Below are 56,039 nucleotides of genomic sequence, written 5' to 3'. Positions count from 1 at the left end.
CCGCGATCTTGTCGACCGCGCGCAGGAACTTCGGCCCCATCTTCGCGCTGGCCTGCCGGACCGGGTGCGTGGCCCCGAAGTCCTCCGGGTTCGCCTGGCCGTGCGCGAACATCGAGTAGATCACCACCGGCTTGCCCGCGGCGTCGAACATGATCCCCGCCTCGTTGCGGCCGTCGTTCAACCAGCCCGCCTTCGTGGCGATCCTCGCCCGGTCGACGGACGACATCTCACGGCGGATGCCGTCGGTGAACGCCACCTGCGACCGCAGGATGGACAGCAGGTAGTCCGTCGATGCCGGGCTCAGCAATGTGCCCGCGACCAGCGCCTTCAGCAGGTCGTGGGTCTCGCGCGGAGTGGTTTGGCCGAGGAAGTAGCGGTTCGGGTTGGCGACCGGCGTGACCTGGGTCTTGGGGAAGCCCTTGGTCACCAGGATCTGGTTGATCTCGGCCGCCGGAACCACGAGCCCCACCAGCCGGACGCACGTGTCGTCCGAAACAGTGAGGAACAGCGACAGGACATGGCCCAGCGTGAACGCGCTCGGGTATGCCTTGTCCAGGATGATGATGCCGTCACCACCCGGCACGACGATGCTCTCCGGCACCTGGACCTGCTGGTCCAGGGTGAGCAGGCCGCGGTCGATCTTGTCCATCAAGGTGACCGCGACGGCCACCTTGTTGACGCTGTACGCCTCGACGATCTCGTCGGACGCCACGTCGACGGCGGCCTCGTCGGCCACGCTGATGTAGGAGTTCCAGATGCCGCCTGCCTCAGCGGCCGCGGTGTCGTAGACGCGCTTCACCTTCTGCCTGGCCCGGTCCGGTGTGGCCGGGCTGGCCTCGATGTCTGCTTCCTGCGCGTACGCGGGAGAGCCGGCCAGAATGCTTCCAGCGGCGACGGCGGTCCCCAAACCGAACGCCGCCCGCCTGTTGAGTCGATACCCCATCACAAGATCCAACCACGGATGGACCCGCCGGTGGCACAAAGCTCGCCAAGCGGTCGTGAGTGAGAAACAGTGTTCTAACCCTGTTTCTCACTCACGACCGCGCGGGCGACCCCGAGGTCCACCAGGTCCTGGGGCCGCAGGTGCAGCTGGTCGGCCAGCTCCGGCACCTCCGAAGCCGGGCGCTTCAGGATCGCCGCCGCGGCTTCCGGGGACGTCACCGAGAAGTACGCGTCCGGCGTCACCCACGTCGACCCCTGTGCCGCGAACGCCAGTGCTCCGCCCGAGCCGCCCTCGCCGATCACCAAGGTCGTCACCGGGATCGACGCCGTCGCGACCGCCTCGAACATCGCCGCGATCGCGCCGCCCGCGCCCGCCTGCTCCGCCGCCGCGTCGTTCGCCGCGCCCGGGGTGTCGACCAGGGTCAGCACCGGGATGCCCAGCCGGGAAGCCAGCTTGACCAGCCGCGCCGCTGTCCGGAAGCCCGCGGGCAACGTCGGGGTGCCGCACTGGGCCGCGTAGGCGATCGTCCGGCCGTCGCGCCAGCCGAAGCCGCACGCGACGCCGTCGTCGACACCGCCGGCCCGGTCACCGCTCACGTCCGAGCGCCAGTCGAAGTACGCGTCGAGGTACTCCACGGCTCGCGGCCGGCGCGGGGAACGTGCCGCCGCCACGGCTTCCCAGCCCGTTTCGGGAAGGGAAGCCTGCCGCAAAGCCGAAGGCGGGGGAGCCGCCGCCGACGAATGAGCCGTCAGCAGCCGCAGCCACCGTTCCAACGTCGCGCCGAGTTCGTCGGGCGACACCAGAGCGTCGACCTGGCCCCACTCGTACTTGGCCTCCGCCGTGTACGCCTCCGGCGAACCGGCCGGCCGCACCCGCGAGCCCGCGAAGCCGACCTGAGCCTCCGGCAGCGCGAGGATGACGTCGGCGCCCGCGCCGAGCGTCGCCCAGCCGCCGCCGGTCGTCGGGTCGCGCAGCACCGAGATCTGGGGAATGCCCGAAGCCCGCGTCAGCGCGGACGCCCGGGCCACCCGCTGCAGCTGCATCAACGCGCGCATGCCCTGCTGCATGCGGCTGCCGCCGGTCGAAACCAGCGAGACCACCGGCAGCCGCGCGTCCCGCGCGTGCGCGAACGCCGCCTCGATCCGGTCGCCGGTGCGCTGCCCGAGCGACCCGCCGAGGAACCCGAACTCGAACGCGATCAGCACGGCCTCGACGTCGCCGATCTTCGCCGTCCCGCAGACGACCGACTCCTTCTCGCCGGTGCGTTCTTCGGCGGCGGAGCGGGCTTCGCGGTAGCCGGGCCAGTGGATCGGACCGTCGGCCGGCTCGTCGCGCAACGGCGTGGGGAACTCCTCGAAGCCGTTGGCGATCGCGCCGACGACCTCGCGCGCGGGCTGCCTAGTCACCGAGCGCTCGCTTCAGGACCTTGCCCATGTCGTTGCGCGGCAACGCGTCCAGGTACCGGACGACCCGCGGCCGCTTGTGCGGCGCGAGCAGCTTCGCGACGTGGTCGGCGAGTTCGTCGGCCGCCGGCGGTTCCCCGGACGGCACGATCCACGCGACGATCCGCTCGCCGAGGTCGTCGTCCGGCTCGCCGGTGACGGCCGCCTCCGCGACGCCGGGGTGCTCGAGCAGCGCGTTTTCGATCTCGCCGGCGCCGATCTTGTAGCCGCCGCTCTTGATCAGGTCGGTCGCCTTGCGCCCGACGATCTGCACGTAGCCGTCGGAGTCGCGGGTGGCCACGTCGCCGGTGCGGAACCAGTCGCCGTCGAACGCGGCCGCCGTCGCGTCCGGGCGGTTGAGGTACTCGGTGAACAGGTTGGGCCCGCGCACCTGGATCTCGCCGACTTCGCCGACCCCGTCGAGCGCCTCACCGGCTTCGCCGACCAGCCTGAGTTCGACGCCCCGCAACGGGACGCCGACCGTGCCGGGCTTGCGTTCGCCGTCCGCGCGGACGCTGGTGTTCATCAGCGTCTCGGTCATCCCGTAGCGCTCGACGACCTGCTGGCCGGTCGCCGCGGTGATCCGCTGGTGGTCGTGCACCGGCAGCGCCGCGGACCCGGACACGAGCAGGCGCGCGCCACGCAGTGCGTCCGCGAGCGCGGTGTCCGTTCCGACCTCGCCGGCGATCCGGTGGTACATCGTCGGGACGCCGAACAGCATCGTGGCGCCGGCCGACAGCTCGCGCGCGACGCCCTCGGTCGAGAAGCGGCCGAGGTGGTGCACCGAGCCGCCGCGGCGCAGCGGGCCGAGGATGCCGAGGATCAGGCCGTGCACGTGGAACAGCGGGAGCCCGTGCACGAGGACGTCGTCCGCGGTCCAGCCCCAGGCGTCCTCGAGGGCGTCGAGGGTGGTCGCGATCGAACGGCGGGGGAGGACAACGCCCTTCGGCGGGCCGGTGGTACCCGACGTGTAGACGATCAGCGCGGGCGTCTCGGGGTCGGGTTCGTCCGCGAGCGACGTCTTCTCGCCGGTCAGCGGGATGTCACGGCGGGGCAGCCCGGCCAGGCCCGCGGGCAGCTCGACGCCCGGTTCGGCCAGCACGAGCTGCGGTTCGCTGTCGGCGAGGATGTGCGCCAGCTCGCGCTCGCCGATCTTCGGGTTGAGGGGCACGGCCGGGACGCCGGCGAGCAGCGCGGCGACGACGGCGACGCTCGTGTGGAGGGTCGGGGTCGCCCAGACCGCGACGCGGCCGCGTGGCAGCTCGCGGGCCAGGCTGCCGGCGACCGCAGCGAGCTCGTCGTAGGTGAGAGCCTGATCGCCGAACCGGAGGGCGTCCTTGCCCGAATCCGACAAGAGGGTGGGGAACAACGGGTCGGGCACCGCGGGGACCTCCCAGAGTCGCACTCGCTCCGCACGTTACCGTGCGGATCAGTCCCCTGCAGCAAGCGGCCGAAGACCCTGGTCGTACGCTTGCTTACCGTGTTGGTACTGGCGATCGATACCTCGACCCCGGCGGTCACCGCGGGCGTCGTCGAGGTGGACGGCGACGAGGTCCGGACGCGCGGCGAGCGCGTCACCGTCGACCCCCGCGCCCACGGCGAACTGATCATGCCGCACGCGCTGGCCTCCGCCGAGGCCGCCGGAGTGTCCCTCAAGGACCTCGACGCGATCGTCGTCGGCGTCGGTCCCGGCCCGTTCACCGGCCTGCGCGCCGGGATGGCCACCGCCGCCGCGCTCGGGCACGCCCTCGGCCTCCCCGTGTACCCGGTCTGCAGCCTCGACGCGCTCGCCGCCGACGTCGTCCGGAGCGACAGCGCTTTCCTCGTCCTCACCGACGCCCGCCGCCGCGAGGTCTACTGGGCCGCCTACGACGCCGCCGGGAACCGCACCGACGGCCCGCACGTCCAGCGCCCCGCCGAACTGGAAACCGGCATCGAGGTCGCGGCCGGCGACGGCGCGGTGCTGTACGCCGCCGCGCTCGGGGTCCAGCCGATCGAGCCGCGCTTCCCGTCGCCCGCCGGCCTGGTGAAGGCCGCCCGGACCGCGTTGCTGGCGAAGGAAACGCCCGAACCACTGACACCTCTGTACCTGCGCCGTCCCGACGCCGCGGAGCCCACCGCGCCCAAACGGGTGACCACGCCGTGAGACTCGAGCCACTGCGCCGCCGGGACATCGCCCGGTGCGTCGAGATCGAGCAGATCCTCTTCCCCGGCGACGACCCGTGGAGCTCCCGCGCCTTCCACTCCGAGCTGGACATGGGCAACTTCTACCTCGCCGCGCGCCCGGACGAGACCGACGAGCTGCTCGGGTACGCCGGGCTGGCCGTCGTCGGCCGGCGCCGCGGCGAGTACGAGGCGACCGTGCACACCATCGGCGTCGCGCCCGAATACCAGGGCCAGGGCATCGGCAAGGCACTGCTGCGCGCCCTGCTCGTGCGCGCCGACGAGTTCGAGGCGCCGGTGTTCCTCGAGGTCCGCACCGACAACGAGACGGCCCTCGCGCTGTACGAGAGTCACGGCTTCGAACGGCTCGGCATCCGGAAGCGCTATTACCAGCCCTCCGGCGCCGACGCGTACACGATGGTCCGCCCGGCGCGGACGCGAGACGAGGTAGCACGCTGATGTCACGCATCATCATGGGCATCGAGAGCTCGTGCGACGAGACCGGCGTCGGCCTGGTCCGCCTGCACGACGACGGCACGGTCGAGCTGCTCGCCGACGAGGTCGCCTCCAGCGTCGAGCAGCACGCCCGCTTCGGCGGCGTGGTGCCCGAGGTCGCGAGCCGGGCGCACCTCGAAGCGATGGTCCCGACGACGTCCCGCGCCTTCGAGAAGGCCGGGCTCACACTGTCCGATGTGGACGCCATCGCCGTGACGGCCGGGCCGGGCCTGGCGGGCGCGCTGCTCGTCGGCGTCTCCGCGGCGAAGGCGTACGCGACGGCGCTGGACGTGCCGCTCTACGGCGTCAACCACCTGGCCGGGCACATCGCGGTGGACACGCTGCAGCACGGGCCGTTGCCGACGCCGTGCCTGGCGCTGCTGGTTTCCGGCGGGCACACCCAGCTGCTGCGCGTTGACGACATCGCGTCGGAGATCACCGAGCTGGGGTCCACTGTGGACGATGCGGCGGGCGAGGCGTACGACAAGGTCGCGCGTGTGCTCGGCCTGCCGTACCCGGGCGGTCCGCCGATCGACAAGGCGGCCAAGAACGGCAATCCCGCCGCGATCGCGTTCCCGCGGGGGATGACTGGCCCGCGCGACGCGAAGTTCGACTTCTCTTTCTCCGGCTTGAAGACGTCGGTGGCGCGCTGGGTCGAGGGTGCGGCGCGGCGCGGGGAAGAGATCCCGGTGGACGATGTCGCGGCGTCGTTCCAGGAGGCTGTTGCGGACGTGCTGACCAAGAAGGCGATCCGGGCGGCCCAGGAGCAGGGGATTGGCACTATCGTGATTTCCGGTGGTGTGGCGGCTAACTCGCGGCTGTCGTCGCTGGCGGCTGAGCGCTGTGCCGCGGCTGGGATCGAGCTGCGGGTGCCGCGGCCCAGGCTGTGTACGGACAATGGGGCGATGATCGCTGCGCTGGGTGCGCATGTGGTGGCGGCGAAGCGTCCGACAGCGGCGCTGGACTTCAGTGCTAACCCGGCGTTGCCGGTGAACGTGGTGTCGCTCTAGGGTCGTTCGCCACCCCGACGCCTGATTGTGACTACGGCCGGCGGCACCGGGTCAAGGCGGGAAAGATGCCTTGACCCGGCGTCGCCGGCCGTGTTCTGGCTTCGGATCGGGGTTGCGGGGGGTGTGGGTCCCGTTCTTCCGGGGCGCGTGTTACGAAGCCGCGGCGTGTTTGTGTGCCGGGGAGCCCACGCCCAGCAGTTCCTCTATTGCCGCTACCGCCAGGGTTGCCGCATCGCCTTCGCCGTATGGGTTTCCCACCTGTGCTGGCCGTAGCTCGCCGCTCAGTAGACGTGCCGCTGTGTCGGCGATTCGCTCCGTGTCCGTTCCCACCAGCCATGCGCACCCTGCCTCCACGACCTCCACCCGCTCGGTGACGTCGCGTAGGACCAGCACCGGCGTGCCGAACGTCGGTGCCTCCTCCTGGATGCCGCCCGAATCCGTCAGCACCAGTGATGCCAGGCGCAGTGCGCGGACCAGGTCCGGGTACTCCAGCGGGTCCGTCACCGTTACGCGCGGCAGGCCGCCCAATGCCGCGTCGACCTGGGCGCGGACCTGGGGGTTCGGGTGGGCCGGGAACAGTACCTGCACGTCCGGGTGCTCGGCCACGATCAGCTGCACCGCGGCCAGCGTGCGCTCCAGGGGCTCGCCCCACGACTCGCGGCGGTGCGACGTCACCAGCACCAGCCGCTCGCCCGCCTCCGCGATCTCCATCTCCAGTAGCGCCAGCGCCGTGTCGCGCGCCGGGAGGTCGCGCGCCGCGATCTCCAGCACCGCGTCGACGACCGTGTTGCCCGTGACCGCGATCCGCTGGCGCGCGACGCCTTCCGAGCGCAGTTCGGCCGCCGCGCCGAGTGTCGGCGCCAGGTGCAGCGCGGCCAGCCGGGACACCATCTGCCGCGCGCCCTCCTCCGGGAACGGCGCCGTGAGGTCGTGCGTGCGCAGCCCGGCTTCCAGGTGCACCACCGGGATGCCCAGCCAGAACGCGGCCAGCGCGCCGGCGAGGGTCGTCGTGGTGTCGCCCTGGACGACGAGCGCGGCCGGCGAGAACCGGCGCAGCACGTCGTCGAGCGCGGGCAGCAGGCCGGCGACGAGCTCCGCCTGACCGCCGGTCACGCGCGGCGGCACGTCCAGCCACGCGTCCGCGACCAGGCCGAACGGCGACAGGGCCTGCTCGACCATGCCCGCGTGCTGCCCGCTGTGGACCAGGATCGGCCGCAACGCGGGGTGCGCGTCGAGCGCCAGCGCCAGCGGCGCGAGCTTCAGCGCTTCCGGCCGCGTCCCGGCCAGCAACATCACATCCACCCCGCGGTGCCCTTTCTCCACATCGTCCAGTGTCCAGGAAATCGTTGACAACGGGGCCGCCGGCGTGCGAGGGGCACACGCCGACGGCCCGGTTCTCAGTGAGGCTTGTTCAGCCGTCGCCCGCCGCACGGCAAACCTGCCCACCGCCGTTTCCGCGCGGGAAGCGGCGGGCTGACCAGAACAAGCCTCAGTCCCGCGCCCGGGAGAGGCGACGGTTGCGGCGGTGGACGGCGATCAGCGCGACGGTCCCGAGCAGGACCAGGAGCACGCCGACGGCCAGCCACCACCCGACGTCGGCACCGGTGGCGGCGAGGGTGCCCACCCCGCCACCGGCCACGCCGACGCCCGCACCCGGCATCTTGTACATCCGGGCCTCACTCAGGCCTGGGTCGCGCGACGGCGGTAGATGCGCGTGCCGACCGGCAGGGCGATGGCGCCGAGCAGGCCGAGCCCGATCCACAGGCCCGCGCCGGACGCCAGCGGGATCGGCGGCGCGGCCGGGCCGCAGGTCGCCGACGAGACGATGACGTCGCCCGAGCCGAGCGCGCCGACGACCCCGCCGAGCAGCTTCACGTGGAGAGCGTTGACCGTGAGGCTGCCGTCGTCGTTCTTGATCTGCTCGTTGAGGATGATCGTCGCGACGTTGACCAGGCCGACGGCCACCTTGATCTGGGTGTTCGGCGCCGGGTTGGCGTCGACCGCGCCGATGCTGCCGAGCTTCGCGTCGGCCAGCGTGCTGCTGCCCTTGACGCCTTCCTGGGTGGCGGTGCACACGGCTTCGACCGTCTTGACGCCGACGTTGCCCAGTGCGGCCTTGAGCAGCGGCAGGCCGACGTCGGCGGTGGTCGCCTTCGCCGTCACCGCGCCGGAGTTGTCGTCTCGCTTGGCTTCGGTGGTGATCACGCCGGCGGTCAGGATGCCGGCCGCGGTGGCGCTCGCCACGGTGCTCGTCGTCGGGCCCGCGGTGCTGGCGGCCGCGAGCGGACCCACCTTCACCGCGGGCTGGCCGAGCAGCGTCACGTCGACCTTGACGCCGTACGCGGAACCGTCGCCGGGCGCGGCCGAAGCGGGCGCCGCGCCGGCGAGCACAACGCTCGCCACGACCGCGGCGAGCAGTCCGCCACGGCGTACGAGGGAGCTCTTCATCAACTGATCCTCCGATTTCGGTGAGGTCTCGAAGATTTCGCAAATCGACTATCGCCAAGCGCGGTCCGAATAGCACACAAAATTTCCCGTATCACCGCATCGGGTATTCTCCGGGACTGTTTCCGCAGGTCGTCGTCGAGGTCACCCGGACGGCCTAGCAAGTTCACGGTTGATGCTGCCGAATGGCCGCTTGGACCAAGTTCGACGAATCGACCCCGAGAGGACCTTCGTGGCCGTAGCGAGCGCTCCGAACTCAGGCATGACACGGTTTCCGCTGGTCATCGCGCTCGGCGCGCTGGCCGCCGCGGGGGTCGCGGTGGTGCTGGCCGAGCGGTTCTACCGCGAACTGGAAGTGCGTCTCGCCGGCGCCATCCTCGACGTCATCACTACATCGGGTGTTTATGTCGCGCCCGATCGGGAGTCCGTTTACTTTGGGTTGAGCAGTGCTACTCCATTGGGGTTGAGAATGACCCCGGAATGCTCTTCGGCGTTCCTTTTGCTGCCCCTGCTCGTTGTGACCATGGCCATGTTGTACTTCCGGCCCGCCAATGCGAAGCGGCTCTTCTTTTCCCTCGGCATTTCCGCGCTCGTCGTCGTGCTGGCGAACCAGCTGCGCATTCTGACGATCGTCGGGCTGGTGCACGAGTACGGCACGGACGAGGGCTACTACTGGGGCCACACGCTGCTCGGCTCGATGGTCAGCGTGTTCGGCGGCGCCGTCTCGCTCGTCCTGTTCGTCTGGCTGGCCACCCGGAAGAAGAAGGCATGAGCGTCAAGGTCCTGCTGGCGATCACGCAGGCGTTCGCGCTCACGATGAGCGTGGCGTTCCTGGTGTACGTGGTCTTGATCGTCGTGCCGTACCTGCGCCGCAAGCCGGCCCCGGTGGGCGACCCGGCGGACTTCACGTGGCACTTCTTCGTGCCGTGCCGCGACGAGGAGTCGGTCATCCGCGAGACCGTGCGCTACCTGCGCACGACGTTCCGCAAGGCGCACGTCTGGGTCGTCGACGACGACTCCGACGACCGCACGGCCCGCGTCGTCCGGATGCTGTGGCGGCGCCACGGCGGTCCCGACCCGTACCTGCACCTCGTGCCGCGCGTGCGGCCCGAGGCCCGGACCGGCAAGGGTGACGCGCTCAACGCCGCCTACCGGGCGCTCAACGAGTGGATGGGCACGGAGACGGCCCGCGACGACGTCGTCGTAGTGGTGGTCGACGCTGACGGCCGCCCGGCCCCGAACTGCCTGGAGGTCTGCGCGGCGGACCACCTCTTCGGCGACGCGGGGATCGGCGCGGTCCAGCTCGACGTGTGGATGAGCAACGTCGCGACGCCGCCGCCGACGCGCAACCCCGTCGGCCGCTGGTTCGGCCTGAAGCTCGCGCAGCTGCAGGACCTCGAGTTCCGCACGGCGATCGCGGCGATCCAGACGTCCCGCGGCTTCACCGGCACGATCTCCATGGGCGGCAACGGCCAGTTCACCCGGCTCACCGCGCTCGACTCGATCGCCGGTTCCGACGAACAGCCGTGGCGCGGGTCATTGCTGGAGGACTTCGAGCTCGGCGTCCACCTGCTGACGGAAGGCTGGCGCACCGGGTTCACGCCGGATTCCCATGTGGCGCAGGAAGGTCTGTACAGCCTGCGGCGGTTCCTGGTGCAGCGCACGAGGTGGGGCCAGGGCACCATGCAGTGCGCCCGCTACCTGCGGCGGATCTGGGACTCGCCGCACGTCAGCACGCTCGGCGCGGCGGAGATGATGTACTACCTGGCCCAGCCGTGGCTGCAGCTGCTCGGCTCGCTGCTGTACCCGATCCCGTTCATCCTGCTGATCGCGAGCACGGCGGGCGATCCGGCGCAGATGTGGGCGTGGTTCACCGGCGGCGCGTGGATCCTCTTCGCCATCTACGGTTCGTTCGGGCTGCTGCCGTTCCTCGTCTGGGGGCCGATCTACCAGCTGAAGTGCTTGCGCAGCAAGAACATCCTGCGCGGGATCGGTCTCGGCTTCGCGTACGCGGCGTACATCTACACGTTCTACGTGACGTCCTGGCGCGCGTTGTTCCGGCTGGTCCGCGGCCGCAACGGCTGGGCGAAGACGCGCCGCAACACCGAACAGGCGGCCGGGGCGAAGGTCGCGCTCGACGCGTGAGCGCGACCTCCGCCACCGGTCAGAACGCCGGCAGGAGCCGGACGTCGTCCGCCTTGACGAACGCGATCCGGTGCCCGAACTGGATCTGGACGTACTTGAGCTTGCCCTTCACGACCACGTGGTCAGCGACGTCGAACGTCGTGGCCGAGTAGTACTCCGAGCCGACCGTCCCGGCCGAGGAGTACCGCTGCCCGGCCGCGAGCGTGTACGGCAGCGGCGTGATCGCCTGCACCGTCACGTTCGCCGGGTAGGCCTCGGGCTCGGGGTAGGCGCGCCCGTAGACCGGGATCGTCGCGAGGCCGGGCTTCGGCGTCACGACCAGGCCGATCGCGGGCTTGGCGACGCGGGCGTTGCGCGGGTTGTGGAACCAGCCCTTCTGCCCGAGGTACCAGACCGCCGTCCAGTCGCCGCGCACGTCGGCGACGGCGTACTGCTGCCCGGTCGCGACCCGGCTGCCGACGTCGGCGACGTCCATCGTGGACGCCGTGCCGTCGGTGTGGAGACCGGCGTCCTTCAGCAGCGGCGAAGCGTCATTCGGCTCGGAGTGCAGCACGACGGCCTCGGATCCCCGCGCCGCGCACGGGGTCCCGGGGCTGTCGCAGCCGGTGAAGATCGGCTGGTTCTTCGCGAAGTCCGGGTCGATGGTGACCAGCGACGAGCCGGGCAGCCCGAACCCGCCGAGCGGCGCGCCCAGCAGGTCGAAGTAGTGCGACCAGTCCCAGTAGGGGCCCGGGTCCCAGTGCATGCCCTTGATCGTCGACGGGATCGTGCCCGGCACGTTGTCGTGCCCGATGATGTGCGCCCGGTCGAGCGGGATGCCGTACTTGCGCGAGAGGTAGCCGACGAGCTTCGCGCTCGAGCGGTACATCGCTTCGGTGTACCAGGTGCCCTTCGCGGCGAAGCCCTCGTGCTCGATGCCGATGGACTTCGCGTTGACGTACCAGTTCCCGGCGTGCCAGGCGACGTCCTTGGTCGGCACGTGCTGCGCGATCAGGCCGTCGGCCGAGCGGATGGTGTAGTGCCAGCTCACGTACGTCGGGTCCTGGGCGAGGTCGAGGACGTTGTCCCAGTAGCCCTCGGTGTCGTGGATGACGATGTGGTCGATCTTCTGGCTGACCGGCCGGTTGGCGAGGTCGTGGTTGCCGTAGTCGTCGTTCGGCAGCTCCTGGTAGGGAGCGGGGACGGACTCACAGGCGACGGTCCGCGGGCACTCGACGTTCGCCGGGTTCCCGGCGTGCTGCGTGACGGCGACGTCCGGCGTCGCGGCCAGGCTGACCTGCTGGCCGTCGTCGGTGGTCCGGGAGATGCCGCTCTTGATGGTCTCGAAGACCTCGTCCGCGAAGGTCTGCGCGGCGGTCGTTTCGGTCGACCCGCTGTACTGCGCGACCGCGTCGTACCAGTCGGTCTTCCCGGCGTGGTACTTCGCGAGCAGCGCGGCCCCGCCCCGGATGTTCTGTGCGGGGTCGGTGCGGAGGGTCTCGGCTTGCTGGCCGGTGAGCTGCGCGGCTTCGTCGATCGTCTGCAGCCCCTGCGGCGGGGCGGCCGGGCCGGCCTTCGGGTGCAGCGCCGGCCGGGCGTCGTCGCCGCGCGGGTCTTCGGTGCCTTCGTCGTGGTGGCTGGTCGCGATGCCGGCTTCACGCAGGTCCGTGAGGTGCATCGGGCCGTAGCCGGCGGACGTGCTGGGCGTGCCGGCGTTGAAGTCCCAGCGGGACTCGAGGTAGGAGACGCCGAGGAGGACGTTCTCCGGGACGCCGAACTCGCTTGCCGCGGCGGCGAAGTCGCGTTGGCGGGTTTGGGTCGGGTCGGCTTGGGCGGGCGCGGCTGCCAAGCCGGTGAGGAGGGTGGCTGCGGCGAGGAGCGCGGCCGATCTCGGGAGGGGACGGGAGGACATGGGCATAAACCCCCAGGGTTCAGGTGCCAGACGGTGAGAACCTAACCAGAAACTCACGGTGGGGGTAGGGGCCATCCCTCGCTGCCCGAGCGTTCAACACCGGTCATCCGGCGTCAAGGGCGCCTTCGGCGTCGCTTCGCGATGAGCTTCGCTCACCCTTGACCCCGGCTGCCCGGTGCTGACTGCGGCAGGGACGAGGGGCGGGGCGGTGTAGGGCTTGCCGCCGGTCAGAGGGCTGCCGGGCTCGTTCGGGGCGGCCGTGGGGACCCTCCTTGCACGACTGGCACTCACGTGGCTAGAGTGCTAATCGCACGGCCCGACAGCCCCGGCACCCGCGACGGCGGGGGTGGTAGAGCCGTAACTACATCCTGCCGACGCTTTCGACGACCGTGGAGGTCAACCCGGTGAGCGTGAACATCAAGCCGCTCGAGGACAAGATCGTTGTCCAGACGAGTGAGGCCGAGGAGACGACCGCTTCCGGCCTCGTCATCCCCGACACCGCCAAGGAGAAGCCCCAGGAGGGCAAGGTTCTGGCCGTGGGCCCGGGCCGGATCGACGACAAGGGCAACCGCGTCCCGCTGGACGTGAACGTCGGTGACGTCGTCATCTACTCGAAGTACGGCGGCACCGAGGTCAAGTACAACGGTGAGGACTACCTCATCCTGTCCGCCCGCGACGTGCTGGCCGTCATCAACTGACGTCCGCTCGCAGCGCATGACGCCCCGGGCCCCGCACAACGCCGGGGGACGGGGCGTTCTTGCGTCTCAGAGACACCGGAAGGTAAGCGGAACACGCTATGCCCAAGCAGATCAAATTCGACGAGGACGCTCGTCGCGCGCTGGAGCGCGGGGTGAACAAGCTCGCCGACGCCGTCAAGGTCACCCTCGGCCCGCGCGGTCGCCACGTCGTGCTCGACAAGAAGTTCGGCGGGCCGACCATCACCCTCGACGGCGTGACCGTCGCCCGTGAGATCGAGCTCGACGACCCGTTCGAGAACCTCGGCGCGCAGCTCGCCAAGAGCGTCGCCACCAAGACCAACGACGTCGCCGGTGACGGCACCACGACCGCGACCGTGCTCGCGCAGTCGCTGGTGAAGGTCGGCCTGCGCAACATCGCGGCCGGCGCGAACCCGTCCTCGATCGGCCGCGGCATCGAGGCCGCCGCGGAGAAGGTCATCGAGGTCCTCAAGGCCAAGGCCACCCCGGTCAAGGGCCGCGAGAACATCGCCCAGGTCGGTACCGTCACCTCCCGTGACGCCAACATCGGCGCCCTGCTCGGCGAAGCCGTCGAGAAGGTCGGCGAAGACGGCGTCATCACCATCGAGGAGTCGTCGACCCTGGCGACCGAGCTGGTGATCACCGAGGGTGTCCAGTTCGACAAGGGCTTCCTCTCGGCGCACTTCGCGACCAACCCGGAGGAGCAGAAGGCGATCCTCGAGGACGCCTACATCCTGCTCGTCCGCGAGAAGATCTCGTCGCTGGCGGACCTGCTGCCGGTGCTCGAGAAGGTCGTCGAGGCCAAGAAGCCGCTGCTGATCATCGCCGAGGACGTCGACGGCGAGGCGCTGTCCACCCTCGTGGTGAACTCGCTGCGCAAGACGATCACCGCCGTCGCGGTCAAGGCGCCGTTCTTCGGTGACCGCCGCAAGGCGTTCCTGGACGACCTCGCGGTCGTCACCGGTGGCGAGGTCATCTCCGCGGAGATCGGCATGAAGCTGGCGGACGCGGACCTCGGCGCGCTCGGCAGTGCCCGGCGCATCGTCGTCACCAAGGACGACACCACCATCGTGGACGGCGCCGGCACCAAGGACGCCACCCAGGCGCGGATCGCCCAGATCCGCAAGGAGATCGAGAGCACCGACTCCGACTGGGACCGCGAGAAGCTGCAGGAGCGCCTGGCGAAGCTGGGCGGCGGTGTCGCGGTGATCAAGGTCGGCGCGGCCACCGAGACCGAGCTCAACGAGCGCAAGCACCGCATCGAGGACGCCGTGGCGGCGACCAAGGCGGCCGTCGAAGAGGGCATCCTGCCCGGCGGTGGCTCGGCCCTGGTGCACGCGGTCAAGGAGCTCGAAGACGGCCTCGGCCTCGAGGGCGACGAGGCGACCGGTGTCCGCATCGTGCGCGACGCGCTGTCCGCCCCGCTGTTCTGGATCGCGACCAACGCGGGCCACGAGGGCGCGGTCATCGTCAACAAGGTCCGGGAGCAGGGCTGGGGGCACGGTTTCAACGCCGCCACCGGCGAGCTGACCGACCTGCTGGCCGCCGGCATCGTCGACCCGGTCAAGGTGACCCGGTCCGCGGTGGCGAACGCCGCTTCGATCGCGCGCCTGGTGCTGACCACGGAGAGCTCGGTCGTCGAGAAGCCGGCCGAGGAAGAGCCCGCCGCGGGCGGCCACGGCCACTCGCACTGACGCGGTTCACGACGAACGGGGCGGCACTCCAGCCGGAGTGCCGCCCCGTTTCGTTCCCGGGAAGCACGGAGGGCGGCACCCCACCCGGTGCCGCCCTCCGTTGTCTGTGGCCGCTCAGCCGCCGGACATGCTGAGCGCGCGTTTGTCGGACTTGATGAGGTGCTCGCGTTCGGACTCCGAGAGCCCGCCCCAGATGCCGTAGGGCTCGTGCACCGCGAGCGCGTGGCTGCGGCACATCTCCAGGACGGGGCAGCTCAGGCAGACCGCCTTCGCCCTGGCCTCCCGCCGTGCCCGCGCCGGGCCGCGCTCGCCGTCCGGGTGAAAGAAGGACGCGCTGTCCATCCCCCGGCACGACCCTTCGAGCTGCCAGTCCCACATGTCGGCGTTGGGTCCTGGGAGCCTGCGCGTGTCTGCCATCCTGACCGCCTCCGTCAATCGGTCGATGCCGCTAGCTGCTCTGCTGTGGTGCCGATACTCCATTCGGTGCAACGGCGGTAACGTTAGAAGCGCGCCAATAGTTGTTCAAGCGATTCGGGTCGATTCAGCCGTTAGGCATCCCCCGGATGTGTGAGCAGGGGTTTCGCCTCCGGTTGCCGACTCCGCTGAGTGCCTGGATATTGAGGCTCGTGGGAGCTGGGTCGGGTACCGAAGAACCCACCCTGCCGGTGGCCTCGGTCGCCCGCCGGCTCGGGGTCGCGCCGTCCACCCTCCGAACCTGGGACCGCCGCTACGGGCTCGGCCCGAGCCGGCACACCGACGGCCGTCACCGCCGCTACGGCAGCTCCGACATCGGCCGGCTCGAACTGATGCAGCGGGCGTTGCTGAGCGGCGCGTCGACGGCCGAAGCCGCGCGCTACGCCCTCGAGCAGATGCCGCGGTCCGGATTGCCCCAGCCGGAAGGCCCCGAGGATCCGCCCGGCGGTTCCGGTGTCGACGACGGGCTCGAGGTGCGCTCCCGTCTCGCCCGCCGCCTGAGCACGGCCGCGCTCGCGATGGACGTGGGCGCGGTCCAGCGCATGCTCGCGGACACGATCGCCGAGCTCGGCGTCCTCCCGGCGTGGGCGGGCGTGCTCGAGCCGGTGCTGTCGGCGCTGGGGGCCCGCTGGCGCGGGGCGAGCGCGGGTGCGGAGGTCGAGTACCTGCTGGCGGAGTGCGTGTTCGCGGCGCTGGTCCGCGCGACCCCGGTGCTCGACGAGCCGCGCAACACGCGCCCGGTGCTGCTCGGGTGCGTCCCGGAGGAGCGCGACTCGATGCCGATGTACGCGCTGGCGGCCTCACTGGCCGGCCGCCGCATCGGGGCCCAGCTGTTCGGGGTGCCGCTGCCGGCGGAGGTGCTGGCGGTGGCGGTCCGCCGGAGCGCCCCGGCCGCGGTGGTGCTGTGGGCGCACCGGCGAGGGGTGGCGGACACGCGGTTGTTCGCGCGGGTCTCGCGGGGGCGGCAGCGGAGCCGGTTGTTCGCGTGCGGGCCCGGGTGGGACCCGGCGGGGCTGCCGGACAAGGTGGAGCTGCTGGCGGACCTGCCGGGAGCGGCGGACCGCATCGAGCACGTCCTGGTCGGCGGGCGCGGGTAGCCGGACGCCGGTCGCGGGTGCGCAGACATGACGTCCGCGACTTCGATCATGTTTCTGTCGGTGCCACCCGCTAGAAAGGACCCGTGCACGAACCCGCCCTCAGGGCCGCCGCGTTCGGGAGCGATCCGCTGCCCGATCCCGCCGTCACGCGCGGCCACGGCGGCCCCAGAGCGCGGCTGCTCGCCGCTGTCGTCCTTGGTGCCCGGGGGCGCTATGCCGCCGCCGCGGCTCTCCTGGACGCTCTCAGGGGCGGGGCCGACCCACTCCACGCCTCCCTCGCCGCCAGCACCCTCGCCGCCCACCGGCGGCAGCTGGGCGGCCACCGGCAGGCCCGCGCGCTCGACGGCGAGGCCTTCGCGAAGGCCTCGGGCCTGACGAGCGACCCGGACCCCGACGGCCTCAACGCGGCGGGCGCGCGAGCCGACGCCCTCCTCGGCCTGGCTGCCGACAACCTCGCCCTTGGGCGCCTCCGGGCCGCGCGGAGGCTCGCCGGGCGGGCGGCGGCCGAAGACGATGGCTGGCGCGCGACGGTCCGTGGCGGCTGGGTCGGCGCCGAGATCGAGCTCGCCGCAGGTCAGGGCGCCGCCGCCGTGCCGCCCGCCGAGCGCGCATTCGAAACCGCCCGTGCCCGCGGTGCGCGGCGGCACACCGTGAAATCCGGGATTGTGCTGGCCGTGGCCCTGCGAGCCGCCGGGGCTCCCGATCACCGGGAGATTTCGGACGGTCTTGTCGGAAATGCAATGGCGACGGCCGAGGAATGCGAACTCCTTTCACTTTTGTGGCCGGCGGCCCTAGTCATGGCCGATGTGCGCCCAGGACACGCCGAGGAGTATCGATTCAGAGTCGCGCAGGTGTTGCACGCAGTGTTACGAAGCGCAGATCCTGGCGGAAGGAGGATCGCGGGGGAATCGCCATGGGTCCCCGCCCCGGGTGGTTGAGCCGTCGGAATGGGGTGTTCCGGCATCCGGGCTAAGAAACTTCAAAAAAAGCCACCGGATCGTGTCAAGGTTCGGGCTAAAGCGTCCGATAGGGGAAGTGGAATGTCACCCGGCTGCAGGAAGGAAACCCCGTGACGACGGTCTTGATCTGCGACGACCGACGCAGTGTCCGTGAAGGGCTCACCCGAGTGATGTCCGCGGTCCCTGGGGTCAGTCGCATCGACTGCGTAGCGCACGGTGACGAGCTGCTGGCCCGGTACTCCCGTCAGCCCGTCGATGTCGTGCTGGTCGGAACGCAACGCGCGGTTCCGACAGGTGTCGAAGCCACTCGACGGCTCGTCTCCGCGAACCCCCAGGCGAATGTCATCGTCTTCGGAGCCCCGGACGACGCGGGCAGCATCGCCGCCGCGATCGCCGGCGGTGCCCGCGGCTACCTCCGCTGGGACGCGTCCCGGCCGGAGCTGGTCGCCGCACTGGCCCACACCCTGGCGAGCACCTCGGTGCCCGCGCCCCGTCAGCCGTCCGACCCGGGCGTCCAGCTGACCGAGCGCGAGCTTCAGGTGCTCCGTGGGATGAGCCAGGGCAAGAGCAACGGCCAGATCGGCCGCGAGCTCTACCTGTCCGAGGACACGGTGAAGACCCATGCCCGGCGGCTGTTCCGGAAGCTCGGTGTGCGCGACCGCGCGCAGGCCGTGGCCCACGGCTTCCGTCGCGGCCTGGTCAGCTGATCCGTCCCCGCGGCTTCTCCTCGATCCTGACACGGCCGGAATACAGGTGACGACGGGCCAGGGCGCACCGCCCTGGCCCGCATCTGTGTGGTCCCCATCACACTCCGGCGCCCAACCCTGGGCTGCCTCCGGGCGGATTCCCGTCCCGGCACCCGTCCCTCCGACGGATCTCGTAACCCGTGACGCCGTTCGTTCGTTGAACCGAAGGCTTCGACCGCGGGTCCGCAGGACCATCCGTATTTCCGCGCCTCCAGGCGGTGCGGCGCGCCGGGGAACACCGCGCGCGCCGGTCCGAAGCGGGCCGAAGGTACGGTAGCGGTCACCGGTTCGAGGTGGAGGCGACCACGGGCCGGGTTCTTTGCACACCTACGCGTAACACTGGGACTGTTGTCTGCGATGGCCAATGTGGGGGATGGACTGGATGAACCGGTCGCCGCTGCTGTCGAGGGAGATCCCCAAGCAGTGGAGCGGCTGCTGGCTGCCATCCGTCCACTGGTAGTGCGGTATTGCCGCGCCCGGGTTGGCAGGCAGGAGCGATCGTTCGCTTCGGCGGACGACGTTGCGCAGGAGGTGTGTCTCGCGGTGCTAACGGCATTGCCCTCGTACCGCGACCAAGGCCGTCCGTTCCTGGCCTTCGTCTACGGGATCGCCCAGCACAAGGTGGCCGACGCGCACCGCGCCGCGGCCCGCAACCGTGCCGAACCGGTGGCCGAGATCCCCGACGAAGTCGAAGGCGGGGTCGGCCCCGAGCAGCGGGCGCTGCAAGGTGAACTGAACGAGCGGATGTCCCAGTTGTTGCAGGTGCTGCCGGACAAGCAACGGGAGATCGTGGTGCTGCGGGTGGTCGTCGGCCTATCGGCGGAGGAGACCGCGGACGCTGTGGGGTCGACCCCCGGCGCCGTCCGCGTCGCCCAGCACCGCGCCCTCGCGCGGCTGAGAAAGGTCCTGGCCGCGGAGGAGGTGATCTGAGTGACCGGTCACGAGAAGGGCTACGAGCCCGATGACGTCTTCGGAAGTGGCTTGTCGTCGTCGGAGGCGGAGTTCGCCGCCGACCTGTCGGCGGTCCAAGCGGACGACGCGCTGCTCGACGCTCTCGGCGGGTCCGACCCGGCATTGGCCGACGGACTCGGCGACCAGGAGCTCAACGCGTTGCTGGTGGCGTGGCGAAGAGACATCGACAGTGAGCCTCTGGCCGAACTAGTCGACGTCGACACCGCGGTGCGGACCGTCACCACCGCGAGTCTCGCGAAGCAACACGCTTCGAGCGGACGCCGCCGCAGGCTGCTCGTCCCGGTCGCCGTCGCCGCCGCCGTGCTGGCGATCGCGTTCACCGGCACCGGGCTGGCCGCGCGCTCCGCGCAACCCGGCGACACCCTGTGGGGCCTCGCGAAGGTCCTGTACTCCGATCACACCCGCTCGGTCGAGGCGGCCGCGAACGCGAAACTCGACCTCGAGAAGGCGAACCTGGCCATCGCCGGCGGCAACCTCGACGCCGCCCGCGAAGCCCTCGACGCCGCTCAGGCCGCCCTTTCGCAGGTCAGCGACGAGGACAACCGCGACCAGCTGATGGAGCAGCACCGGCAGCTCGCCGCGCAGCTCCAGAACCCGGACGCGCCGGTGCAGGGCCCGACCCAGACGACGTCGACGCAGGTGCCGCCCGGTGCCTCGTCCACGCAGGTGCCGCCGGCCGGCTCGGCGACGTCCATCCCGGGCAGCGGCAGCGGCACCACCAGCCTGCCGGGCACCGGGACGCCGACCCCGACGCCCCCGCCGCCGACCACCACGCCGCCCCCGCCGACCACCGAGCCGCCGCCGTCCACCACGGCCGCGAGCGGCAACGACCCCGGCACGAACACCGGGCGCAGCGAGTCCGCCGTCGGCGGGCAAGGCGCCGGCGGGTAGGAGCTCCGGATACGAGAAAGGCCCTGGTGAGCAAGCTCACCAGGGCCTTTCTGTATGGCTTTAGTAGGCGCTTTCGTTGGCCGTCACACCGTCGGCGAAGCCCCGGCAGTAGTCCCAGCTCACGTAGTCGCCGGGGTTCGGGTCGTAGGCCGGCTCGTGCGGGCGCATCCGCCCGTCGGCCAGGAGCTGCTCCAGGCTGGCCCGCAGGAGGTGCCAGTCGTGGTAGTGCGGTTCGTCGCACTCACCGCAGTCCACGACGATCCCGCGGACCCCGCGGGGCTCGAGGAGTGCCTGGTAGACGGCCAGATCGGAGAGATCGGCCAGCAGCTCGGTGCGTTCGGAGTCGCTGATCGGCTCGTCCAGCCGGTCCTCGTCGACGAGGAACGCCCGGGCCGGGTCGTCCGGGTCGTCCGCGAACGGGTCTGGAGGCAGGACATCATGCGCCACGGCCTGCACGGTACCGGGCGGTCCCCGCGGCTCGCCCACCGCCCGGGGCAGGCCCGCGCGCCGGATATCATGAGGGGAAGGCTCCGAGTCGCCACAGCGACCCCGCTCATCCCGCGTCAGGAAGGCCCTTCACCCGCTATGACCAGCGACGGCATCACCGCCCCCATGCCGGCCAAATTCGCCATGCTCGGCCTGACCTTCGACGACGTGCTGCTGCTGCCCGCGGAATCGGACGTCGTGCCCAGCGCGGTGGACACCGGCACGCGGCTGACCCGGAACATCACCCTCGGCATCCCGCTGGTCTCCGCCGCCATGGACACCGTCACCGAGGCGCGGATGGCCATCGCCATGGCCCGCCAGGGCGGCATCGGCGTGCTCCAGCGCAACCTGCCGATCGACGAGCAGGCCGCCGCCGTCGAGGTCGTGAAGCGGTCCGAGGCGGGCATGGTCACCGACCCGGTCACCTGCTCGCCCGACGCGACGCTGGCCGAGGTCGACGCGCTGTGCGCGAAGTTCCGCATCTCCGGGGTGCCGGTGGCCGACGCGTCCGGCGCGCTGGTGGGCATCATCACCAACCGCGACATGCGCTTCGAGGTCGACCACAGCCGTCCGGTGTCCGAGGTCATGACGAAGGCGCCGCTGGTCACCGCCCAGGTCGGCGTGTCCGCGAGCGCCGCGCTCGGCCTGCTGCGCCGGCACAAGATCGAGAAGCTGCCGATCGTCGACGGCGCGGGCAAGCTGCGCGGGCTGATCACGGTCAAGGACTTCGTGAAGACCGAGCAGTACCCGAAGGCGACGAAGGACCCGGACGGCCGCCTGATCGTCGGCGCCGCGGTCGGCGTCGGCCCGGACGGCCACAAGCGTGCGATGGCGCTGGCCGACGCGGGCGTCGACGTCCTGATGGTCGACACCGCGCACGGGCACTCCCGCGCGGTCGTCGACACGGTCTCGCTGCTGAAGAAGGAGCTGGGCGACGCGGTCGACATCGTCGGCGGCAACGTCGCGACCCGGGCGGGCGCGCAGGCGCTGGTCGACGCGGGCGCGGACGGCGTCAAGGTCGGCGTGGGCCCGGGCTCGATCTGCACCACCCGGATCGTCGCGGGTGTCGGCGTCCCGCAGATCTCCGCGATCTACGAGGCCGACCAGGCGTGCCGCCCGGCGGGCGTCCCGGTGATCGGCGACGGCGGCATCCAGTACTCCGGCGACATCGCGAAGGCGATCGCGTCCGGCGCGTCCACGGTCATGCTGGGCAGCCTGCTGGCCGGCACCGCCGAGTCACCCGGCGACCTGATCCTGGTCAACGGGAAGCAGTTCAAGGTCTACCGCGGGATGGGCTCCCTCGGCGCGATGCAGTCGCGTGGCCAGGCGAAGTCGTACTCCAAGGACCGCTACGCCCAGGACGACGTGCTGAGCGAGGACAAGCTGGTCCCCGAGGGCATCGAAGGCCGCATCCCGTTCCGCGGGCCGCTGGCCAACGTCGTGCACCAGCTCGTCGGCGGCCTGCGCTCGGGCATGGGCTACGCGGGCGCGAACACGATCGCGGAGCTGCAGGAGGCCCAGCTGGTCCGGATCACCGCGGCCGGGCTCAAGGAGAGCCACCCGCACGACATCACGATGACCGTCGAGGCCCCGAACTACACGACGCGTTAGTCCGCCCTTTCGATCGTTCCCGTCCTGGCCGTGGGCCGCGAAACTCGGCCCATGACCAGGACGGCGATTTCGCGACGGACGGTGGCGGCGGTGACCGCGGCGGCGCTGCTGGGCCTCGGCGGCGGGGCCGCGGCTTCGGCCGCCGACACACCGGCCGCGCCGGCGCAGGTCCAGTCACCCGGTGAGCTCTGGAAGCGCACCGAGCTGTTCTTCGGCACCGGCAAGCCGGACGGCACCGAGGTGACCGACAAGGAGTTCGCGGCCTTCTCCGACCGGGAGATCACCGCGGCCTTCCCGGACGGCTTCACGCGGCTCGACGGCAGCGGACAGTGGCGCGGCGGCTCCGGCGTGATCGTGCGGGAACACACCCATGTGGTGGTACTGCTCTACCCGTTCGCCGATCGCGATGCCGAGCGGGAGATCGAAGGCCTGCGCGCCGACTACGAAAAGCAGTTCCAGCAGGAGTCGGTACTGCGTTCGGACTCGGTGGAGAAGGTCTCCTTCTGAGTTTCCGTAACCTAGAGTGCTTACGGTAATCGGCCTATCGCCTTACGTGGCCACTTTAGTGTGCACTGAACGGCATGACGATCAGCCGCTTCACGCGCGTGCTGCGCACGGTGTTCTTCACGGCCGTCGCGCTCGTGTCGCTGTTCCTCGGCGGGATCGTCTGCCTGATGTGCCAGGTGCTGGCCGGCCGCGACGCGCCCACCTACCGCGTCGAAGGGCACATCGTGTCCCACGAGCAGGGAGCGCTCCCCGTCGGCGGCGACGAGAACGCGGTCAGCCACACCATCGCGGTCGACGCCGGGAACCGGCTCTACCGCGTCACGGCCGTCGGTCCCGACCTCGACCTGCCCGCCGGCCAGCCGGTCGCGCTCGACGTCTCGACGGCGGACGGCGGCATCGCCTACCTCCGCGCCGGCGGCGGCGTGATCGACCTGCGGCCGGGCGTGATCCGGCCGGTGCTGCTGATCTGCGCGGCCCTGCTCGCACTGGGCGCGGTGTACTTCGGCGCGGTCCGGCTGAGCGTCTACCCACCGGTGGCGACCTGGCTGGCCCTGGTCCTGGGCGCGCTGCTGGCGCCGGTCGTCGTGTTCGTGCGGGTGTAGCCGTGGCCGGGAGACTCGTCTTCCCCGCGGTGAGCGCGGCCATCGCCGGGGCCGCGCTGACCCTCGGGACGTGGGGGGTCCTCGACGCGGGCGGACCGGCCGAGCGGGAAGAAGCCACCGTCGAGAGCCGGGGCCAGCACGACTCGAGCTCGACGGGCCACCGGTACGACCTCGTCCTCCGCACGGCGGCCGGCGAGCGCTTCGAGGTCGAGTCGGGCGACGCGAGCCTCGACCTGGAGCCGGGAGTGCCGGTCCGCCTGGATGTTGCCGAGTTCGGGCGGTCGGTGCAGGCCGTGGAGGCCGGCGGTCACCGGGTGAGGGTCGGGAATTCGCCCGTCGCCGTCGGCGTCTTCGTGGCGGCGATCGCGGTCATGGCACTGGTCTTCACGCTGATCTGTGTCGCGGAAGCGGACCGGCGCGCACTGGCCGCGTTGACCGCGACGGCCGGGTTCGTGGCGGGCGCACTGCCGGTGTTGCTGCTGTTCTAACCCCCGTGCGCGGGTCACCCACGCGGACTAGCGACAATGGGGCACGGCAGATTGTCGTCGTCGGAGGAGGCTTCACGTGCGGGACCTGGTCGAGATCGGGATGGGCCGCACCGCGCGGCGGGCTTATGACCTCGACGACGTCGAGATCGTGCCGTCGCGGCGGACCCGGTCGTCTTCGGTGGTGTCCACTTCCTGGCAGATCGACGCCTACCGCTTCGACCTGCCGCTCGTCACGCACCCGACGGACGCGATCGTCTCGCCCGGCACCGCGGTCGCCGTCGGCGAGCTGGGTGGCCTGGGCGTGCTGAACGCCGAGGGCCTCTGGGCGCGGCACGCGAACGTCGAGGACGCCATCTTCCAGCTGGTTCGCGCGGCCGAGGACCTCGAGGACCCGACCGCGGTCGGCCGCGTGCTGCAGGAGCTGCACGCCGCGCCGATCCGGCTCGACCTGCTGACCGAGGCGATCAAGACGGTCCGCGAGTCCGGCGTCACGGTGGCCGCGCGCGTGAGCCCGCAGCACGCCGCCGAGCTGACCCCGGACCTGATCGCGGCGGGCGTCGAGATCCTGGTCGTGCAGGGCACGATCATTTCCGCCGAGCACGTGGTGCGCGAGGCCGAGCCGCTGAACCTCAAGGACTTCATCGGCCGCCTCGACGTGCCGGTGATCGCCGGCGGCGTCAGCGACTACCGCACGGCGATGCACCTGATGCGCACCGGCGCCGCGGGCGTCATCGTCGGCCACGGCTACACCCCGGGCGTGACGAGCACGGACCGCGTCCTCGGCATCGGCGTCCCGATGGCCACGGCGATCATCGACGCGGCGGCCGCCCGCCGCGACTACCTCGACGAGACGGGCGGCCGCTACGTCCACGTCCTGGCCGACGGCGGCATGACGGTGTCGGGCGACATCGCCAAGGCCATCGCGTGCGGCGCGGACGCCGTCATGCTCGGCTCACCGCTGGCCGCCGCGCAGGACGCGCCGGGCCAGGGCCTGTACTGGACGGCGGCGGCGGCGCACCCGTCACTGCCGCGCTCGCGCGTGGCGGCCGGGCCGGACTACGCGGTCGACCTCAAGACCCTCCTGTTCGGGCCGTCATCCGACGCGGAAGGCGTGGTGAACCTGTTCGGGGCGCTCCGTCGCGCGATGGCGAAGACGGGCTATTCGGACCTCAAGGAGTTCCAGCGGGTGGGGCTCACCGTCCGCCGGTGAGGGTTGACGCTCCGCGTCAGACAACGCAGAGTGTCTGAGGTAGAGCGCTGCGTGGCCGGGGAGGGCGACGATGGGTCCCGTGTACGACCCGAACGTGGACTGGTCGTTGCCTGGCCCCAACGGTGTTCCGGTGGCGGGTTCGTATGGAGTGTCGGGTGACCCTGGGGCCGGGTTCGCCTACGACGAGGCGACGCTCCGCGAGCTGGCCAAGGACTGGGACGACATGGCCAATGAGTTCAACCGAGACCGCGAGAACGCAAACACGATCGCTCGAGCTCGGGGACCGGGGCTGGAGTACGCCAGCCAGGGAAATGCCGGGCAGGTCCGGACTTCTGGCGAGGCGTTGCTGGAGACGTTGGCCGCGCGTGAGGAGTACTGCCGGGCGATGGCGGACAGGTTCCGGGCTGCGTTGGGTAAGTACGCCGCTGGTGAGGACGCTCATCGGACTGAGATCGACCAGGCCGGAGGCAGTCTGTGATGCGCCGCGTGATCGTTCCGCTGAGTGCTGCGTTGCTGGCGCTCGGGGCTTGTGACACCACAAACGGGGGTACGGCGGTTCCAATTTCGTCCGCATCGCCTTCCTCCGAGGCGGTGGACGAGGTTCCTGGGCCGGACGTGCCGAAGGTGGCGAACCCGATCGACCTCACGAGGCTGCAGAAGGCGCCGTGTGATGCGTTGACGCCGGCCCAGGTCGCCGGGTTGCTGGGTTCGGAGGTGGAGACAAAACCCGAGCCTGACGCGGACGTAGGCCCCAGGTGTAACTGGCATGCGCCCGGCAGAGCCGGCGTCGGCATCATTTTCGGCAAGGACAAGCGTGGTCTGACCAGCGTCTATGCCGCGAAGGGGACGACCTATCCCTTTTTTGAGCCGTTAGAGCCCGTTGACGGGTATCCGCTGGTCGCTTACGACGGCGTCGGAGATCAGCGGGCCAGGGGAGAGTGCACGGTCGCCGTGGGGACCAGTGATACGCAAACCGTCGACATCAGTGTTGATCAGTCCGAGAAGAACATCGGCAAGGGTGATCCTTGCGAGGCTGCGCGCCAGGTCGCGGCGATGGTGCTGGGGAACGCCCGGAGCGGTGGCTGATCGTCGCCCGGCGCCTGACGGTGCCGGGCGACGGATCACTCGAACCGCGAAGGCTCACCTTCCGCCGGTGATGTGCGCGAGGAACGCGGCGAACGCGTTCTCGGAGTAGACGAGGATCGGGCGGGGCACCGGCTGTTTGGTGTCCCGCACCCCGACCACGCCCGGGCCGGCGCCGATCTCGACGCAGGCGTTCTCCTCGAAGTGGCTGTGGCTCGACTTGCGCCAACCGGTGAGCTGCTGGGGGCCCATTTCGGTCCCTCCCGGAAATCGTGTCCCGCCGACGGGTCTCGCCGACGTGGACATCGAGCACTTTGATAATTACCCACAAAGGTCTCGTTGGATGCGCCAAAACGGGTGACTGACGAGTAACTTACCTCTGGTCAGGACGGGAACCCCGGGTTACGCTCAAGGTGTGACTGCCAGTAACACCACCAGTGCGGGTGCCCTCGACTACGACGTCGTCGTGGTGGGGTCGGGTTTCGGCGGTAGCGTCGCGGCGCTGCGGCTCACGGAGAAGGGCTACCGGGTAGCCGTCGTCGAGGCGGGCCGGAGGTTCGCCGACGACGAGTTCGCGAAGACGTCGTGGGACCTCAGGCGCTACCTGTGGGCGCCGCAGGTCGGCTGCTACGGGATCCAGCGCATCCACATGCTCAACGACGTCATGGTGCTCGCGGGCGCCGGCGTCGGCGGCGGGTCGCTCGTCTACGCGAACACGCTGTACCGGCCGCTGAAGCCGTTCTACGCGGACAAGCAGTGGTCGCACATCACGGACTGGGAGTCCGAGCTCGCGCCGCACTACGACCAGGCGAGCCGGATGCTCGGTGTGGTCACGAACCCGACGATCACGCCCTCGGACGTCGTGATGCGCGACGTCGCGAAGGACATGGGCGTCGCCGATTCGTTCCACCCGACGCCGGTCGGCGTGTACTTCGGCAAGCCCGGGGCGAAGGCCGCAGACCCGTACTTCGGCGGCGCCGGGCCCGAGCGCGTCGGCTGCACCGAGTGCGGCGCCTGCATGACCGGCTGCCGCGTCGGCGCGAAGAACACGCTGGTCAAGAACTACCTCTACCTCGCAGAGCAGGACGGCGCGAAAGTCATCCCGCTGACCACGGTGACGTCCGTGCGGCCGGTCGACGGTGGTTACGAGGTCGACCTGAAGAAGACGGGGACGACGTCCCGGCGCTTCCGGACGACGATCACGGCCGAGAAGGTCGTCTTCGCCGCCGGCACCTGGGGCACGCAGAACCTGCTGCACGCGATGAAGGACACGGGCACGCTGCCCGGGCTGTCGCGGCGGCTGGGCGAGCTGACCCGGACGAACTCCGAGGCGATCATCGGCGCGGCCCGCACCGAGGTCGACGAGAGCCGGAACTTCAGCCGCGGGGTCGCGATCACGTCGTCGATCCACCCGGACGAGAACACCCACATCGAGCCGGTCCGCTACGGCAAGGGCAGCAACGCGATGAGCCTGCTGCAGACGATCGCGACCGACGGCGCGTCGCCGGTGCCGCGCTGGCGGCAGGCCGTGACGTTCATGCTCAAGCACCCGGTGCAGGCGGCGAAGCTGCTCAACGGCTACCGCTGGAGCGAGCGCACGGTGATCCTGCTGGTGATGCAGAGCCTCGACAACTCGATCACGACGTACACGCGCCGCGGGCTGTTCGGCCGCCGCAAGTACACGTCGAAGCAGGGCCACGGCGAACCGAACCCGAGCTTCATCCCGGCGGGCCACGAGGCGAACGAGCGCACGGCGGACCGCATCGGCGGCATCGCGGGCGGCACGTGGGGCGAGATCTTCGACATCCCGCTGACGGCCCACTTCATCGGCGGCGTCCCGATCGGCGCCACGGCCGACGAGGGCGTGATCGACCCGTACCACCGCGTGTTCGGCTACCCGGGCCTGTCGGTGGTCGACGGCGCGGCGATCACGGCCAACCTGGGCGTGAACCCGTCCCTGACGATCACGGCCCAGGCCGAGCGCGCGTTCTCCTTCTGGCCGAATAAGGGTGAGGCGGACCTGCGCCCGGCCCAGGACGCGTCGTACATCCGGCTGGAGCCGGTGACGCCGAAGAACCCGGCCGTCCCCGCCGACGCCCCGGCGGCGCTGCGACGGTCCTAGCCCGTTCCCCGACGGCCGACACGCGTACCTGGAAGGCCGACACGCGTACCTGGATGGACGACACGGCACCCGCGCCCCGGCCGAGGGCGTGTCGTCCGGCTGGGTACGCGTGTCGTCCCTTGAGGTACGCGTGTCGGCCGGCCGGGTACGCGGGATCGGACGCCCCGGCGGCGCTGCGACGGTCCTAGACTCGGGGCCGTGACGGCATCCGAGAAGGCGCACGCGCTGCTCGACGGGGTACGGAAGCTCGATGACGAATGGGCGCGGGCCATCGGTGGCCTCGGTGAGCCCGAGCTGCGCGCGCCCAGTGCGTTACCCGGGTGGTCGCGCGCCCACGTCCTGGCGCACGTCGCCCGCAACGCCGATGGCCTCAAGAACCTCCTGACCTGGGCGAACACCGGTGATGAGACGCCGATGTACGCGAGCCCCGAAGCGCGCGAGACCGACATCGAGGCCGGGGCCCAGCGCGGGGCCGCCGACATCCTCGCCGACTTCGTCGCGTCCGCCGCCCGCTTCGAGGAGTACGCCGCCGGGATGCCGGACGACGCCTGGGCGCGGGAAGCCCGCAACCGGCAGGGCGCTCCCGTCAGCGGGGCCGTCGTCGCGCGGATGCGGGTGTCCGAGCTGGCCATCCACCTCGCCGACCTCGACCGGGGCTACGACCTCGACCGCGTCCTGGGCCTCCTCGGCCCGCTCGCCGACGACGTCGTCCAGCACGCGATCGCCTCTCGCGCCGCGCACCTCCCCGCGCTCCGCCTGGTCGCGGGTGACTCCGAATGGACGATGGGTGGCGCCGTCCCCGGGGCGACCGTCACCGGCACCAGCGGGCAGCTCCTGGCCTGGCTGAGCGGGCGTTCCGGCGGCGAGAGCCTCGACGGCGACGTGCCGCGGATCCCCGCCTGGTCGTGAAGGCGGTGTGAACTGACCGTGACCGTCCTCCGTGTACAGATCAGAGGCGCGGATACCCGGGTCCGGCCCTAAACTGGGCGTCCCCGGCAGCGAGGAGTCCGATGTGGACAGCGTGAGCAGGCCAGTCCGGTGACCGGGCAACCCGGCGGACGGCCGCACGTCTTCGACCACATGGACAGAAGGGCGTTCCTCCGGGTCGCGGGCGTGTCGGCGGCCGGTGCCGTCGCCGCCGCGTGCGGACCGGGCGGCCCTTCGTCCCCCGCCGCTTCGACGGGCGCATCGCTGCCGGACACGACGTCCGCGCCGCCCGTCACCAGGATGCCCACCGGCCCGCCGAACTGGGACGACCTGCGCTCCAAGCTGGCCGGCGGCCTGCTGCGCCCGGGCGGCGACGGCTACGACACCGCCAAGCGCGCCTTCAACCCGCTGTTCGACGGCAACAACCCGATCGCCGTGGCGAACGCGAAGAGCGCCAAGGACGTGCAGGCCTGCGTCCAGTCCGCCGCCGGGCGCGTGACGCTCGCCGCGCGCAGCGGCGGCCACTGCTACGCCGGCTACTCGGTGCCCGAGAGCGGGCTCGTCATCGACGTGTCCGGTCTGAACAAAGTGGACATCCAGGGCACGCAGGCGGTCATCGGCGCCGGCGCGAAGCTGAAGGACGTCTACGCCGGACTGGCGCGGGCCGGGCGCGCGTTGCCCGCCGGCTCCTGCCCGACGGTCGGGATCGCCGGGCTGACCCTCGGCGGCGGCATCGGCGTGCTCGCCCGCAAGTACGGCCTGACGTGCGACCACCTGAGCTCCGCGCAGGTCGTCACCGCCGACGGCAAGCTGGTGACGGCGTCCGCGGGCTCCGAGCCGGACCTGTTCTGGGCGCTGCGCGGCGGGGGCGGCGGCAACTTCGGCATCGTCACCGAGTTCACCTTCGACACCGATCCCGCGCCGAACCTGACGGTGTTCTCGCTGCACTTCCCGTCCGGTTCCGCGGCCGGCGTGCTCGGCGCGTGGCAGAACTGGATCGCCGCGGCGCCGCCGGAGCTGTGGGCGAACATCGTGATCTCCGGGGGCTCGCCGGTCCAGTGCCGCGTCGGCGGCTGCTACGTCGGCGCCCCCTCCGGGCTGAACACCCTGCTGAACAACCTGAACGCGAACGCCGGCGCGCGGCCGACGCAGCGCACGGTGAAGAGCCTCGACTACCTCGGCGCCATGAACTACTTCTCGGGCAGCTCGGCCCGGCAGTCGTTCGTCGCGTCGTCGCGGATCATCACGAACCCGGTCGACCCCGCGAAGGTCGTCGCCCTCGCCGACGGCCGGGCGGGCATGGACCTGCTCATCGACGGTCTCGGCGGGAAGGTCGGCGAGCCGGCGAAGGACGCGACGGCGTTCTGGCACCGTGACGCACTGGCCAGCGTGCAGGTCTACGCGCCCGCGACGGCGAAGACCCAGTCGAAGGTGGGGCAGTCGGTCGGCGAGGTCGTCGCGGGTCTCGCGGCGGCCGGCGCGGGCGGCGGGTACGTCAACTACATCGACCCCGCCCTGCCCGACTGGAAGGCCGCCTACTACGGCGACAACGCGAAACGGCTCGGGGACGTCGCGAAGAAGTACGACCCGTTCAACGTCTTCCGGTTCGGGCAGAGCGTCGTGAGTTGATCAGTGGAGCGAAGCTCCTCCGTTGAGGGTGGCGGCGGGGGCATGGATGGACTAGAGGTCGATGCCGGTGAAGACCGTGACGCGCTCTTCCGTCAGGTCGTTCATGGCCGCGAGCACGCCCTCGCGGCCGACGCCGGAGCCCTTGACGCCGCCGTAGGGCATCTGGTCGGCGCGGTACGACGGGACGTCACCGATGATCACGCCTCCGACCTCCAGCTCCGCCGACGCGTGGAAGGCCAGCTGGACGTCGGTGGTGAAGACGCCGGCCTGCAGGCCGTACGCGGATTCGTTGACCGAGCGGAAGGCCTCGTCCACACCGTCCACAACGGACACCGCGAGCACCGGGCCGAAGATCTCCTCGGCCCAGGCCTTGGTGTCCGGCGGGACGTCGGTGAGCAGCGTCGGCGCCACGGTCGCGCCGTCGCGGGTGCCGCCGGTGAGCAGCTTCGCGCCCGCGGCCACCGCCTCGTCGACCCACGCGACGATCCGTTCGGCGGCGGCCTCGTCGACGACCGGGCCGACGTCGGTGTTGCGGTCGTACGGGTCGCCCGTCCGCTGCGATTCGACGGCCTCCAGCAGCGCGGGCACGAACTCGTCCGCGACGGCGGCGTCGACGATCACCCGCTGCACGGCGATGCACGACTGCCCGGCCTGGTAGTTGCCGAAGGTGGCGATGCGGTGCGCGGCGCCTTCGGGGTCGGGCCAGTCGCGCAGCACGACGGCCGCCGCGTTGCCGCCGAGCTCCAGCACGACGTGCTTGCGTGGCGCGGCGTCCTTGAGCGACCAGCCGACCGGACCCGAGCCGGTGAAGGACACGACGGGCAGCCGCGGGTCGGCGACGAGCGCCTTCGTCTCTTCGTTTCCCAGCGGCAGCACGGAAAACGAGCCGTCGGGCAGGTCCGTCTCGGCCAGGATCTCACCGAGGATCAACGCCGACAGCGGCGTCCGCGGGGCCGGCTTGACGATGATCGGCGCGCCGATCGCCAGCGACGGCGCCACCTTGTGCGCCACCAGGTTGAGCGGGAAGTTGAACGGCGCGATGCCGAGCACCGGCCCCCGCGGCACGCGGCGGGTCAGCGCCAGCCGCGCCTCGCCCGCGGGGTCGGTGTCGAGGCGCTGGACGTCGCCGCTGAACCGGCGGGCCTCCTCGGCGGCGATGCGGAACACCGACACCGCGCGGGTGACCTCGGCTTCGGCCCACTTCAGCGGCTTGCCGTTCTCGGCGGTGATGACCTCGGCGATCTCTTCGGCGCGGGCGGCGAGCACCCGGGACACGTGCTCGAGCGCACCGGCGCGGACGTGCGCGGGGGTGGCGCGAAGCTCCTTCGCGACCGACACCGCGGCGGCGACCGCGCGCTCGACCTGCTCCGGCCCGGGCACGGCGACCGTGGCGACCTCGCTGCCGTCGTACGGGTGGTGCACGACGAAGGTGGTGGCGCCCGGCTCCGGGTGGCCGGCGATCCAGGCGGGGCGCGGCTCGGGGGTGATCATGTCCATGCGTACCAACGTAATCCGGGTGGGAACCCCCGAAAGTGGAACCCACCCGGACGGGTCACGGCTTGATGAGCACCTTCAGCGCCTCGCGGTTCGCCATGGCCCGGTAGCCGTCCGGCACGCCCTCGATGTCGATCGTGCGGTCGAAGACGCGACCGGGCCGGTACTTGCCTTCGAGGACGTCCGGCAGCAGCTCGGGGATGTAGTGCCGCGCCGGGGCGACGCCGCCGGTGATCGTGACGTTGCGGCGGAACACGCCCACGCCGATCGGGCCCTCCTCGTACTGCGGCAGGCCGACCCGGCTGACCGCGCCGCCCGCGCGCACGACCCCGATGGCCATCTCGAAAGCGCCCTTCGTGCCGACGCATTCGAGGACGGCATGTGTGCCCTGGCCGTTCGTCAGCTCGCGCACCTTCTCGACGCCTTCGTCACCGCGCTCGGCGACGACGTCGGTCGCGCCGAACTCACGGCCGAGGTCGGTGCGGGCCTGGTGGCGGCCCATGAGGATGACCCGGTCGGCGCCGAGGCGCTTCGCCGCGAGGACGGCGGAGAGCCCGACGGCGCCGTCGCCGATGACGGTGACGTTCTGGCCCTCGCTCACCCGCGCCTTCACCGCGGCGTGGTGACCGGTCGAGAACACGTCGGACAGCGTCAGCAGGGACGCGAGCAGGTCGTCGTCCTCGGTGTGCGGGAGCTTGACCAGCGTCCCGTCGGCCAGCGGCACGCGCACGGCCTCGCCCTGCCCGCCGTCGACGCCCTTGGCGCCCCAGCCGCCGCCGTGCAGGCAGGACGTCTGGAGGCCTTCGCGGCAAAACTCGCAGGTGTTGTCTGACCAGACGAACGGCGCGACGGCGAGGTCGCCCTTCTTGAGGGTGGTGACGTCGGAGCCGGTCTCCTCGACGATCCCGAGGAACTCGTGCCCGATCCGGCGGCCGTGCTCGCGCGGCGGCATGTCGGCGTACGGCCAGAGGTCGCTGCCGCAGATGCAGGACCGCACGACCCGCAGGACGACGTCGGTCGGCTCGGCCAGTTTCGGGTCCGGAACGGTCTCGACCCGGACGTCGCCGGCGCCGTAGATGACTGTCGCTCGCATGCCAGTGCCTTTCCCGTGGAGGTTCGTGACAAACGTCGGGGGTGCGGCGGCGCTGTCGAGCCTAGATTTTCGTCCATGACCACCCGCGCCGCATCCCGCAGCCCGTTCGGGCGACTCACGCTGGGAGCCCGCCGCCCGTACCTCACCGCCGCGGTGTTCCTGGTGACGCTGGCGTGCGGGATCGCGCAGCTGGCGCACCGGCCGCTGTACGACGCCGTCGTCCGCGACGCGGCGCGCATCGACGACGGCCAGTGGTACCGCCTGGTCACGGGGATGTTCTTCCAGGACGGCTGGGCGTTCGGCCTGGTTTCGAACCTGCTCTGGCTGGCGGTGTTCGGCACGCTCGCCGAGCGCGTGTTCGGCCGCGCGCGCTGGCTGGTCCTGTACTTCGGCTGCGGCCTGTTCGGCCAGTTCATGAGCTACGTCTGGCTGAACCCGGTCGGCGCGGGCAACTCGATGTGCGTCGTCGGCCTGATCGGCGGCCTGACGGCAGTGGTCATGGTGGCCTCACGCCGCTACGGCGTGGTGTTGCCGGTGCAGTTCCGCGTCATGGCGTTCGCGGTGCCGGTGCTGGCGGTGGTCGACACGGTCGTCCACGACAACCACGGCCTCCCGTGCCTGCTCGGGATCACCCTCGGCTTCCTGCTCCTGCCGCGGCCGGTCGTGAGTGAGGAACAGGGTTAGAACACGGTTTCCCACTCACGACGCCGGTCAGTCCGGGTAGCGGCCGCCGAGCCGCTGCCAGTGCGCGACCAGCTCGACCTGCACCGGCACCGCGAGGAGCTCGGCGAGGTCCGCTTCGGCCGCGCGGGCCGCTTCCTCGGTGAGCTCCCACTCCCGGTCTTCGAGCCGGGCGTTCGAGCCGAGCACCCCCACCGGCTGCCCGCCCGCGCCGCTGCGCAGCTCCGCCCGGGCCTGCGCGGCGGCGATCCGCTCGCACCGCAGCAGGTCGGCCCGGCCCAGGTCCTCGGTGTGCCGCGCGTCGAGGACGATCCCGCCGCCCGAGCGCACGCCGTACCGGGCGGCGATGCGCAGGAGGTCGTTGCTGAACGCCCGCGTTTCGGCGGGCAGCCACGACAGCCGTTCCCAGTCGGGCGCCGGCTGGTCGTCGGCCCGGCAGACCGCGTACCCGGGCACGTCGCACCAGGTCAGCCGGGCCGGTGGGCGGAGTCGGTAGAGCATGCGCGGGGTCCCCCTCGGCGGTGGCGGCCCCGGTCGGAGCCGCCCTCGATAACCGATGAATCGGACCGATGATGACTCGGTGTTACACGAACCTGCTCCGGTAAAGATCGCGCAGCAGGAGGATCTCGGCGCAGTGGTGGATCATCTCGCGGTGGATGTGCAGCACCAGGGTGGCCATCGGGTACTCCGCGTACGGGCCTTCCGCCGGGCCGCACGGCCGCGCGAGCGCGTCGTCGTCGAGGCCCTTCACCCCCTCGACCCACCGGGCGTAGTACTCGTCGAGCAGTGCGATCGCCTCGGCGGCGGTGCCCGGGTACCGGTAGTCGTCGTAGGACATCGCCGGGCCGCCGAAGTGCGACGCCGACCGCATGCCGAGCACGCCGACGAGGATGTGGCCGAGCCGCCACGCGATCGTCGTGACCGGCGGGGGAGTCGGCTCGGGGAAGGCGAAGTCGATGGTGAAGGGGCCGCTGCCGATTTCGTCGTCGGACTTCCGCGGCCGCACGGTCCAGCACCCCGCGACCGGCTCCCAGAAGTACTCCTCGTCGGTGAGTCCCTCGAGCTTCGGGCGCACGAGCACGTTCCAGTGGAAGTCGAGCTGATCGGTCAGTTCCTTCGTCCAGTTCACAGCCATACCGGGCACCGTAGGCCCGATCGAGGACAGGGACGGCCCTGAATCCCGGGTGACCCAGCCCACCTGGGACGATGGTGGGGAATCCCGCCGCTGCCAGGAGGTCCTCAGGTGCCCAACCCCACCGGTCCGGTTCTCGTCGTGGACTTCGGGGCGCAGTACGCGCAGCTGATCGCCCGGCGCGTCCGCGAGGCACAGATCTACTCGGAGGTCGTGCCGCACAGCGCGTCCGTCGAGGAGATCCTCGCGAAGAACCCCGCGGCCATCATCCTTTCCGGCGGCCCCTCGAGCGTGTACGCCGAAGGCGCGCCGGGCATGGACCCGAAGCTCACCGAAGCCGGCGTCCCGATGTTCGGCATCTGCTACGGCCACCAGCTGCTGGCCAGCGCGCTCGGCGGCGTCGTCGAGCCGACCGGCGTCCGCGAGTTCGGCCGCACCGAGGTCCGCGTGACCGGTGACGGCGGCGTCCTGCACGCCGGCCTGCCCGCGCACCAGCCCGCGTGGATGAGCCACAACGACAGCGTCACCAAGGCCCCGGAGGGTTCGGTCGTCACAGCCTCCTCCGACGGCGCCGAGGTCGCCGGCTTCGAGGACGTCGAGCGGCGCTTCGCCGGCGTCCAGTACCACCCGGAGGTCGCGCACTCGCCGCACGGCCAGGAGGTGCTGCGCCGGTTCCTGCACGACATCGCGGGCATCAAGCCGCAGTGGACGACGTCGTCGATCGTCGAGGAGCAGATCCAGCGGATCAGCGACCAGATCGGTGACGGCCGCGCGATCTGCGGCCTGTCCGGCGGCGTCGACTCCGCCGTCGCGGCCGCGCTGGTCCAGCGCGCCATCGGTGACCGGCTGACCTGCGTGTTCGTCGACCACGGCCTGCTGCGCGCGGGGGAGCGCACCCAGGTGGAGCGCGACTTCGTCGCCGCCACCGGCGTCAACCTCGTGACCGTGGACGCGCGCGAGCGCTTCCTCGACGCGCTCGCCGGCGTCACCGACCCGGAGCAGAAGCGCAAGATCATCGGCCGCGAGTTCATCCGCGTGTTCGAGCAGGCCGAGCGCGACCTCAAGGCCGAGGGCGACTACAAGTTCCTGGTCCAGGGCACGCTCTACCCGGACGTCGTCGAGTCCGGCGGCGGCGAGGGCACGGCCAACATCAAGAGCCACCACAACGTCGGCGGCCTGCCGGACGACCTGGAGTTCGAGCTCGTCGAGCCGCTGCGGCTGCTGTTCAAGGACGAGGTCCGCAAGGTCGGCACGGAACTGGGCCTGCCCGAGACGATCGTGCAGCGCCAGCCGTTCCCCGGCCCCGGCCTGGGCATCCGCATCATCGGCGCGGTCGACGCCGAGCGCCTCGAGACCCTGCGCTCGGCCGACCTGATCGCCCGCGAGGAGCTGACGGCCGCCGGGCTGGACCGCAGCATCTGGCAGTGCCCGGTGGTGCTGCTCGCCGACGTCCGCAGCGTCGGCGTCCAGGGCGACGGCCGGACGTACGGGCACCCGGTGGTGCTGCGGCCGGTGTCGTCCGAAGACGCGATGACCGCGGACTGGACGCGCCTGCCCTACGACGTCCTCGAGCGGATCTCCACGCGCATCACCAACGAGGTCGCGGAGGTCAACCGGGTGGTCCTGGACGTGACGTCCAAGCCGCCGGGCACCATCGAGTGGGAGTAAGACCCCCGGATAGGACTCGAGGCCCTGGCGTGGGATCCAGGGCCTCGAGAGTGAGTGGTGTTTCCGGTTACCGGCGGCGTTTGCCGAACGACGCGCCGAGGAGCAGCAGCCCCACGAACACCGCGCCGCCGGCGATCACCCAGCGGAAGTCGAACTGCGGCAGCCAGCTCGCGCCGTCCGAGAGGACGTAGGCGGAGACCAGCAGCGTCGCGATGCCGACGATCAGGGTGAAGACGTCCAAGCCACCGCGCTTCGCGGGCGGGGCTTCTTGCGGGTTGTCGTAGGCGTAGGGGTTCTGGTCAGCCACGGCGCACCTCCACGTTGCCCACGCTGTTCTTGACGTGCAGGGTGATCTGCTGGCCGCCGGGGCCGTCCGTGCCGTAGTCGACGCCGGTCAGCGCGTCCTGGCTGATGCCGTCGGTCTCGCGGTTGAAGCACTCCGTGTTGCCGGCGCCGGTGTGGCAGTCGTAGGTGACGTCCGCGGTGTCCGGCACGATCACGGTGCTGTCGCCGGCGCCGTTGATCACGTTGGTGGTGATCGGCGAGCCGGCGGGCAACGCGGTCAGGTCGAGGTCGATGTCGCCCGCGGCGTGCTGGTAGAGCGGCTTCAGGTCGGTCACCGAGTGCGGAGTCTCGTGCAGGTCGCCCGCACCGCCGCGGAAGTCGAAGTTCTCGAACGGCACGGTCGTCAGGACCATCCCGGCGATCGCGAGCGGCACGGCGAGCCCGATCAGGCCCCGCCCGCCGCGGGCGAACGCGCCGGTGACCAGTCCGATCCCGACCACGCCGAGCACCAGGCCGATGATGTGCTGCGCGGAGAACCACGTGGCGCCGTTGAGGTTGGCGAGTACGCCACCACCGGCGGTCAGCACGGCGAGCGCGAAGGTCACCGAGCCGATCTTGGAGTTGCGCCGCCGCTCGGGCCGCCGCTGGTAGGTCGGCGGCGTGGGCGGAGGTGGCGGCGACGACGGCGCCTCGGGCAGGTCCCAGCCGGCCGGGTCGGCGGCGAGCGGGTCCCAGCCCTGGCCCGGCTTCGCCTCGGCGGTCGCGGTCTCGGTCATGGTGAAGGCTCCGTTCCCGGTGAAGGCTGAGGTCCGCGGGACGACCGGAGCGGGCCGGTTCTCCTGGCCGCGGCTGCGGTGCAGCAGGTAGAGCGCGATGGCGATGAGCGCGAAGCTGATGAGGGCCCCGCCGTCGAACCACGAGCCGCTGAAGGCACCCCCGACGCTGACGACGGTGAGAACGCCGAGCACGACGGCGAAAGCCGGCGACACCGACGACCGCCCGCGCCCGATGAGGCTTTCGAAGCCGGAGACCTCGTCGCTCTCGCCCGGCAGGAACAGCCACCCCAGCAGGTAGAAGGGAACGCCGAAGCCACCGAAGATCGTCGCGACCACCAGGGCGATCCGCACGACAACGGGATCGATCCCGTACCGGTACCCGATGGCGGCGGCGACGCCGGCCACCTTCCGCCCGGCGTGCGGCCGCCGCGGCCGGCTGACCCAGAAGTCCTTGACGGTCTCCTCGAAGCCGTTCAACGGACTCGGCTTCGGTGCCCGTGTCTCACTCGCACCACTCATACCGAAGAGCATGCGGCACGCGCGTTCGGCGGACATCCGGGATGGTCCCTGAGGTTTCCCGGAGAAGGATCGGGCGGCCGGTGCCGGATCAGGGACTTCCCCGATGGAAGCCCACGCCACCGCGTGTGACCATGGACCACGTGCAGGATGCCCTCGACCACGTAACCCCCGACCAGGTGGCCGTCCCGGAGAAGCCCAAGATGTTCCGGCGGCGGTCCGGGCGGGCGATCGCCGGGGTCGCCGGTGGGCTCGCCGATCACCTCGGGGTGCCCGTCCTCTGGGTGCGGACGGCCTTCGCGCTGCTCGCCGCCCTGAACGGGGCCGGCCTGCTCGCCTACGGGCTCCTCTGGGTCTTCGTCCAGCAGCAGACCGAGGAATCGGCGAAGGCGCCCACCTCGAAGGAACGCCAGCAGGCGTTCGGGCTGATCGCGTTGGGGGTCGGCCTCGCCGTCGCCAGCGGGACGCTCACCGGGTTCATCAGCGGCTGGGTCGCCGTGCCGCTCGCCGTCGCCATGATCGGTCTCGCGGTCGTCTGGCGCGAGGCCGACGAGTCGCAGCGACGCCGGTGGCGCGTCGGCGCGAAGGACGGCTTCGCGGGCGCCTTCCTCGGCGGGGGAGGCTGGTCGGCGGCCATCCGGATCGTCGCCGGCGTCGCGCTGGTGATCACCGGCATCGGCGTCGTCGCGCTCCGCAGCGGCAGCCTCGACCAGGTCCAGTTCGCGCTGATCGCCGTCATCGCGACGCTCATCGGCGTCGCCGTCCTGACCATCCCGTTCTGGCTGCGGCTGGTCCGCGACCTCTCCGACGAGCGCAAGGCCCGCATCCGCACCGACGAACGCGCCGAGATCGCCGCGCACCTGCACGACTCCGTCCTGCAGACGCTCGCGCTGATCCAGAAGCAGAGCGAGCAGCCGCGCGAGGTTGCACGGCTGGCCCGCAGCCAGGAACGCGAGCTGCGCGGCTGGCTCTACGGCCCCAACGGCTACGGCAAGCCCGTCGAGAACGCCGAGGAAGCGACCGGCCAGCTGTCCGAAGCGCTCGCGACGGCGTGCGGCGAGGTCGAGGACACGTTCGCGATCTCCGTCGGCCAGGTCGTCGTCGGCGACGCCGAGCTGGACGACTCGCTGGTGGCGCTGGTCCAGGCCGCGCGCGAAGCGATCGTCAACGCCGCGAAGCACGCGGGCGTCGAGGAGGTCAGCGTCTTCGCCGAGGTCGAGCCGACGTCGGTGACGGTGTTCGTCCGCGACCGCGGCAAGGGCTTCGACCCCGACCTGGTCCCGGACGACCGCCACGGGCTCGCCGACTCGATCCGCGGCCGGATGACCCGCCACGGCGGCACGTGCAAGGTGCGCACCGCACCGGGGGAGGGCACCGAAGTGCAGCTCGCCATGCCGGTGAAAGCGGGCAAGGGGGCAGCGTGAGGCGGCTATGCTCGAAGTCGTGACTGACACCCAGCGCGAACCGGTGAAGGTGTTCCTCGTCGACGACCACGCGCTGTTCCGCGCGGGCGTCCGCACCGAGCTCGACTCGATCACCGACGAAGTCCGGGTGGTCGGGGAGGCCGGTTCGGTCGCCGAAGCGGTGGCGGGCATCGCGCGGACCAAACCGCAGGTGGTGCTCCTCGACGTCCACATGCCCGACGGCGGCGGCGCCGAGGTGCTGCGCCGCGTCCGTCCCGAGCTGCCGGACGTGGTGTTCCTGGCGCTGTCGGTGTCCGACGCGGCAGAGGACGTCATCGCGGTCATCCGCGCGGGGGCGCGCGGGTACGTGACGAAGACGATCTCGTCGAAGGAGCTGGTCCGCGCGGTGGTCCGCGTGTCCGACGGTGACGCGGTGTTCTCCCCGCGCCTGGCGGGCTTCGTGTTGGACGCGTTCGCGGACCGCCCGGGCTCGGCCCCGATCAACGACCCGGAGCTGGACCTGCTGACGCCCCGAGAGCGCGACGTCCTGCGCCTGCTGGCGCGCGGGTACGCGTACAAGGAGATCGCGTCGGAGCTGTTCATCTCGGTGAAGACGGTCGAGACGCACGTGTCGAGCGTCCTGCGGAAGACCCAGCTCTCGAACCGCTACGAGCTCTCCCGCTGGGCCTCCGACCGCCGCCTCGTCTGACGCTTCGGCCCGCTGGTCCATTCGCGGCGGCCCGCCCGCTCGGTGTGTTGCGAACGGCCCACTCGTGCCCACAGCCGGCCGCCCCGTCATGCCTCCGACCGAAGAGAACGTTCGGTCAGTCGGCCAGGGGAGCGAGCGGCCGCGGCGCGCGACCGGTGGTGTCGTCACCAAGCCCATCCGCTTGGTCACCGGGCACTTCCGCGACCACTCGCTCCGGCTTGCGGAGGCGGGTCAGCGCGACCCCGCCGAGGACGACCACCATGCCCGCGATCACCCGCAGGTTCAGCTGCTCGCCCAGGAACACCGCGCCCAGCAGCACCGAGACCACCGGCAGCAGGTACCCGACCACCGACGCGGCCACTGCACCCTCCGAAGCCAGCAGCTGGTAGTTCAGCGCGAACGCGATGCCCGTCGACCCGATGCCGAGCACCAGCATCGCCAGCAGCGGCCCCACGCCGAAGTGCACCGGCGTGAACCCGCCCGCCGGCAGTGCCAGGACCAGCATTCCGCTGGCCAGCAGCATCTGCCCGGCCGAGAGCGCGTACGGCGAAGCCGACGACGAAGACAGGTACTTGCCCTCGTAGACGAACGCGAAGCCGTAGCTCGCCGCCGCCGCGAGGCAGGCCAGCGCGCCCCAGCTCAGCAGCCCGGATGCCTGCCACGGTGCGAAGATCAGCAGGATCCCGCCGAGCCCGATCAGCAGTCCGGCCAGGCGCGCCCCCGCCATCCGGGACGACGTCCCCATCAGCGGCGCCGCCAGCAGCACCCACAGCGGCGTCGTCGAGTTCAGGACCCCGGTGATCCCCGAGTCGACGGTCGTCTCGCCGATCGCGAACAGCAGGAACGGCAGTGCGTTGTGGAAGAACGCCGCGACGGCCAGGTGCCCCCACATCCGCCGGTCGCGCGGCAGGCGCGCCCGCTGCAGCCGGCACAGCACCAGCAGCATCGCCGCACCGAGCACGAGCCGCGCCAACACCAGCTGCACCGGCGAGAACATCCCCAGCCCCAGCTTGATCCAGAAGAAGCTCGAGCCCCACATCAACGCCAGCGCGGCGATCCTCAGCAGGGTCTTCGACTCGCCCACCCCAGTTCCTCCTTCTCCGATCAAGCGCCAGCTTCGTCCGGGAAAGACATAAGGACAAGCGAAAATAACTGCAGGAACCTTTAAGCGCAGCTGTACGATCAGGGGCATGCTCGACGTCCGCCGCATGCAGGTTCTCCGCGCCGTGATCACCAGCGGGTCGATCACCGCCGCGGCCCGCAACCTCGGCTACACGCCGTCCGCGATCAGCCAGCAGCTGTCGGCGCTGGAGCGCGAAGCCGGCACCGCGCTGCTCGAACGCGTCGGACGCGGCGTCCGGCCGACGCCGGCGGGCGCGCTGCTGTCCGAGCACGCCGAGACGCTGAGCACCGAGCTCGCGAAGGCCGAAGCGGCGCTGACCGAGCTCAAGGAGGGCCGCATCGGCCGCGTCGCCATCCGCTACTTCTCGACGGCCGGCGCGTCCCTGGTCGCGCCCGCCACGGCCGCGGTCCGCCGCGAGCACCCCGGCGTCCGCCTGGACCTCAAGCTGGTCGAGCCCGACGACCCGATGACGGAAGTCGAAGCCGGTGACGCCGACGTCGCGATCACCGTCTTCCCGCGCAAGCGGCAGCCCGGCAAGGGCGTCGAGCTCGTCCACCTGCTCGACGACCCGTACCGCGCCGTGCTGCCGAAGACGCACCCGCTGGCCCGCAAGCGCGTGCTCGACCTGACGGAGTTCGCCGAGGAGCCGTGGGTCGGCGTCGACGGCCTGCCGGGCGTCTGCCGCGACATCCTGGACAGCGCCTGCGCGTCCGCCGGGTTCGCGCCGAACGTCGTGGTCGAGTCCGAGGACTACCAGACGGCGCAGGGGTTCGTGGCCGCAGGCATCGGCGTCGGCCTGATCCCGGAGCTGGGGCTTGGCGCGCTGCACCCCGGCGTCGTCGTCCGCAAGATCCGCAACCCGGAGCCGGTCCGCGCGATCCACGCCGCGGTCGCGTCACGGGCGTGGGGCCACCCGGCCGTCCGCACGCTGCTCGAAGCCATGCGCGCGGCGACCGCCAAGGTGGCCTAGACGAAGAACAGCTCCGAGACGAGGATCCCGACCAGCACGGCCGCGAGGATCGCGGCGATGGTGACCAGCGTCTTCTTCGACACCGGCAGGTTCCACGCCTGCGGCTGGGCCGGGGCTTGCGGTCCCGCCGCGGGCCCCGGGGCGTACTGCGTCGGCGGCGGCACCGGCTGCATCCGCTGCGTCTCCTCCGCCGAGGAGTAGCCGGGCGGCCCGGCCGGGAGCTGCTGCTGGAACTGCGGACCCGAAGGCGGCATCTGCGTCGTCGCGGCCGCCAGCCCCGGGTTGAAGGGCGGCGGCGGGGGCGGCGGGATCCCGGGGTTGGTCGGCGGGATGAACGCCGTCTCACGGCCTTCGGTGATCGCGCTCAGCGCGTGGACGGTGTCCGCCATCGTCGGCCGCGTCGTCGGGTCCGAGCGCAGCATCTTGCGCAGCGCCGCGGTCAGCACGCCCGCGTTCTGCGCCGGCCGCTCGGACGACTGCCCGTCGTCCCCGAACGGCGGCACGCCCTCGACGGACGTGTAGAGCGTCGCGCCCAGGGAGAAGACGTCCGCGGCCGGCGTCGGCGGCAGCCCGCGCGCGACCTCAGGGGCCACGTACGCGGCGTGGGGCCCGCCGCCGCTGATACCGATGTCGGTGAGCTTCACGCCGCCGTCGTCGGCCAGCAGGACCGTGCCCGGCTCGAGCGTGCGGTGCACGAACCCGGCCTTGTGGATCGCCGAGAGCGCGTTGCCGAGCTGGATGCCCAGCTGCGCCGCCTGGTCGGGGTTGAGCCGGCCGTGCTCGGCGAGGAACGTCGCCATGCTGCGCGACGGGATGTACTCCATCACCAGCCAGACGTCCTGGCCGTCGGGCAGCACGTCGAACACCTTGATCGCGCTGGGGTGCTCGATCCGGGCCGCGTCCTTGCCCTCCTGCATGGCGCCCGCGCGCGCCTGCTCGGCGCGGTCGCCGGCGCCGACGGGCAGGTACATCCGCTTCATCGCGACGGTGCGGAAGAGCCGCGTGTCGAACGCCAGCCACACGATGCCCGCGCGGCCGCGGCCGATCGGCTGGTCCAGCCGGAACCGGCCGCCGACGATGGTGCCTTCAGAACTCAAGACTGACCTCGGAGCATCAAGGGTTGGTTCCGCCCGACGTAGGCGTTGTCGGCGTTGTCGGCGTCGTGCTGTCGGGCGTCGTTTCCGGCGGAGTGGTCTTCGGAGTGGTCTTCGGAGTCGTGGTCTTTTCCGGTTCGGTCTGCCGCGAAGTCGTCCGCTTCGACGAGGTCGTCTCCGACACCGGCGGCGGCACGTCCGCCGTCTCGGTCGGCTCGTCCGTCGTCGACGGCAGCGACTCCGACGTCGCAGCGGGCGTCGGCTTGCTGCTCGACACCGGCGCGGCGGGGTTCTCCGGGTTGTTCGGGCTCAGCAGCCAGACGGCCAGCGCGACCAGGCCCACGACCACGATGCCGCCGATGATCGCCGGGCGCTTCCAGGCGCCGGGCTTCTCGTCGTCATCGTCGGCCGGGCTGACCTGCGGACGCCGCGGCGGAGGCGGCGGGGCCGGCTCGTCTTCGTAGTCGTCGTACAGGTCGTCCGCGTACGGTCCCTGGTCGTGCGGGGGTACCGGCACCGCGCGAGTGGCCGCGAGGCCGGGAGGCACGCCTCCGGCCGCGTAATGCTGGTCGTCGTCGCGGTAGTGGCCGTACCCGTCGTAGTCGTCCTCCGGGTAGCCGGTGCCCTCCGGGTAGTCGTCCTCGTCGTAGTACGGCACGGCCTGCGTCGGCGCCTGGTTGTCGAGCAGGCTGCCCGAGTGCCCCGCGGGGATCTCGTCGAACATCTGGGTCGCGTTCGGGTCCCCGGCGCCCATGGCGCCCGCACCCAGCGCGCCCGCACCCAGCGCGCCCGCGCCCAGGACGCCCGCGGACGGCGCCATCATGGTCTCGTCCGACGGCCCGCCGAGCGGCAGCTCACCGCGGGCGACGGCCGCGAGCAGCTCTTCGCACTCTTCGGCGGTCGGCCGGTGCTCGATGTCCGGGTGCAGCAGCACGGCCAGCACGCTGGCCAGCGGCCCGGACTGGCGCGGCGGGTTGATCTGCCCGGCCGCGACCGCGTGCAGCAGGCTCAGCGTGTTCTCCGACAGCCCGAACGGCGGCTGGCCCTCGCACGCCGCGTAGAGCGTGGACCCGAGCGAGAAGACGTCGGACTCCGGCCCGGGCTCGCCACCGATGGCGACCTCGGGGGCCAGGTAGGCGGGGGTGCCGGCGATCATCCCGGTCTTGGTGACCGTGACGTCGTCCTTGGCGCGGGAGATACCGAAGTCGGTGATCTTCACCGTGCCGTTGGGGGCGAGCAGGATGTTGCCCGGCTTGATGTCGCGGTGGACGATGCCGACCGCGTGCGCCTCGCGCAGCGCCGCGGCGACCTGGGCGCCGATGCGCGCCACCTCGGTCGGCGGCAGCGTGCGGCGTTCCTGCAGCACGGCGGCCAGGCTGGTGGAGTTGAGGTACTCCATGATCAGGCACGGCTGCCCGTTGTCGTCGGTGACGACGTCGAACACGGAGATCGCGTTCGGGTGGTGCAGGCGGGCGGCGATCCGGCCCTCGCGCATCGTCCGCTGCCGGGCGTCCTCCGCGTCGTGCTCGTCCAGGTGCGGCTGGAGCAGGAGCTGCTTGATGGCCACCGTCCGGCCCAGTACCTCGTCATGCGCCTGCCAGACGGCACCCATCGCGCCCGTGCCGATCCGGCCGGCGATGCGGTACCGACCGGCGACCAGGCGACCCTCGTCGCTCACGCGACCTCCCTTTGGGCTCCGACTTCACCAGGGCGTGAGGATTGGTTCCTGGTGACGCGGTCACGAGCACGCCGCGTCGCTGGAGCGTATGCACATGTCGTGGGCTGTGGGCCGGCTCTCCCGAGATCGGCCCGTGACAAGGCTAGGCGCTCACTCTGCGCACACGAATCCGGTACAGGCACTTGAACCACGGGTGAAGGGGCGATCGCCGAGGGCTACATGTATTGGGCCGAGACGAGCTCGGCTTCGGTGATCAACCCGCCCGTGTCGGCGACCCGGAACAGCTGGGTCACGCGCACCAGTGCGCCGTCCGGCCGGTGGAGCGTCGCGACCGCGAGGATCGAGCCGTCCGGCTTGATCTGCGTGTCGGCCTCCTGGACGTCGATGGCGTCCATCGAGCTCCAGGTGCGGACCAGCTCACCGGCCGCGCCGTCGGCCAGCGACGGGCTCAGCAGCGCGAGCGCGCCCGCCGAGTCCCGCGCGATGGCGGCGTAGAAGTCCTTGACGGCCTGGATCTTCCGGCCCGCGCTGCGGGCGTCGGCGGCCGCGTCCGGGACCGCTTCCGCGGTGGCCGGCGCGGCCTGGGTCCGCGGACCGCTGCCGGTCGACTCGTCGGCCGACGGCCCGCCTCCGGAGTGCGTGCCCGAGGTGGGGGAGCTGCGCTGTTCGGGCGCGCCGCCCCCGGCCTGGTGCTGCGGGACGGCGAGGCCGCCGAGCTCCGCGGCGCCGGTGAAGCCGGTGGGCGTGGACTGGCCGCCTTCGGTCACCGCGCGGTGCGCGCTGGTCAGCATCGGCGCGGCGACCACCGCGCCGGCGACGAGCGCTCCGGCGGCGACGAGCCCGGCCAGCTTGGCGCGGCGGACGAACCGGCTCTCCGGCTCGTCGGCGTTCTCGTCCGGCGCGGGTTCGCGGACGGGTTCCGGACGCGGCGGCAGGAACCGCTGCGGGTCGCGGAAGACCTGCTCGAGATAGTCACGGTCGGCGTCGCCGACGCCGTCGAGAATCTCGGCCGGGATCACGTCCTCGACGCGGACGGCGTTGGGTACCTCACGCCGTGTGCGCTGCCGATCAAGCACGAATGTCCTCGCTCTGGGTTCCGGGGACGGTCACTCGGCCGTTCGGCCGGGCTTCCGTTGGTCCGGATGGCCGACTCGTGGCCGGTTCCGGATCCGCTGTCGTCAGGTAACCCTGTGCGGACGAGCATCACCAGGCTTCGTCGCCGGAATGCCGTCGCGATACGACGAGCGGCAGCTTATGTCACCCACCCGGACCAGGGGTAACCGCTCGGCGCACCGCACGTGCATCGGAACGGGCGAACCGCACGTGCATGGTCGGTTACTGGCCGTCAGCTGCGATCTTGTCGCCGTCCCCGAACGTCAGCGTGCGCTGTTCGATCGTCTTGGATCCGTCCGTGTGGGTGATCTCGACGGTGTTCACCGTGACGCCGCGCTGCTGGTCGATGCTGATCTTCCGGACCTCGAAGTACGCGACGTCCGCGTAGCGCTCGGCGAGGGCCTGCGCGCCCTGGTCGTGGAGCTCGCCGGTGGTCACCGACGACGCCGCGGCGGGGTCGGTGGTGACGGTGTTGAAGAACTTCTCCGAGTTGTCCCCCATGGTCTGGGCGTCCGGCGGGAAGGAGTACCACCAGGGCGGCTTGACCGGGGTTTCGCGCTGCGCGGGGGTGACCGGGGGCTTCTGCGGCCGCCCGCTCGGCGTCTTCGCGCCGGACGTCTCCGAGCCGGCGCTGCTGTCGGTGATCGGCGGCCGGGGGACGCCGTCGACGGGGCCCGCGCCACCGCCGCTGGTCCGGCCGGCTGGCTGCTCCGCGGAGGGCGTGCTGTCGTCCGGCCCCGGCGCGGAACCACCGTGCCGGGACGTCGGCCCGGCCTCGCCGGTGGGGTCGATGACGGTCGGCGCGCCCTGGTAGCCCGGCCACGCGCCCTGCACGGCCTGGTCCACCGGCGGCTTCCCGACCAGGTAGGACCCGGCGAAGAGCAGCCCGACGACCACGGCACCGGACGCGCCGGTGGCGAACCAGGCCGCCTTTTTCCACGTCTTGGGCGGCGTCACGGACGCGGGCACCGACCCGATGGTGAAGCCGCCGAGCCCGTCGATCGGGGGCGCGGCGTAGATGCGGACGTCGTCGTCTTCGTGCTCGGTGTCCGCGCCGCGCGGCTGCGGGGTGGCCAGCGAGACGCGAGTGCGCCGGGCGGCCTGGTCGGCGCGGCTCTCGGTATCCGACGGCGCGTCGGCTTCGACGTCCTCCTCCAGCGGGAGGCTGCCGTGCGAAGCGGGGAACAGCGGGGGCGCCGGGCGCCGGTCACGGGGCTGGGGCAGCGACGGCCGCGGGAGCCCGCCGGACGTCAGCTCGGTGTACGGAAAGGAGTCGGACCTCGGCGCCGTGTACGGAAAAGTCCCGGACGTCGGCTGGGGGAGCGGCAGTGAGCCGGACATCGGTTCCGTGTGCGGGAAGGACCTGGACGTCGGCTGGGGGAGCGGCAGCGAGCCGGACATCGGTTCCGTGTACGGGAAGGACCCGGACGCCGGCTGCGGGATCCCGCCGGACATCGGCAGGGACCCGGACACGGGCGGGTCGACCGGCGCCGGGCCGGCCGCGTGGCGTCGCCCGGCGCGGTTCTGGGGCAACGGGGGCGTCCAGCCGTCCGTGCTGCCGAGCCGGTGCCGCCCGGGATGCGCGGGCGCGCCGCCGCGTCCGTGGAACTCCGTGCCGTGGGTCATGTCGACTCGACCACCCGGCGGTCAGCCCGTGACGCCGTCCGGCGGCAGGAGAACCCGATCGGAGCACCCTCACGAGCGGAATCGCGTTCGGAATCCTGCGCAGATGCACGAGCATGCGAGACTGGGCGCGCGGGGCCAGTGCCCCCGCGCGCCCTCCGGGCTCCGCCCGACCCAGACGCAAGGGTCCTCACGGCGTCAACCCTAGGAGCATCCGGCGTAGAAAGTCGCCCCCAAACCTGCAAGTTGCAGAGGTTTCACTCTGTCGGGCGCGACCGAACGGGGGAAAGTGACACTACGAAGTTTCACGCAGTGACATCAGCCCTGCTCAGCGGGTTTCAGCCGCCGGTGCGATAACGGTCACGGGTGGACTGCAGCGCCTTCGTCGCCACCACACCGCTACCCGCCGCGACGAGGATCGCCACGATGTCGAGCGTGGGTCCCCCGGCCGTGAGCAACCAGGCGAACAGCGCGGCCGCGGTGGTACCGCCGGCAACAGCCCAGCGTCCGCGGACGTACTGCGCGACCGGCGCGCCGCCGGCACGCTTACCCGCCGCGTTGTTCAGCATCGCCAGATAACCCACATGGCCCAGCGCGGCCAGCACGCTCGCGAGCGCGACGATGACGGCGATGAGGTTCACGAGCCAGTCCATGACCACAGTCTGCCCGCAGCGCGGTCACCGGTGCCTCAGGGAAGACCCGGAATTCGGACAACCGTTACCGGCCGAGCCTGCCGCGGCCGAGGTTCAGCAGCGCCATCGCCAGCTGGCGGCCCTCCGGGCCGAGCTCGCGGTAGCGCGCGAGCACGTCCATCTCGCGGTTGTAGACGATCCGCGTGCCGCCAGCGGCCATCCGCGCGGCCCCGATCGTCTTGGACACCTCGACCCGGCGTTTCACCAGTCGCAGGATCTCCTTGTCCAGCCAGTCGATCTCCTCCCGGAGCGACGCGATGTCGTCCCCGGCGGGGGTGTGCTCGGCGGGCTGGCCGTCGGCGTTCGTCGCATGTGCGTTCATCGGGACCTCTCCCTCGGGGCCCGGACCCGGCCCCTGGGACGGCGACAGCCCCGGGTCCGTGGACTCCGGGGCTGGCGTGATGGCGGTTCGGGCACTACGCGATCACAGGAGCCGGAGTCCGGGTCCCGTAAAAAACTCGCTCTGTGTGCCGCATGGGATTCAGTATGGCACAGCGGCGCCGGGCCGCTCCCGGAACGAGCGCACCCTGGCATGAACGAAGATGCTCACCGCGAGCCAGAAGATCGGGAAGGCCGGCCAGAAGAACCCGGCGCCCAGCACCGCCCAGCGCACGATCACCACCACCGCGATCGCGACCACGACGGCGAGGTGCAGGCGCAGCGCCGGATGCCGCCGCAACGCGGCCTTCGTCAACGGGAAGCCGGGCCGGGCCGGCGCGGGCCGCGGCAGGTCGGTGGTGAGCGCCGACAGCTCGTCGGTGAACCGGGCGGCGTAGACGTGGGTGAGGCGTTCTTCGACCTCTTCGAGGGTGAGCCGGCCTTCGGAGCCGGCGGTCTGGACGGCGGTGGCGACGCGTTCGCGATCGGCGTCGGCGGCCCGGATGCGGGCGGTGCGGTTGTCTTCCATGTCCGCCGATGCTCCGCGCGACGGGCCCGCCGCGCGTCGGGCGCCAGGCGACACCTCCCGCTACGCCCGCCGCATTAGCCCGGCGCCGGACCGGCCGCGTCGGCACGCTTCTGCCGGAGCCCCGCCCGCCCGGGGTAGCGTGGACAGACGATGGACACCCTCTTCGATCTCCCCGCCGAGACCCCCGCGCGCAAGCCCGCTTCCGGCGGGCAGGCCGATCTGCTCGACGACCTGAACCCGTCCCAGCGCGAAGCCGTCACCCACGCCGGTGGCCCGCTGCTGGTGGTCGCGGGCGCGGGATCGGGCAAGACCCGGGTGCTGACCCGCCGGATCGCCTACCTGCTCGGGCAACGCCGCGTGCACCCCGGCGAAATCATGGCGATCACCTTCACGAACAAGGCCGCCGCCGAGATGCGCGACCGCGTCGCCGCGCTCGTCGGGCGCCGCGCGAACGCGATGTGGGTGTCCACGTTCCACTCGATGTGCGTGCGGATCCTGCGTCGCGAAGCCAAGACGCTGGACATGTCGTCGAGCTTCTCGATCTACGACTCGGACGACACGAAGCGGCTCATCACGCTCGTGGCGCGCGACCTCGACATCGACCCGAAGCGTTACGCCGCCCGGACTCTGGCCATCCATATCTCGAACCTGAAGAACGAGCTCGTCGACCCGGACGAGGCGTCGGCGAACGCGGCCAACGACCTCGAGCGCCGCGTCGCCGAGGTCTACGTCGAGTACCAGCGGCGGCTGAACCAGGCCAACGCCTTCGACTTCGACGACCTCATCATGCGCACGGTCTCGCTGCTGCAGGCGTTCCCGGCCGTCGCCGAGTACTACCGGCGGCGCTTCCGCCACGTGCTGGTCGACGAGTACCAGGACACGAACCACGCGCAGTACACCCTGGTCCGCGAGCTGGCGGGGACCGCGCCGAACGAGTCGGGCGTCGAACCGGCCGAGCTCGTCGTGGTCGGTGACGCGGACCAGTCGATCTACGCCTTCCGTGGCGCGACGATCCGGAACATCGAAGAGTTCGAACGGGACTTCCCGAACGCGCACACCATCCTGCTGGAGCAGAACTACCGCTCCACGCAGACGATCCTGTCCGCGGCCAACGCCGTCATCGAGCGGAACCCGAACCGCCGGGCGAAGCGGCTGTGGACGGATTCGGGCGACGGCGAGAAGATCGTCGGCTACGTCGCGGACAACGACCACGACGAAGCCGCGTTCGTCGCGAACGAGATCGACGCGCTGGCGGAGAAGGGCGAAGCCGACTACTCCGACGTCGCCGTCTTCTACCGCACCAACAACCAGTCCCGCGTCTTCGAAGAGATCTTCATCCGGCTCGGCCTGCCGTACAAGGTCGTCGGCGGCGTGCGGTTCTACGAGCGGCGCGAAGTCCGCGACATGGTCGCTTACCTGCGTGTGCTGGCGAACCCGGAGGACACGGTCAGCCTGCGGCGCGTGCTGAACGTGCCCAAGCGCGGCATCGGCGACCGCGCGGAAGCCGTCGTGGCGACGCACGCCGAGCGCGAGCGGATCTCGTTCGCGGCGGCGCTGCGGGACGCCGTCGAGGGCAAGGTGGCGCTGCTGAACCCGCGCTCGGTCAAGGCGATCAGCGGGTTCGTCGGGATGCTCGACGAGCTGGGTGACCTGATCACTTCCGGCGCCGAGGTCCACGACGTCCTCGAAGCCGTGCTGGAGAAGACCGGCTACCGGGTCGAGCTCGAGGAGTCGGACGACCCGCAGGACCACACGCGCGTGGAGAACCTGGACGAGCTCGTCACGGTGGCCCGCGAGTTCACCGAGATCACCGCCGAGGTCGTCGCGGACGAGAACGCCGAGCTGGTCGTGGAGCCCGGGGTGCCGGCGCCGGGGTCGCTGCCCGCGTTCCTCGAACGCGTTTCGCTGGTGGCGGACGCCGATTCGGTGCCTTCGCCCGACGGCGGCGAAGAAGGCGACGGCGGCGCGGGCGTGGTCACGCTGATGACCGTGCACACCGCGAAGGGCCTGGAGTACCCGGTGGTGTTCTGCACCGGCTGGGAGGACGGCGTCTTCCCGCACATGCGGGCCCTGGGCGACCCGACCGAGCTGGCCGAGGAACGACGGCTGGCGTACGTCGCGATCACGCGGGCGCGCAAGCGGTTGTACGTCTCGCGCGCGATCACGCGGTCGGCTTGGGGCCAGCCGTCGATGAACCCGGCTTCGCGGTTCCTCGACGAGTTGCCGGGCGACCTCGTCGACTGGCGGCGGCTGGAGCCGTCCAGCCGCGGCTTCGGGTCGTTCGGCAGCGGTTCGCGCGGCACGCCGCGGGCGGCGACCACCTGGGGCGGCCGGTCTTCGTCCGCGCCTTCGCCGGGCGTCAGCTCGTTCGGCAAGGGCTGGAAGGACACGGTGGCGCTGAAGCTGGACATCGGCGACCGCGTCAGCCACGACAAGTACGGCCTGGGCACGGTGATCTCGTGCGACGGCGTCGGTCCGCGCGCCACGGCGACGATCGACTTCGGCGCGGCCGGCAAGGTCCGCCTGATGCTGATCGGCAGCGTGCCGATGGTGAAGCTGTAGCTTCCCGCCACTCGTCCGGGTGAACCCGGCGGCGATCTCCGCGATCGCCGCCGGAATCGTCGTACCCCACCGGTAGAACTGACCCCGTAATCGAACACAAGTTCGACGAAGGGGATAGTGTGGTGTGGACGCGGTGCTGTTTCACCTGTTGGCCGAAGGGGTACAAAAATATCTGCGAGGAGTCCTGGGGTCGGCGGTTCCGGATCGGGGTCCGGGCCCTTCGGGGGCTTCAGGAAATCCTTCGCATGCGGGAGCGGAGGCGTGCCGGCTGGCCGCCGCCTGGCGAGCGCTGCTCAGGCAGCACGAGCTCGGAGCGGACGGGCGATGTGTCACCTGCGGCCGGGGACGCCGCTGGACGACACGTCGAGCCGCGCGTGTCCGCTCCGCGGGGGGCGCTGTGCCTTGGGGCTGGTTGCCGGTCCGGAGGCCCGCCGAGCTGTGCACGGTGTGGCAGGTCGCGGTGGCGTACTTCCTCCGCCGCTTGCCGGGCGGGCAGCGTTAGCTGTTTCCGGGCGCTGAGACGCTTTCCGGCGGCTTCGGGCGGACCGAGGGTGATCTCGGGTGGCCCGGGCGGCGTGGAACGGGCTGAAGGGCTCTCGGGCGCCGACGCGGTCGTGGCTGCTGCCACTGTGGACTGTCGCGGCATGCCGGCCGGAGCGGATGTCCGCTCGGCTGAGGGACGACGTCGTCCCTCAGCGGCGAATCATGGCTCTACGGCCGGGTTTTCCGATGTGCGATGGCCCGTGTGCGCAGGCCATCGGGGTGGAGCGAACGGATCAGATGACGATGCCGCGCGCGGCCAGCCACGGCCGGGGGTCGATCTTCTTGGTACCGTTCTGCCACACCTCGAAGTGCAGGTGCGGGCCGGTGCTCTGGCCGCGGTTGCCGATCTCGGCGATCTGCTGGCCGCACTTGACCTTCTGGCCCTCCTTGACGGAGAAGCTGTTCATGTGGCCGTAGACCTGGATCGTGCCGTCGTCGAGCTGGACCCGGACCCAGAGGCCGAACCCGCTGGCGGGGCCGGCGTCGATCACGGTGCCGTCGGAGGCGGCGTAGATCGGGGTGCCGATCGAGTTGGCGATGTCGATGCCGAGGTGGCTCGTGCCCCACCGGGCACCGAAGCCCGAGGTGAAGGTGCCGTGGGCCGGCAGGCAGGTCTTGGGGCGAGAGGCTTCTTCGGCGGCCTTCTTGGCGGCGTCGGCTTCACGCTGCTCACGGGCCTGCGTGATCGAAGCGCTGTCGGAAAGCTTCGCGGCTTCGGCGGAGGCGTCGACCGCGTGCCCGGCCGGCAGGAGCTCGGGGGCGCCCCCGGAGCCCGCACCTCCCGAGGTGAACGACGCGCTGGCGTCCTGGCTGTTGGCCAGGGGCGTCACGGCGGCGTCGGAGTCGGTGATCGTCTTGAGCGTCGAGCCCGCAGCAGCGGCGGCGAACGCACCGGCCGCGACAGCGGCGACCACGACCCGGCCACGAAGGGCCGAGGAGGGCGGAGCGATGCGGTGCGCACCCCGGACACGAACGACCGCACCTTGCAGTGCGTCCTTCAGTGCCGGGGAAGGAGCTTGGCCGCCGGGGGAGCGGTGTGAAGCCAAGACGGAGCCTTCCATCGTCGGGGAGCCTGGTCGAGGACTGTGGGCGGGGGAACCCGGTGAGCCAACCTCGGGGGTGGTTCGCTCGTCGTCCTACTTCGTGACCTGACTGTAATGGGGACCGGGGGACAGTAACGAAGGGGCACCGCTGTAAGCAAGATCTGCCCCGTCGGTCGGCCGATCGGGTGGCAAGGATCTTGCGTCCACCTGTGGGGATTACCCAAAGTTAGACGGGGTTTACTGCATTGGTTGTGACTTGCCTTACAGCTCTTGCGGACCGTTATGGACAGACGAACGGAGTTGAGGGGTCGAAGGGCCGGAATAAGGGTTTGCCTGGTGATGTTCGAGCCTTTTCGACACCTGCGTGCGGCTCGGGTCGAGCTTGAGGCGTGGACACAGGTGCCTCGCGAGGTCTCGCGGAGCGACCGTTCATCGACGCACGTGAACCGCTCACCGACTCGCGCCGGAATCCGATTCGTTGGTGCCGGGTTTGTCCGAGTTCTCGGGGTTGCGCGGCGAGGATTCATAGGTTCCTGGTGACCGGGTCACGCTTTCGACCACCGTCGATCAGGCCGAGACCCAGCCCAACCAACGGCGCCTTCATGCCCGGCTCTCCGACGCAGGCCCGACAACTCGCCCCGCCCGGAAGCCCGTACTTCTTGTCGCCCGGCCTTCCGCCTCGCTGGCAGCCCGCACCGCTCGACGACTCGCGCCCCGCTGGGACGTCCCGCACCGGCCGGACTTGCTAGCGTCGCGGGCGATGCCCCCACGCTCAGAGCCCCCGACCGGGAGCACCCCCGGCTCCCCGGCCTCCCCGCAGGACCCCGCGGCCACCCATTCCCCCGGCAAGCGGAAGCCTCCTCGCGCACAGACTTCCCGGCAGACGCCCGAAGAAACCACCGAATCCTCGGAAGCGGCGCCCGGTCAAGTCCCCACCGACGCGCAGAGCCCTCACCCCGAGCCCGCCGACGCGGCGAAAGCCGAGGCCGGCCCGGCGAACACTCGCGCGCCGAGCGCTGGGCCCGGATCCGCCGGCGCGGCGAAGGCCGGGTCCGCCCGTGCGGCGAAAACCGGGGCCGGCCCGGCGAACACTCGCGCGCCGAGCGCTGGGCCCGGATCCGCCGGCGCGGCGAAGGCCGGGTCCGCCCGTGCGGCGAAAACCGGAGCCGACTCGGCGAACACCCGCGCGGCGAGCGCTCGGACCGAGCCCGCCGCTGCGGCGAAGGCCGGTGCCACCGGCGCGGCGGCTGCTCGCTCTGGACCTACCTCCGCGGCGGAGCCCAGGCCCACTCGCCCGGCCGGCCCGGCAACCACCCGACCCAAGCCCCCGGCAACGGCCGAACCCCCCACCTGGGCCGAAGACACCACCCCCTCCGGCCCCCTGACCACCGCGCTGGTCCTAGCCGCACTCGGCGCCATAGCTCTCACCGCCGCTGGCTTCATCCGCGTCTCCCCGGCCGCAGCCCCCGGCTTCACAAGCTGGCCCTGGCTAGCCGTCCTCGCACTCGCACCCGTCGTCGCCGCCATAGGCGCCGCCGGTCAAAGACCCGCCCTCGCCAAAGGTCTCCTCCTCGGCCTGGCCGCCCTCGCCCCCGGCCGGCTGGTGCTCGACCTCCAGTTCGCCGTCAACGGCCCCCTCACCATCCGCCCCGAGCTCTACCTCCCCGACCACTTCATCGGCGGCTCCGCCGTCGGCGCGGGGTTCTGGCTGCTCCTCGCCGGGCAACTCCTCACCGGGGCCGCCGGGATTGCCGCCTGGCGGGCCGGCCGAAACAACGACGAACCCGAACGCCGACGGTGGCGGCTGCTCGTTCCGCTGCTCGCCGTGACCGCCTCCGTCGGGCTGCTGACCGCTCCCGTCGGCTCCGACAACGGCTTCCTCCTCGCCCGCGCCGCTTTCGAAGGGCCCTGGCCCGCGCTCGGCGGCTACCTGCTGCTCGCCGCCGCGCTGCCGCTGACCGCTGCCCTCGCCCTCGCCTCTCCCTCCGAAACCACCGCGAAAGGCACCCTGCTCGGCCTCACCGCCGCCGCCTTCGGGGTCGCCGTTCCGCCCGTCCTCTCCGGCCTGGCGAGAGATGACCTGCACGTCGCCTGGGGTCCCGTCGTCGTTCTCGGCGCGATGGCCGTCACCGCCGGGCTCGCCTTCACCCGGCTGACCGAAGCCACGGAAACCACCGAACGGGACG

Annotated in this window: 55 protein-coding genes (2 of these 55 cut by a window edge); 29 read left to right on the top strand and 26 right to left on the bottom strand. The window is 71.4% G+C overall.

The window, feature by feature from the left end:
- The 3 genes from ACZ7PG_RS14005 to ACZ7PG_RS13995 all read right to left on the bottom strand — a co-directional run.
- Window positions 1–907 carry the 5' portion of a serine hydrolase gene (locus ACZ7PG_RS14005; RefSeq protein ID WP_470240757.1) on the bottom strand. The gene continues 56 nt to the left of window position 1, outside the view, so only the first 907 of its 963 coding nucleotides appear in the window; the start codon lies at window positions 905–907; its stop codon lies beyond the left edge, outside the window.
- 110 nt (window positions 908–1,017) lie between these two features.
- A complete protein-coding gene (locus ACZ7PG_RS14000) occupies window positions 1,018–2,349 on the bottom strand; it encodes a carboxyl transferase domain-containing protein (RefSeq protein WP_470239474.1) in 1,332 nt (443 codons plus the stop codon).
- Window positions 2,342–3,766 (bottom strand): acyl-CoA synthetase, encoded by a 1,425-nt coding sequence (locus ACZ7PG_RS13995; RefSeq protein ID WP_470240756.1) that lies wholly within the window; start codon window positions 3,764–3,766, stop codon window positions 2,342–2,344. The genes ACZ7PG_RS14000 and ACZ7PG_RS13995 overlap by 8 nt, the downstream gene beginning before the upstream one ends.
- A gap of 99 nt (window positions 3,767–3,865) precedes the next feature.
- Here ACZ7PG_RS13995 and tsaB point away from each other — a divergent pair, with 99 nt between their 5' ends.
- Genes tsaB through tsaD form a run of 3 tightly spaced genes read left to right on the top strand, consistent with a single transcriptional unit; the run spans window position 3,866 to window position 6,053 of the window.
- Window positions 3,866–4,531, top strand: a complete 666-nt coding sequence (tsaB, locus tag ACZ7PG_RS13990) for a tRNA (adenosine(37)-N6)-threonylcarbamoyltransferase complex dimerization subunit type 1 TsaB (protein WP_470239473.1) — start codon at window positions 3,866–3,868, stop codon at window positions 4,529–4,531.
- Window positions 4,528–5,007 (top strand): ribosomal protein S18-alanine N-acetyltransferase, encoded by a 480-nt coding sequence (gene rimI, locus ACZ7PG_RS13985; protein WP_470239472.1) that lies wholly within the window; start codon window positions 4,528–4,530, stop codon window positions 5,005–5,007. The genes tsaB and rimI overlap by 4 nt, the downstream gene beginning before the upstream one ends.
- A complete protein-coding gene (tsaD, locus tag ACZ7PG_RS13980; protein WP_470239471.1) occupies window positions 5,007–6,053 on the top strand; it encodes a tRNA (adenosine(37)-N6)-threonylcarbamoyltransferase complex transferase subunit TsaD in 1,047 nt (348 codons plus the stop codon). Before rimI ends, tsaD begins: the two co-directional genes overlap by 1 nt.
- Window positions 6,054–6,203: 150 nt before the next feature.
- Here tsaD and wecB read toward each other — a convergent pair whose 3' ends face one another.
- From wecB to ACZ7PG_RS13965, 3 genes are all read right to left on the bottom strand, one after another.
- Window positions 6,204–7,355 carry a non-hydrolyzing UDP-N-acetylglucosamine 2-epimerase gene (gene wecB / locus ACZ7PG_RS13975; RefSeq protein ID WP_470240755.1) on the bottom strand — a complete coding sequence of 384 codons (1,152 nt, stop codon included), beginning with the start codon at window positions 7,353–7,355 and terminating at the stop codon, window positions 6,204–6,206.
- 187 nt (window positions 7,356–7,542) lie between these two features.
- Window positions 7,543–7,722: an LPXTG cell wall anchor domain-containing protein gene (locus ACZ7PG_RS13970; RefSeq protein WP_284745445.1), complete on the bottom strand. Its 180-nt coding sequence runs from the start codon at window positions 7,720–7,722 to the stop codon at window positions 7,543–7,545.
- An 11-nt stretch (window positions 7,723–7,733) separates the two neighbouring features.
- Complete coding sequence (locus ACZ7PG_RS13965; RefSeq protein WP_470239470.1) at window positions 7,734–8,501, bottom strand: choice-of-anchor P family protein; 768 nt, start codon at window positions 8,499–8,501, stop codon at window positions 7,734–7,736.
- Window positions 8,502–8,760: 259 nt separating this feature from the next.
- On the opposite strand from ACZ7PG_RS13965, the gene xrtP reads away from it, so the two are divergent.
- Both xrtP and ACZ7PG_RS13955 read left to right on the top strand, forming a co-directional pair.
- On the top strand, window positions 8,761–9,270 hold the full coding sequence (xrtP, locus tag ACZ7PG_RS13960; protein WP_470240754.1) for an exosortase P: 510 nt from the start codon (window positions 8,761–8,763) through the stop codon (window positions 9,268–9,270).
- On the top strand, window positions 9,267–10,643 hold the full coding sequence (locus ACZ7PG_RS13955) for a glycosyltransferase family 2 protein (RefSeq protein ID WP_470239469.1): 1,377 nt from the start codon (window positions 9,267–9,269) through the stop codon (window positions 10,641–10,643). The genes xrtP and ACZ7PG_RS13955 overlap by 4 nt, the downstream gene beginning before the upstream one ends.
- Window positions 10,644–10,662: 19 nt before the next feature.
- On the opposite strand, the gene ACZ7PG_RS13950 is transcribed toward ACZ7PG_RS13955, so the two are convergent.
- On the bottom strand, window positions 10,663–12,534 hold the full coding sequence (locus ACZ7PG_RS13950) for an N-acetylmuramoyl-L-alanine amidase (protein WP_470239468.1): 1,872 nt from the start codon (window positions 12,532–12,534) through the stop codon (window positions 10,663–10,665).
- 404 nt (window positions 12,535–12,938) lie between these two features.
- Between ACZ7PG_RS13950 and groES the strand changes: the two genes are divergently transcribed.
- Entirely contained in the window at window positions 12,939–13,232 is a 294-nt protein-coding gene (gene groES / locus ACZ7PG_RS13945) for a co-chaperone GroES (RefSeq protein WP_004559922.1), read from the top strand.
- Between the two features lie 98 nt (window positions 13,233–13,330).
- A complete protein-coding gene (groL, locus tag ACZ7PG_RS13940) occupies window positions 13,331–14,944 on the top strand; it encodes a chaperonin GroEL (protein WP_470239467.1) in 1,614 nt (537 codons plus the stop codon).
- Between the two features lie 114 nt (window positions 14,945–15,058).
- Here groL and ACZ7PG_RS13935 read toward each other — a convergent pair whose 3' ends face one another.
- Window positions 15,059–15,361, bottom strand: coding sequence for a WhiB family transcriptional regulator (locus ACZ7PG_RS13935; protein WP_043792619.1), 303 nt, complete (start codon window positions 15,359–15,361; stop codon window positions 15,059–15,061).
- A gap of 248 nt (window positions 15,362–15,609) precedes the next feature.
- On the opposite strand from ACZ7PG_RS13935, the gene ACZ7PG_RS13930 reads away from it, so the two are divergent.
- From ACZ7PG_RS13930 to ACZ7PG_RS13910, 5 genes are all read left to right on the top strand, one after another.
- A complete protein-coding gene (locus ACZ7PG_RS13930; RefSeq protein ID WP_470240753.1) occupies window positions 15,610–16,515 on the top strand; it encodes a MerR family transcriptional regulator in 906 nt (301 codons plus the stop codon).
- Window positions 16,516–16,598: 83 nt separating this feature from the next.
- Window positions 16,599–17,453, top strand: a complete 855-nt coding sequence (locus ACZ7PG_RS13925; protein WP_470239466.1) for a hypothetical protein — start codon at window positions 16,599–16,601, stop codon at window positions 17,451–17,453.
- Window positions 17,454–17,584: 131 nt separating this feature from the next.
- Complete coding sequence (locus tag ACZ7PG_RS13920; protein WP_003073605.1) at window positions 17,585–18,181, top strand: response regulator transcription factor; 597 nt, start codon at window positions 17,585–17,587, stop codon at window positions 18,179–18,181.
- A 396-nt stretch (window positions 18,182–18,577) separates the two neighbouring features.
- Complete coding sequence (locus tag ACZ7PG_RS13915; protein ID WP_026468912.1) at window positions 18,578–19,150, top strand: sigma-70 family RNA polymerase sigma factor; 573 nt, start codon at window positions 18,578–18,580, stop codon at window positions 19,148–19,150.
- Window positions 19,151–20,083 carry an anti-sigma-D factor RsdA gene (locus ACZ7PG_RS13910; protein WP_470239465.1) on the top strand — a complete coding sequence of 311 codons (933 nt, stop codon included), beginning with the start codon at window positions 19,151–19,153 and terminating at the stop codon, window positions 20,081–20,083.
- A 60-nt stretch (window positions 20,084–20,143) separates the two neighbouring features.
- Here the strand turns inward: ACZ7PG_RS13910 and ACZ7PG_RS13905 are convergent, their stop codons facing one another.
- Window positions 20,144–20,539, bottom strand: a complete 396-nt coding sequence (locus tag ACZ7PG_RS13905; protein ID WP_155548925.1) for a DUF5319 domain-containing protein — start codon at window positions 20,537–20,539, stop codon at window positions 20,144–20,146.
- A gap of 129 nt (window positions 20,540–20,668) precedes the next feature.
- Between ACZ7PG_RS13905 and guaB the strand changes: the two genes are divergently transcribed.
- The 7 genes from guaB (at window position 20,669) to ACZ7PG_RS13870 (ending at window position 26,073) form a co-directional block, all read left to right on the top strand.
- The gene (guaB, locus tag ACZ7PG_RS13900) at window positions 20,669–22,180 is read left to right on the top strand and encodes an IMP dehydrogenase (protein ID WP_364372430.1); all 1,512 of its coding nucleotides are present in this window, start codon (window positions 20,669–20,671) and stop codon (window positions 22,178–22,180) included.
- A gap of 51 nt (window positions 22,181–22,231) precedes the next feature.
- Window positions 22,232–22,687 (top strand): DUF3574 domain-containing protein, encoded by a 456-nt coding sequence (locus tag ACZ7PG_RS13895; protein WP_470239464.1) that lies wholly within the window; start codon window positions 22,232–22,234, stop codon window positions 22,685–22,687.
- A 74-nt stretch (window positions 22,688–22,761) separates the two neighbouring features.
- Window positions 22,762–23,289, top strand: a complete 528-nt coding sequence (locus ACZ7PG_RS13890; RefSeq protein ID WP_470239463.1) for a hypothetical protein — start codon at window positions 22,762–22,764, stop codon at window positions 23,287–23,289.
- A 2-nt stretch (window positions 23,290–23,291) separates the two neighbouring features.
- Window positions 23,292–23,777 (top strand): hypothetical protein, encoded by a 486-nt coding sequence (locus ACZ7PG_RS13885; RefSeq protein ID WP_470239462.1) that lies wholly within the window; start codon window positions 23,292–23,294, stop codon window positions 23,775–23,777.
- A gap of 76 nt (window positions 23,778–23,853) precedes the next feature.
- Window positions 23,854–24,987 (top strand): GuaB3 family IMP dehydrogenase-related protein, encoded by a 1,134-nt coding sequence (locus ACZ7PG_RS13880; protein WP_470239461.1) that lies wholly within the window; start codon window positions 23,854–23,856, stop codon window positions 24,985–24,987.
- A 70-nt stretch (window positions 24,988–25,057) separates the two neighbouring features.
- On the top strand, window positions 25,058–25,465 hold the full coding sequence (locus ACZ7PG_RS13875; protein ID WP_470239460.1) for a hypothetical protein: 408 nt from the start codon (window positions 25,058–25,060) through the stop codon (window positions 25,463–25,465).
- Window positions 25,465–26,073 (top strand): DUF3558 domain-containing protein, encoded by a 609-nt coding sequence (locus ACZ7PG_RS13870; RefSeq protein ID WP_470239459.1) that lies wholly within the window; start codon window positions 25,465–25,467, stop codon window positions 26,071–26,073. The genes ACZ7PG_RS13875 and ACZ7PG_RS13870 overlap by 1 nt, the downstream gene beginning before the upstream one ends.
- A gap of 54 nt (window positions 26,074–26,127) precedes the next feature.
- On the opposite strand, the gene ACZ7PG_RS13865 is transcribed toward ACZ7PG_RS13870, so the two are convergent.
- Entirely contained in the window at window positions 26,128–26,322 is a 195-nt protein-coding gene (locus tag ACZ7PG_RS13865; RefSeq protein WP_470239458.1) for a DUF397 domain-containing protein, read from the bottom strand.
- Between the two features lie 163 nt (window positions 26,323–26,485).
- On the opposite strand from ACZ7PG_RS13865, the gene ACZ7PG_RS13860 reads away from it, so the two are divergent.
- The 3 genes from ACZ7PG_RS13860 (at window position 26,486) to ACZ7PG_RS13850 (ending at window position 30,748) form a co-directional block, all read left to right on the top strand.
- Window positions 26,486–28,192: an FAD-dependent oxidoreductase gene (locus ACZ7PG_RS13860; protein ID WP_470239457.1), complete on the top strand. Its 1,707-nt coding sequence runs from the start codon at window positions 26,486–26,488 to the stop codon at window positions 28,190–28,192.
- Between the two features lie 198 nt (window positions 28,193–28,390).
- A complete protein-coding gene (locus ACZ7PG_RS13855; protein ID WP_470239456.1) occupies window positions 28,391–29,101 on the top strand; it encodes a maleylpyruvate isomerase family mycothiol-dependent enzyme in 711 nt (236 codons plus the stop codon).
- Window positions 29,102–29,272: 171 nt separating this feature from the next.
- Window positions 29,273–30,748, top strand: coding sequence for an FAD-binding oxidoreductase (locus ACZ7PG_RS13850; RefSeq protein ID WP_470240752.1), 1,476 nt, complete (start codon window positions 29,273–29,275; stop codon window positions 30,746–30,748).
- A 51-nt stretch (window positions 30,749–30,799) separates the two neighbouring features.
- Here the strand turns inward: ACZ7PG_RS13850 and ACZ7PG_RS13845 are convergent, their stop codons facing one another.
- Window positions 30,800–32,245, bottom strand: coding sequence for an aldehyde dehydrogenase family protein (locus ACZ7PG_RS13845; protein ID WP_470239455.1), 1,446 nt, complete (start codon window positions 32,243–32,245; stop codon window positions 30,800–30,802).
- Window positions 32,246–32,300: 55 nt separating this feature from the next.
- Entirely contained in the window at window positions 32,301–33,335 is a 1,035-nt protein-coding gene (locus tag ACZ7PG_RS13840) for a zinc-dependent alcohol dehydrogenase family protein (protein WP_470239454.1), read from the bottom strand.
- Window positions 33,336–33,410: 75 nt separating this feature from the next.
- Between ACZ7PG_RS13840 and ACZ7PG_RS13835 the strand changes: the two genes are divergently transcribed.
- Window positions 33,411–34,019, top strand: coding sequence for a rhomboid family intramembrane serine protease (locus tag ACZ7PG_RS13835; protein WP_470239453.1), 609 nt, complete (start codon window positions 33,411–33,413; stop codon window positions 34,017–34,019).
- A 27-nt stretch (window positions 34,020–34,046) separates the two neighbouring features.
- On the opposite strand, the gene ACZ7PG_RS13830 is transcribed toward ACZ7PG_RS13835, so the two are convergent.
- Both ACZ7PG_RS13830 and ACZ7PG_RS13825 read right to left on the bottom strand, forming a co-directional pair.
- Entirely contained in the window at window positions 34,047–34,517 is a 471-nt protein-coding gene (locus tag ACZ7PG_RS13830; RefSeq protein ID WP_470239452.1) for a hypothetical protein, read from the bottom strand.
- Window positions 34,518–34,599: 82 nt separating this feature from the next.
- A complete protein-coding gene (locus ACZ7PG_RS13825) occupies window positions 34,600–35,151 on the bottom strand; it encodes a DinB family protein (protein ID WP_470239451.1) in 552 nt (183 codons plus the stop codon).
- A gap of 108 nt (window positions 35,152–35,259) precedes the next feature.
- Between ACZ7PG_RS13825 and guaA the strand changes: the two genes are divergently transcribed.
- Window positions 35,260–36,816, top strand: coding sequence for a glutamine-hydrolyzing GMP synthase (gene guaA / locus ACZ7PG_RS13820; protein WP_470239450.1), 1,557 nt, complete (start codon window positions 35,260–35,262; stop codon window positions 36,814–36,816).
- A 67-nt stretch (window positions 36,817–36,883) separates the two neighbouring features.
- Here the strand turns inward: guaA and ACZ7PG_RS13815 are convergent, their stop codons facing one another.
- Both ACZ7PG_RS13815 and ACZ7PG_RS13810 read right to left on the bottom strand, forming a co-directional pair.
- Window positions 36,884–37,123, bottom strand: coding sequence for a hypothetical protein (locus ACZ7PG_RS13815; RefSeq protein ID WP_470239449.1), 240 nt, complete (start codon window positions 37,121–37,123; stop codon window positions 36,884–36,886).
- Window positions 37,116–38,396: a PspC domain-containing protein gene (locus tag ACZ7PG_RS13810; RefSeq protein ID WP_470239448.1), complete on the bottom strand. Its 1,281-nt coding sequence runs from the start codon at window positions 38,394–38,396 to the stop codon at window positions 37,116–37,118. The genes ACZ7PG_RS13815 and ACZ7PG_RS13810 overlap by 8 nt, the downstream gene beginning before the upstream one ends.
- A 125-nt stretch (window positions 38,397–38,521) precedes the next feature.
- Between ACZ7PG_RS13810 and ACZ7PG_RS13805 the strand changes: the two genes are divergently transcribed.
- Together ACZ7PG_RS13805 and ACZ7PG_RS13800 are read left to right on the top strand one after the other, a co-directional pair.
- A complete protein-coding gene (locus ACZ7PG_RS13805) occupies window positions 38,522–39,817 on the top strand; it encodes a PspC domain-containing protein (protein ID WP_470239447.1) in 1,296 nt (431 codons plus the stop codon).
- 7 nt (window positions 39,818–39,824) lie between these two features.
- Complete coding sequence (locus tag ACZ7PG_RS13800) at window positions 39,825–40,505, top strand: response regulator (protein WP_465308823.1); 681 nt, start codon at window positions 39,825–39,827, stop codon at window positions 40,503–40,505.
- A 115-nt stretch (window positions 40,506–40,620) separates the two neighbouring features.
- Here the strand turns inward: ACZ7PG_RS13800 and ACZ7PG_RS13795 are convergent, their stop codons facing one another.
- Window positions 40,621–41,589, bottom strand: coding sequence for a DMT family transporter (locus tag ACZ7PG_RS13795; protein WP_470239446.1), 969 nt, complete (start codon window positions 41,587–41,589; stop codon window positions 40,621–40,623).
- A gap of 106 nt (window positions 41,590–41,695) precedes the next feature.
- Between ACZ7PG_RS13795 and ACZ7PG_RS13790 the strand changes: the two genes are divergently transcribed.
- A complete protein-coding gene (locus ACZ7PG_RS13790; RefSeq protein WP_470239445.1) occupies window positions 41,696–42,598 on the top strand; it encodes a LysR family transcriptional regulator in 903 nt (300 codons plus the stop codon).
- Here ACZ7PG_RS13790 and ACZ7PG_RS13785 read toward each other — a convergent pair.
- From ACZ7PG_RS13785 to ACZ7PG_RS13755, 7 genes are all read right to left on the bottom strand, one after another.
- Window positions 42,595–43,695, bottom strand: coding sequence for a serine/threonine-protein kinase (locus tag ACZ7PG_RS13785; protein ID WP_470239444.1), 1,101 nt, complete (start codon window positions 43,693–43,695; stop codon window positions 42,595–42,597). The two genes, ACZ7PG_RS13790 and ACZ7PG_RS13785, sit on opposite strands and share 4 nt — an antisense overlap.
- Window positions 43,696–43,711: 16 nt before the next feature.
- Window positions 43,712–45,370: a serine/threonine-protein kinase gene (locus tag ACZ7PG_RS13780; RefSeq protein ID WP_470239443.1), complete on the bottom strand. Its 1,659-nt coding sequence runs from the start codon at window positions 45,368–45,370 to the stop codon at window positions 43,712–43,714.
- A gap of 215 nt (window positions 45,371–45,585) precedes the next feature.
- Window positions 45,586–46,446 carry a hypothetical protein gene (locus ACZ7PG_RS13775; protein WP_470239442.1) on the bottom strand — a complete coding sequence of 287 codons (861 nt, stop codon included), beginning with the start codon at window positions 46,444–46,446 and terminating at the stop codon, window positions 45,586–45,588.
- A 259-nt stretch (window positions 46,447–46,705) separates the two neighbouring features.
- Entirely contained in the window at window positions 46,706–48,109 is a 1,404-nt protein-coding gene (locus ACZ7PG_RS13770) for a hypothetical protein (protein WP_470239441.1), read from the bottom strand.
- Between the two features lie 335 nt (window positions 48,110–48,444).
- Window positions 48,445–48,759 (bottom strand): hypothetical protein, encoded by a 315-nt coding sequence (locus ACZ7PG_RS13765; RefSeq protein WP_360676011.1) that lies wholly within the window; start codon window positions 48,757–48,759, stop codon window positions 48,445–48,447.
- Between the two features lie 64 nt (window positions 48,760–48,823).
- A complete protein-coding gene (locus ACZ7PG_RS13760; RefSeq protein ID WP_354825454.1) occupies window positions 48,824–49,120 on the bottom strand; it encodes a chorismate mutase in 297 nt (98 codons plus the stop codon).
- 159 nt (window positions 49,121–49,279) lie between these two features.
- Window positions 49,280–49,705 carry a DUF1707 SHOCT-like domain-containing protein gene (locus tag ACZ7PG_RS13755; protein ID WP_470239440.1) on the bottom strand — a complete coding sequence of 142 codons (426 nt, stop codon included), beginning with the start codon at window positions 49,703–49,705 and terminating at the stop codon, window positions 49,280–49,282.
- A 150-nt stretch (window positions 49,706–49,855) separates the two neighbouring features.
- Between ACZ7PG_RS13755 and pcrA the strand changes: the two genes are divergently transcribed.
- Window positions 49,856–52,267: a DNA helicase PcrA gene (gene pcrA, locus ACZ7PG_RS13750; protein ID WP_470239439.1), complete on the top strand. Its 2,412-nt coding sequence runs from the start codon at window positions 49,856–49,858 to the stop codon at window positions 52,265–52,267.
- Window positions 52,268–53,043: 776 nt separating this feature from the next.
- Here pcrA and ACZ7PG_RS13745 read toward each other — a convergent pair.
- Window positions 53,044–53,724 (bottom strand): M23 family metallopeptidase, encoded by a 681-nt coding sequence (locus ACZ7PG_RS13745; protein WP_470239438.1) that lies wholly within the window; start codon window positions 53,722–53,724, stop codon window positions 53,044–53,046.
- Between the two features lie 1,080 nt (window positions 53,725–54,804).
- Window positions 54,805–55,089, bottom strand: a complete 285-nt coding sequence (locus ACZ7PG_RS13740; RefSeq protein ID WP_470239437.1) for a hypothetical protein — start codon at window positions 55,087–55,089, stop codon at window positions 54,805–54,807.
- Window positions 55,090–55,456: 367 nt separating this feature from the next.
- Here ACZ7PG_RS13740 and ACZ7PG_RS13735 point away from each other — a divergent pair, with 367 nt between their 5' ends.
- Window positions 55,457–56,039 carry the 5' end (the start) of a hypothetical protein gene (locus ACZ7PG_RS13735; protein ID WP_470239436.1) on the top strand. It continues 887 nt past the right edge of the window, so only the first 583 of its 1,470 coding nucleotides appear in the window; its start codon is at window positions 55,457–55,459; the stop codon falls past the right edge of the window.

It is taken from the genome of Amycolatopsis sp. NPDC114504 (assembly GCF_055633595.1).
The sequence above is the reverse complement of the archived record's forward strand: the minus strand, read 5'-3'. Positions and strand labels throughout refer to the sequence as shown.

What these genes read in the sequence shown, in the direction of transcription:
- ACZ7PG_RS13965 (WP_470239470.1), bottom strand. Translation starts at nt 8,501, where the DNA reads ATGAAGAGCTCCCTCGTACGCCGTGGCGGACTGCTCGCCGCGGTCGTG.
- pcrA (WP_470239439.1), top strand. Translation starts at nt 49,856, where the DNA reads ATGGACACCCTCTTCGATCTCCCCGCCGAGACCCCCGCGCGCAAGCCC.
- ACZ7PG_RS13935 (WP_043792619.1), bottom strand. Translation starts at nt 15,361, where the DNA reads ATGGCAGACACGCGCAGGCTCCCAGGACCCAACGCCGACATGTGGGAC.
- ACZ7PG_RS13755 (WP_470239440.1), bottom strand. Translation starts at nt 49,705, where the DNA reads ATGGAAGACAACCGCACCGCCCGCATCCGGGCCGCCGACGCCGATCGC.
- ACZ7PG_RS13955 (WP_470239469.1), top strand. Translation starts at nt 9,267, where the DNA reads ATGAGCGTCAAGGTCCTGCTGGCGATCACGCAGGCGTTCGCGCTCACG.
- ACZ7PG_RS13825 (WP_470239451.1), bottom strand. Translation starts at nt 35,151, where the DNA reads ATGGCTGTGAACTGGACGAAGGAACTGACCGATCAGCTCGACTTCCAC.
- ACZ7PG_RS13810 (WP_470239448.1), bottom strand. Translation starts at nt 38,396, where the DNA reads ATGAGTGGTGCGAGTGAGACACGGGCACCGAAGCCGAGTCCGTTGAAC.
- ACZ7PG_RS13865 (WP_470239458.1), bottom strand. Translation starts at nt 26,322, where the DNA reads ATGGGCCCCCAGCAGCTCACCGGTTGGCGCAAGTCGAGCCACAGCCAC.
- ACZ7PG_RS13840 (WP_470239454.1), bottom strand. Translation starts at nt 33,335, where the DNA reads ATGCGAGCGACAGTCATCTACGGCGCCGGCGACGTCCGGGTCGAGACC.
- ACZ7PG_RS13895 (WP_470239464.1), top strand. Translation starts at nt 22,232, where the DNA reads ATGACCAGGACGGCGATTTCGCGACGGACGGTGGCGGCGGTGACCGCG.
- ACZ7PG_RS13950 (WP_470239468.1), bottom strand. Translation starts at nt 12,534, where the DNA reads ATGTCCTCCCGTCCCCTCCCGAGATCGGCCGCGCTCCTCGCCGCAGCC.
- ACZ7PG_RS13870 (WP_470239459.1), top strand. Translation starts at nt 25,465, where the DNA reads ATGCGCCGCGTGATCGTTCCGCTGAGTGCTGCGTTGCTGGCGCTCGGG.
- ACZ7PG_RS13800 (WP_465308823.1), top strand. Translation starts at nt 39,825, where the DNA reads ATGCTCGAAGTCGTGACTGACACCCAGCGCGAACCGGTGAAGGTGTTC.
- ACZ7PG_RS13845 (WP_470239455.1), bottom strand. Translation starts at nt 32,245, where the DNA reads ATGGACATGATCACCCCCGAGCCGCGCCCCGCCTGGATCGCCGGCCAC.
- groL (WP_470239467.1), top strand. Translation starts at nt 13,331, where the DNA reads ATGCCCAAGCAGATCAAATTCGACGAGGACGCTCGTCGCGCGCTGGAG.
- ACZ7PG_RS13770 (WP_470239441.1), bottom strand. Translation starts at nt 48,109, where the DNA reads ATGACCCACGGCACGGAGTTCCACGGACGCGGCGGCGCGCCCGCGCAT.
- ACZ7PG_RS13970 (WP_284745445.1), bottom strand. Translation starts at nt 7,722, where the DNA reads ATGTACAAGATGCCGGGTGCGGGCGTCGGCGTGGCCGGTGGCGGGGTG.
- ACZ7PG_RS13835 (WP_470239453.1), top strand. Translation starts at nt 33,411, where the DNA reads ATGACCACCCGCGCCGCATCCCGCAGCCCGTTCGGGCGACTCACGCTG.
- ACZ7PG_RS13915 (WP_026468912.1), top strand. Translation starts at nt 18,578, where the DNA reads ATGGCCAATGTGGGGGATGGACTGGATGAACCGGTCGCCGCTGCTGTC.
- ACZ7PG_RS13875 (WP_470239460.1), top strand. Translation starts at nt 25,058, where the DNA reads ATGGGTCCCGTGTACGACCCGAACGTGGACTGGTCGTTGCCTGGCCCC.
- ACZ7PG_RS13830 (WP_470239452.1), bottom strand. Translation starts at nt 34,517, where the DNA reads ATGCTCTACCGACTCCGCCCACCGGCCCGGCTGACCTGGTGCGACGTG.
- ACZ7PG_RS13790 (WP_470239445.1), top strand. Translation starts at nt 41,696, where the DNA reads ATGCTCGACGTCCGCCGCATGCAGGTTCTCCGCGCCGTGATCACCAGC.
- ACZ7PG_RS13765 (WP_360676011.1), bottom strand. Translation starts at nt 48,759, where the DNA reads ATGGACTGGCTCGTGAACCTCATCGCCGTCATCGTCGCGCTCGCGAGC.
- ACZ7PG_RS13760 (WP_354825454.1), bottom strand. Translation starts at nt 49,120, where the DNA reads ATGAACGCACATGCGACGAACGCCGACGGCCAGCCCGCCGAGCACACC.
- guaB (WP_364372430.1), top strand. Translation starts at nt 20,669, where the DNA reads ATGACCAGCGACGGCATCACCGCCCCCATGCCGGCCAAATTCGCCATG.
- tsaD (WP_470239471.1), top strand. Translation starts at nt 5,007, where the DNA reads ATGTCACGCATCATCATGGGCATCGAGAGCTCGTGCGACGAGACCGGC.
- ACZ7PG_RS13850 (WP_470240752.1), top strand. Translation starts at nt 29,273, where the DNA reads ATGGACAGAAGGGCGTTCCTCCGGGTCGCGGGCGTGTCGGCGGCCGGT.
- ACZ7PG_RS13890 (WP_470239463.1), top strand. Translation starts at nt 22,762, where the DNA reads ATGACGATCAGCCGCTTCACGCGCGTGCTGCGCACGGTGTTCTTCACG.
- xrtP (WP_470240754.1), top strand. Translation starts at nt 8,761, where the DNA reads ATGACACGGTTTCCGCTGGTCATCGCGCTCGGCGCGCTGGCCGCCGCG.